Raw genomic sequence first — 43,438 nt, 5'->3', positions numbered from 1 at the left:
GCCGCAGTGATGGGGTCTCCCCTGCTCGAGCGAAGCCGAGAGCTTGGGGAAGTGCCAGACCCCGCGGCCGCGGCATGATCCGCCGGACAGGCCCTAGGGGCCGCAAGGGTAGGGGGTCCGCCGGGCGGGCGTCCGGCCGGGCGGCAAAGTGGTCGAGGGCTTCTCCGTACGCCTCTAAGGTGGCCTTCCGGTGAGGAACCGGTGAGGAGCATGGGGGCTCCGGGGAGCTGCGGAGGGTTTGTGGGCAAGCGAAGGCGCGCCGCCGAGCGCAAGGGCGTCGGATTCAGGAACACCCGGGTGCATCCGGGTGTGCTCGGCGGGGCGGCGGTCGTCGTCGTGTGCGGGGTCGGGGCCACCGCGTTCGCGCTCTCCGGCGGCTCGGGGCCCGGCGGGTCCGGCGGTGACGCGAAGCCGGTGCCCTCGGGGCCTCCGACGTCCGCCGAAGTGCGCCACACCGCGCGGGCGTTCCTCGCGGCGTGGGCCGAGGGCGACGTGGCCAGGGCCGCCGCGCTGACGGACGACCGTACGGCGGCAGAGAAGGCGCTGACCTCCTACCGCGAGGAGGGCCACCTCACGAAGGTCCGGCTGACCCCCGGCAAACCGGCCGGGCGGGCGAGCGCCGAGGTGCCGTTCAAGGCGGCCGCCACGGTGTCGTACAAGAAGCGGAGCAAGCCTTTCGCCTACGAGTCCGAGCTGACGGTGGTGCGCAGGAAGAGCGACGGCAGGACGCTGGTCGGCTGGCGCCCCTCGGTCCTGCATCCGGAGCTGCGGGCGGGCGACCGCCTGGTCACCGGCGAGGCGGGCGATCCGCCGATCAAGGCGGTGGACCGGGACGGCGGGGAGCTGACGGCGGCCAAGTACCCGTCGCTGGGCACGGTCCTCGACGGGCTGCGCGAGAAGTTCGGCAAGAAGGCCGGCGGCACGGCGGGCGTAGAGCTGCGGGTGGTCCGGGCGGACGGCGGGGACGACGCCGCGAAGTCCGCGCGGGGCGGGGCCGCCTCGGCGAAGAAGGACGACGCGAGGTCGAGGCCCGACAAGACACTGCTGGCCCTGTCGCCCGGCACCCCGGGGACGCTCAGGACCACGTTCAGCGGTTCGTTGCAGTCGGCGGCGGAACGGGAGACGGCACGGCGCAAGCTCGCGTCCGTGGTCGTCGTCAAGCCGAGCACCGGCGAGATCCTGGCCGCCGCCAACTCCAACCCGACCGGCTTCAACACGGCCTTCCAGGGTTCCCTCGCGCCCGGCTCCACGATGAAGGTCGTCAGCGCGTCGATGCTGCTGGAGAAGAAGCTCGCCGGGGTGGACAAGAAGCACCCGTGCCCGAAGTACGAGACGTACGGCGGCTGGAAGTTCCAGAACGACGACAAGTTCCAGATCAAGAACGGCACGTTCCGGGCGAGCTTCGCGCGCTCCTGCAACACGGCCTTCATCAGCCAGGCCAAGAAGCTGGAGAACGACTCGCTGACCAGGCAGGCGCAGGACGTCTTCGGGCTCGGCCGCGACAACTGGTCGATCGGTGTGCCGACCTTCGACGGCGCGGTCCCCGTGCAGAGCCACGCCCAGATGGCCGCCTCGTTGATCGGGCAGGGCGGGGTGCGGATGAACCCGCTGAACATGGCGTCGGTGGCGGCGACGGTGAAGTCGGGCACGTTCAGGCAGCCGTACCTGGTCTCGCCCGACGTGGACGACCGCGAGCTGGCGACAGCGCCGCGCAGGATGTCGGGGGCGACGGCGTCGGCGCTGCGGGACCTCATGCACTACACGGCGGTGTCCGGCACCGCGGTGAAGCCGATGCGGGGCCTCGGCTCCGACACGGGCGCGAAGACGGGCTCGGCGGAGGTCGACGGTCAGAAGAAGCCGAACGGCTGGTTCACCGCGTACCGGGGCGACCTGGCGTCGGCGGCGGTCGTGCAGCAGGGCGGCCACGGCGGGGATTCGGCGGGCCCGCTGGTGCGGGCGATGCTGCTGGCCGGGGACTGAGCGTAGGGCGTGTGCGCAGAGTCCCTTGCCACCTTGCCTGCGTCGCGACGCCCGGCACGCACTCGCGCCGCGTCGGCCGAAAGCCCGAGTACGGCCAGTACGAGGGCATCCGTCCGCCATGCCGAGCGCACGCACGCACCGGACGCCGCGGCGCCCGCCCTGCGGGGCGGCGAACGACGGGACTTCGCGGACACGCCCCAGGGCCGACGCGAGGCGGCCCCCGCGGACACGCCCCGGGGCCGACGCGAGGCGGCCCCCCGTGTCCGGCATGCGGATACGCGGTCGCATGTCCCGTACACCGACCGCTAGCGTGCCGGGCATGAGCGCCACAGAGTACGCCGAGCCGACCGGATCCGCCGCCTCCACCGAGTCCGCCGCCCATCCCCGTTTCGCCGCCGCCCTGCGCGAGTTGGGCCTGACCGAGGTGATCGGCCGGGCCCGCCGCTTCCCGGAGCAGACGCGGACCGCGCAGGAGGCGGCGGCCGCGATCGGCTGCGAGCTGAGCCAGATCTGCAAGTCCCTCATCTTCGCGGCGGACGGGGTGCCGGTCCTGGTCCTGATGGACGGCGCGTCGCGGGTCGACGTCGACCTCGTACGCCGGGAGTTGGGCGCGGAGAAGGTCACCCGCGCCAAGGCGGACGTCGTCCGGGAGACCACCGGTTTCGCGATCGGCGGCGTGCCGCCCTTCGGACACGCCACCAGGACCCGGGTCCTCGCCGACCGCTCCCTCCTCGGCCACGACGTGGTGTGGGCGGCGGCGGGCACCCCCCACGCCGTCTTCCCGATGGCCCCCAAGGCACTGATCGCCCACGCGGGCGCCGCTCTGGTGGACGTGCGCGAGACCGCGAAGTGACTCCGCTGGTCGCGGCGGCGGTGCTGCTCGCCGCCGTCACGCACGCCAGCTGGAACGCGATCGCCCACCACATCACCGACAAGCTGGTCGGCTTCACGCTGATATCCGGCGGCGGCACGCTGATCGGCCTGCTCCTGGCCCCCTTCGCCGCGGTCCCGGCGGCGGGGGCCTGGCCGTATCTGATCGTCTCCGCGCTCATCCACGCCGGCTACTACGCCCTGCTGATGCGGTCGTTCAGGCTCGGCGACTTCGGCCAGGCGTACCCGATCGCGCGCGGCACGGCCCCGCTGGTGGTCACCGTGCTCGCGGCGCTCTTCGCGGGCGAGGTCCCGGACGCCTGGCAGGCGGCGGGCATCGCGGTGTCCTGCGCGGGCCTGACGGGCCTCGCCCTGTGGGGCATACGGGGCTCGGGGCGCCGCCCGGACTGGCCGGCGCTCGGCGCGGCTCTGGCGACGGGCGTCTCCATCGCGGCGTACACGGTGGTGGACGGCCTCGGTGTCCGCGCCTCCGGCTCCTCCTTGGGCTACATCGCGTGGCTGATGATCCTGGAGGGCGTCGCGGTCCCGCTCTACGCGGCGTACCGCTGGCGCGGCGACCTGCCCTCGAAACTCCGCCCGTTCGCGGCGGTGGGCCTGCTGGGCGCGGCCCTGTCCGTTGCGGCGTACGGCCTGGTCCTGTGGGCCCAGACGCGGGCGCACCTGGCCCCGATCTCCGCGCTCCGGGAGTCCTCGATCATCGTCGGCGCGGCGATCGGCGCGCTCTTCTTCAAGGAACGGTTCGGCACACCGCGGCTGGTGGCGGCGGGGCTGATGGTGGTGGGGATCGGGTTGATGCTGCACGCGGGGTAGGTGCCCGCGGCCTCACTCCGGTACGAGCGCGACGGGCAGCCGGGCGCACCGGCGACAGGCCCGGGCCGAGGTGGCCACTGTCGCGTGGGCGGCTGCCGCGAGGGCGCCGGCGAAGGCGAGCAGCGGCCAGTCGGCGGCGAGGGCCGCCGCCAGGGCGAGCGCGAGGGTCGCGGCCGCCATGGCCCCGCTCGCGGTGGTGCCGGCCCAGGCGACCACCAGCGGGAGCCGGCGTGGCGTGGGAAAGCGGCGGGCGAGGCTGCCGGTGGCGGCCAGGGTCGCCGCGGCCAGCAGCGCGGCGACGGTCGCGACGGACGCCAGGTGGACGGCGAGCAGTTGGGCCGTGCGGGGCAGGTACGCGGTCAGGTCGTGGCCCGCGGTCCTCGCCAGGTACCAGCAGCCGATCAGGAACGGGGCGGTGAGCGTCACCGCCCGCGCGGTGTGCCGGGCCTGGGCGACGGTCAGCTCCCGCTGGCAGCTGGGGGCGAGTTCGCCGACGGACCCGAACTCCCGCACCGCCCGCCGGGCGGCCTCCTCCTCGGGGAGCCCCGTCTCGGCATGCGCCGCGGCCGTGTCGACGAGTCCGTCGCGTATCTCGTCGACCAGCCGGGCCTTGGCCTTGGCGGGGCCGTGCAGAGCGGCGGACAGGTCGGCCGCGTACTCCTCGACGAGGCGCCCTGTGGCGTTCACGTGGCGAGTCCGGGCCGCGTGCCGGGGTTCAGGACCGAGCCGATCGCCGCGGTGAACTCGCTCCACGCCGCCCGCTCCCCGGCCAGCGTCGCCCGGCCCGCGTCCGTCAACTCGTAACACCTGCGCCGCCTTTCGCCCTCCGACTGCCAGCTGCTGCTCAGCAGGCCGAGCCGCTCCAGGCGGTTCAGCGCGGGGTAGATCGTGCCCGTACGCAGTTCCAGTACGCCGCCGCTGCGGCGCTGCACCGCGGCGATGATCGCGTAACCGTGCAGCGGGCCCTGTTCCAGCACGGCCAGCAGCAGCCCGTCGAGGTGCCCTCGCACCGCATCCGCCTTCATGAGTAGGCAGCCTACACAAGAGGGGAGTAGGCAGTGTATGTATTGGCAGCCAATACATACGCTCGCCCTGGAGGAACCCGTGACCAAGCTGCTCCTGTCCATCCACGTCCTCGTGGCGATCCTCGCCGTCGGGTCGATCACCGTGGCCGCGTCGATGTTCCCGCGGCGGGCGCTGCGGGCGATCGGCGGCGAGGGGCCGGGGGTCGCCGCGCTGCTGCACCGGGTCTGCCGCGGTTACGCGCTCGCGGGGATCGCCGTACCGGTGTTCGGGATCGCCACCGGGGCCCAGCTGGGTGTCCTCGGCGACGCGTGGCTGATCGTCTCGCTCGTCCTGACCGGGATCGCGGCGGCGCTTCTGGGGCTGGTGATCCTTCCGGGGCAGCGGAAGCTGCTGGCTCTGGCGGAGGGCGGGGACGCGCAGCGCGAGGGTGCCGAGGTGGTGGCGGGCAGGGATGCGCAGCGCGAGGGTGCCGAGGTGGTGGCGCGGCCCGCCGCCGCCCGGCTGGCGATGCTCACCGGGATCTTCAACCTGCTCTGGGCGGTCGTCGTCGTCCTGATGATCGTCCGCCCCGGCTCCACCACGGGAGCGTGAGCCCCATGCGCACCCTGCGCCTCGCGGCCACCGCCGAGGCCGCCTCGCTCACCCTCCTGCTGGGCAACCTCCTCACCGTCCACGCACCCGCGCTCTCCACACTGCTCGGCCCGCTGCACGGCACGGCGTACCTCGTCGTCATCGCGGCCACGTGGATGATCCCGCCGACCGCCGCGCCGGGCGCCCGGTGGCGCGCGCTGGTGCCGGGCGTCGGGGGCCTGCTCGCCCTGCGGCGGATCGGGGGCCGGGCCTCCGCGGGCCAGTGAGCGCCTGACTTACGCCTCCCGCAACGCCCGCACCAACGCCTGTGCGCGCGGGTCCGCCGTGACGCTCTTGTTCATTCCGTTCGTCACATAGCCGAACGCGGTCCCCGACTCCGGGTCGGCGAAGCCGAGTGCGCCGCCCCGGCCGGGGTGGCCGAAGGAGCCGGGGGCGAGGAGCGGGGACGCGCCGCTGTGCAGCATGTAGCCGAGGCCGAAGCGGGTGGGGACGACCAGGACGCGGTCGGGTCCCGCGGACGCCTCCGCGCGGGCCAGCTCCACCGTCTCCGGAGTGAACAGCCGTCGGCCGCCGTCCACTTCGCCGATCAGCGCGGCGTAGAAGCGGGCCAGGCCGTCGGCCGTGGCGACGCCGTTGGAGGCGGGCAGGGCCGCCGCCCGGTACGCCGGGTCGTTCTCGTCCGGCAGGGGGTCGATCGCCCCGAAGGCGCGGCTGGTCAGCGAGGCCGGATCCGCGTAGGCCTCGGCGACGTTCCGCTTGGGCCTCACGCGCAGGCCGCCCGGTCCGGCCGGCGCTTGGACGCGGCCCATCCGGCCGGCCCGCGCCGCCTCCGCTTCCGGCAGCCCCACCCACAGTCCGAGGCCGAGCGGCCGGGCGATCTCGGCGTCGATCCACTCCCCGACGGCCTTGCCCGTCACGCGCCGCACCAGCTCGCCGGTGAGCCAGCTGTAGGTCTGCGCGTGGTAGCCGTGGTCGGCGCCCGGCTCCCAGAAGGGGGCCTGCGCCGCGACCACCGCCGCCGCGAGGTCGGGGTCGAGCGCCTCGGCGGGCGTCAGCGGGCGGTCCAGGGCGGGGACGCCCGCGCGGTGGGCGAGGATGTGCCGCACCAGGACGCCGTCCTTGCCGCGCGCCTTGAACTCCGGCCAGTAGGCGCCGACCGGCGCGTCCAGGTCCAGCTCGCCGCGCTGGTGGAGCAGGAGCAGGGCGGCGGCGGCCACGCCCTTGGTCGCCGAGCGGACGACCTGCGCGGTGCCGGGCCCCCACGGGGCGTCGCCGGCCGCGAGGTCCCCGTCGACGTCCTTCGTGCCGCCCCACAGGTCCACGACCTTGCGCCCGTGCCGGTAGACCGTGACGGCGGCCCCGCGCTCCCCGCGCTCGGCGAAGTTGCGTACGAAGGCCTCCCGGACCTCCTCGAACCCGTCGGCGGCCCAGCCCTGCACCCCACCCATGAAGTCGTCCATGCCGAGACCAACAGCCGCCATCAGCCGCTGATTCCCCGACTTCTCGCCTTTGTCGCCTTCGGATCGAAGCCGAAGGGCAGCTCCAGGCGGTGCTCGCTCATCAGCTCCTCATCGCCGAGGAGATCGCCCGTGGGGCCGTCCGCCACGATCGTCCCCCCGCTGAGGATCAGGGCGCGGGGGCACAGCTCCATGGCGTACGGCAGATCGTGCGTGACCATCAGGACCGTGACGTCCAACGACCGCAGGATGTCGGCGAGTTCGCGGCGCGAGGCCGGGTCGAGGTTGGACGAGGGCTCGTCGAGGACGAGGATCTCCGGTTCCATGGCGAGGACCGTGGCGACCGCGACCCGGCGGCGCTGGCCGAAGGAGAGGTGGTGCGGCGGGCGGTCGGCGAACTCCGCCATGCCGACCTGGGAGAGGGCGTTCAGCACACGGGCCTCCAGCTGAGGGCCCCGCAGCCCCGCGGCCGCCGGCCCGAACGCCACGTCCTCGCGGACCGTCGGCATGAACAGTTGGTCGTCGGGGTCCTGGAAGACGATGCCGACCTTCCGTCTGATCTCGGCCATGTGCTTCTTGTCGACGGGCAGCCCGGCGACGGTCACCGTGCCCGCGCCGGCGGTCAGGATGCCGTTCAGATGCAGGACGAGCGTCGTCTTGCCCGCGCCGTTCGGCCCGAGCAGCGCGACGCGTTCGCCGCGCGCGACGCGGAAGTCGACGCCGAAGAGGGCCTGGTGCCCGTCGGGGTAGGCGAAGGCCAGTCCGGCCACTTCCAGCGAGGGTGGTGCGGTCACAGGGTCCATCCCAGTCGCGGTCACAGGGTCCATCCCAACAGGCATACGACGAGGGCGGCGGACGGGAGGGCCAGCGCGTACGTCCACTGCGCACGCGACGCGGTCACCTCGTCGATGACCGGCATCGAACCGGCGTACCCCCGGCTGACCATCGCGAGGTGCACCCGCTCGCCCCTATCGTACGAGCGGATGAAGAGGGCGCCCGCCGACTTGGCGAGGACGCCCCACTGCCGCACGCCCCGCGCCTCGAAGCCGCGGGACTCCCGGGCGATCCGCATCCGGCGCATCTCGTCCGTGATGACGTCGCCGTACCGGATCATGAAGGAGGCGATCTGCACGAGCAGCGGGGGCAGCCTCAGCCGCTGAAGGCCGAGAAGCAGGTCCCGCAGCTCGGTCGTGGAGGCGAGCAGCACGGAGGCGGCGACGCCGAGCGTGCCCTTGGCCAGGACGTTCCAGGCTCCCCAGAGGCCGTTGACGCTCAGGGACACACCGAGTACGTCGACGCGCTCGCCCTGCTCGACGAACGGCATCAGCACGGCGAAGGCGACGAACGGCACCTCGATCAGCAGCCGCTTGAGGAGAAACCCGGCGGGAACGCGAGCGGCACGGGCAACCGCCGCGAGCAGCGCGGCGTACCCGCCGAAGGCCCACATCGCCTCCCGGGGAGTGGAGACGACGAGGACCACGAAGCAGAGGACGGCGACGAGTTTGGTGTGCGCGGGCAGCGCGTGCACCGGCGAATGCGCGTGCCGGTAGAGGCGGTGGGCGTGGCCCGCGCCCATGTCAGGCCTTCTCGGGCGCGGAGGACGCCCTGGGGGCGTCGCCAACCCCGGACGCCCCGGGCGCCCCGGAGGCCTCAGTCGCCCCAGTCGCCCCGTCCACCCCAGTAGACGCAGGCCCCGCCTCCCCCGTACGACGCCTCCGCACCGCCCACAACACCGCCGAACCGGCGACGACCGTCACGCCCACGCCGATCGCGCCCGCCAGGCCGCCCGAGACGCGCGTGTCGGTGATGTTCTTGACCCCGTAGTCCGCCAGCGGCGAGTCCTCCGTGGCGTGGTCCTCGGCCTCCTTGTCGATGCCCTTGTCCTGGGCGACCTTCTCCAGGCCGTCGGGGTTCGAGGAGGCGTAGAAGCTGACGACGCCCGCGAGGACCAGGGAGGTGGCGAGGCCCGCCAGCCACACCTTCCGGCGGGAGCGGGCCGGAGCGCCGGCCGGTTCGGCGGCGGCCGGGGCGTCCACCAACTCCCCGCCGACCCGCAGCTTCAGCGGCCGCGTCAGCCCCCGGGCCCCGTGGACGAGGTCGGGCCGCACCGCGATGACCGCGCCCACGGTGAGCGCGGTGATCGCGGCCTCGCCGACGCCGATGAGGAGGTGGACGCCGACCATGGCGGTGGCGACCTTGTCGAGGGAGACGTCGGTCGTGCCGCCCACGGCGTAGAGGAAGGTGAAGGCGACCGCGGCGGCGGGCACGGACAGCAGCGCCGCCACGAAGGAGGCGACGGTGACCGTGCGGCGCCCGCGCGGCAGCACCTTCACCAGGCCACGGAAGACCAGGTAGCCGACGACGGTGGTGACGACCGCCATGTCGAGGATGTTGACGCCGAGCGCGGTCAGCCCGCCGTCCGCGAAGAGGACGCCCTGCATGAGCAGGACGACGGAGACGCAGAGGACCCCGGTGAAGGGGCCGACGAGTATCGCGGCGAGGGCCCCGCCGAGGAGATGCCCGCTCGTCCCGGCCGCGACGGGGAAGTTCAGCATTTGCACCGCAAATATGAAGGCGGCGACAAGCCCGCCGAGCGGAGCCGTCCGTTCGTCCAGCTCACGCCGGGCGCCTCTGAGGCAGACCGCCACCGCGCCCGCGGCAAGGACCCCGGCCGCGGCGGACACGGGGGCATTGATGAATCCGTCGGGGACATGCATGGGCGGCTCCTGGGCAGGGGCTCTAAGAGGGCGGACCGCTCGTGGACCGTTCAATGATCGGGCTTGTTGCGAACGGTTTGCAAGAGCACCGCGGTCCCGATACGGCTACGCCCGCTTGGCGGATCCTCCGACACCGCCTCGGGGCGAGTGGCCGGACATATGGGACATTAGTGAGGAAGTGCCCGTACTGATGAGGAGTTCAGCGATGTCCGCAGTCGAGCAGTACGCACGCGCCCACCTCGTCACGGACTCCTCCGAAGGCCACCACGCCGTCCCCGTCGTCCTGCGCTACGACGCGGAGGCCGACCCGCACACCGTGCGGATCGGCCTCCCCGGCCGCCGCGAATGGATCTTCGGCCGCCATCTGCTCGAACAGGGCCTGCGCGCCCCCGTCACCGCCGGTGACGTGCACATCTGGCCGTGCGGCCGGGTCCAGACGATCGTGGAGTTCCATACGCGGGACGGGGTGACGGTCGTCCAGTTCGACGCCTCGGCGCTGATCCGCTTCCTGCGCCGTACGTACGCGGCCGCCACGCCCGTCTCCCGCTGAGACCCGGCGCGAGGTCAGACGCGCGTCAACGCCCTGTCCCCGTCCGGGTCGGCGTCCCGGTCCGCGGCCGTGCGCAGCCCCTCGCCCTCGACATCGACGTCGGGCAGCACGCGGTCCAGCCACGTGGGCAGCCACCACGCCTTGGCGCCGAGCAGCGCGAGGACCGCGGGCACCAGCGCCATGCGGACCACGAACGCGTCGAAGAAGACCGCGATCGCGAGGCCGAAGCCGATCATCTTGACCATCTGCTCGCTGGACCCGATGAAGCCCGCGAACACCGCGATCATGATGACGGCCGCCGCCGAGACCACCCGCGCCCCGTGCCGGAAGCCGGTCACGATCGCCTGCCCCGGCCGCTCCCCATGGACGTACGCCTCCCGCATGCGCGTCACCAGGAAGACCTCGTAATCCATCGCGAGGCCGAAGACCACACCCACCATGAAGATCGGCATCATGGACATGATCGGGCCGGTCTGCTCCACGCCGAAGAGCGAGCCGAGCCAGCCCCACTGGAAGACCGCGACGACCGCGCCGAGGGCCGCGAGGACCGAGAGCAGGAAGCCGAGGGCCGCCTTGAGCGGGACCAGGATCGAGCGGAAGACGACGATCAGGAGCAGGAAGGCGAGGCCGACGACCAGGGCCAGATAGGGCAGCAGGGCGTCGTTGAGCTTCTGCGAGACGTCGATGTTCATGGCCGTGGTGCCGGTGACCATGATCTCGGCGCCGGTGGAGTCGGTGATCTTCGCGCCGGTGTCGCGGATCGAGTGGACCAGGTCCTCGGTCTCGATGCCGCTGGGCTTGGAGGACGGCACGACGCTGATGATGGCGGTGTCACCCGCCTTGTTGAACATCGGCGGGGCAGCGGCCAGCACGTCGTCGAGTCCGGCGACCGTCTTGCGGATCTGACCGGCGGCGGCCTTCGGGTCGTCGGCGCCCTTGAGGTCGCCGACGACCATCAGCGGGCCGTTGAAGCCGGGCCCGAATCCGTCGGAGACCAGGTCGTACGCCTTGCGCTGGGTCGTGGACGTCGGCTGCGCGCCGTCGTCGGGCAGGCCCAGCTCCAACTGCGAGACGGGGATGGCGGCGGCGCCGAGCCCCACGATGCCGACGAGCAGCACCGCGATCGGGCGGCGCACGACGAAGCGGGCCCAGCGGGTGCCCATGTTCGGCTTGGCGTCCTCACCGGCGGCCCTGTCCGCAGCCGTGTCCTTCTTGCCGCCGCCGAACAGCCTGCCCTTCTCGCCCATGGGCAGCACCCGCTTGCCCGCGTACCCGAGCAGCGCCGGGATGAGGGTCAGCGCGATGAGGACGGCGATGACGACCGTGCCGGCCGCGGCGAAGCCCATCTTGGTGAGCATCGGGATGTTCACCACGGCGAGGCCGACCAGCGCGATGACGACGGTGAGCCCCGCGAAGACGACCGCGGAACCCGCGGTGCCGACGGCACGCCCGGCCGCCTCCTCGCGGTCGCGGCCCTCGGCGAGTTCGCCGCGGAAGCGCGAGACGATGAAGAGGGCGTAGTCGATGCCGACCGCGAGGCCGATCATCATGGCGAGCGTCGAGGTGGTGGTGCCGAGGTCCAGCGCGTCGGCGAGCGCGGTGATGGACGAGACGCCGATGCCCACGCCGATGAGCGCGGTGAGCAGCGGAAGCCCGGCCGCGATCAGTGAGCCGAAGGTGATGACGAGGACGACCGCGGCGATCGCGATGCCGATGATCTCGGAGGAGCCGGTCTCCGGCATGGCCTGGAGGGCGTCACCGCCGACCTCGACCGTCAGCCCGGACTCGCGCGCCTTGTCGGTGGTCTTCTCCAGCGCGTCCCGGTCGTCGTCGGCCAGCTCCATGGAGGTGACCTTGTACGAGACCGAGGCGTACGCCGTGGAGCCGTCCTTGCTGACGGTCTTGGCGCGGAACGGGTCGTCGGCGCGGGCGACTTGGTCCGAGCCGGACCTCAGGGCCCCGACGGTCTTGAGGATCGCGGCCTTGTTGGCCGGGTCCGTCACCTTCTCGCCGTCGGGGGCCTTGAAGACGACACGGGCGCTCGCGCCGTCGGCACGGGCCTCGGGGGCGCGCTTCTCCAGGAGGTCGAAGGCCTTCTGGGCCTCCGTGCCGGGTATGGAGAAGGAACTGGAGGCGGCGGTGGGCGCCGACGCCGCGCCGACCCCGGCGAGGGTGAGGAGCGCCACCCAGACGAGGGCGACGAAGTGCCGCCGCCGGAAGGCTAGTTTGCCGAGTTTGTAAAGGAATGTGGCCACGGGGGCGTACTCCCGGTCAGGTCGTGGTGCGGAGATGACTGCGGGCAGGGGGGATCAGCCCGACGACGTGAGCGGTTCGCGTCAGGTACGGGGTGGGAGGGGACGGGAGGGGCGGGGCGGGTCAGACGCCGAGCGCGGGGAGGACCACGGCGTCGACGTACGAGGCGAGGAAGGCGCGGTCGACCGGCCGGTCCTCGATGAGGTCCCGGGCGACGAAAGCGCCGGTCATCATATGGACGACGTACTCCAACGCCGGATTGTCCGCGGCGACCTCGCCGCGCTCCACCGCTCTGCGCAGCAGGTCGTTCAGGCCCGTCAGCTCCGGCTCGATGAGCAGGTTCCGCAGCGCCTGGTGGAGTTCGGGGTTGTCGTGGACGGCACGGAAGAGGCCCCGCATCAGCGCGGCGTCCTTCTCCATCTGGCAGTCGTCCGAGCGGGCCACCATCTCGTTCAGGTCGCCGCGCAGCGAGCCCGTGTCGATGTCCGCGAGGGACACCGGCTTGTTGTGCCGCAGCGCCTTGGCGATCAGCTCCGGCTTGCTCCCCCACTGGCGGTAGAGGGTGGCCTTGCTGGAGCGGGTGCGGGCGGCCACGGCGTCCATGGTGAGGGCGTCGTAGCCGACGTCGCGGAGCAGGTCGAGCACGGCCTCGTACAGCTCGGCCTCGCGCTCCGGGGTGATCCTGCTGCGCCGCGTCGCCGCCGTGTCAGCCATGATCGCCGCCTCCTGTTCCGGACACATCTTGTTCCGACCGCCCGACCGCATCGGACCATTCCGAACGAAACGGTTTCGTACACCGGGAGCCTACCGCGAGCCCCTATCGAAACGAAACGGTTTCGTACGCACCCCCGTGTGCGCTGCGTCACGCCGTGCGTACGAGTTGCCGGGGCCCCCGGAGCGGAAAAGCATGGTGAGGTGACCGACGAGCGCGAGAACGCCCAGGCAGACCACGCCTACCTGCGATTTCCCCACCTCAGCGGCGACCGCCTCTGCTTCGCCGCCGAGGACGACCTCTGGGTGGCCCCCCTCACCCCCGAGGGCGTCCCGGCCGACCGGGCCTGGCGGCTCACCGTCGACCGCACCAAGGTGGGCCACCCCCGCTTCTCGCCCGACGGCCGCCACATCGCGTACACGACCTGGCGCAGCCTGGACCCGGAGATCCATCTGGCGCCCGTGGACGGCGGCCCCTCACGCCGCCTCACCTACTGGGGCAGCACCGACACCCGGGTCTGCGGCTGGTCCCCCGACGGCGACGTCCTCGCCGTCTCCTCGCACGGCCAGCCCTTCTCGCACTTCTGCTGGGCCTACAGCGTGCCCGTCGACGGCTCCCCCGGCGGCAAGCTGCCCTGGGGCCCGGTCGCCGACATCGCGATCACCGACACGCTCGCCGACGGCGACTGCGACCGCAAGACGCTGCTCCTGACGGGCAAGCCGCCCCACGAACCGGCCGCCTGGAAGCGGTACCGGGGCGGGGCGACGGGCCGCCTGTGGATGCACGGCGAGCAGATCCTCGGCCACCTCGACGGGCATCTCGACTCACCCATGTTCGTGTCCGGGCGCATCGCCTTCCTCTCCGACCACGAAGGCGTCGGCAATCTGTACTCCTGTCTGCCGGACGGCTCCGACCTGCGGCGCCACACCGACCACGACGCCTTCTACGCCCGGCACGCCGCCAGCGACGGCACGCGCGTGGTCTACCAGTGCGCGGGCGACATCTGGCTGGTGGACGGGCTGGACGCCGACTCGGTGCCGCGCCGGCTCGACGTGCGGCTCGGCGGCCCGCGCACGGGGCGGCGGGTCTACCAGGTCCCGGCCGCGCAGCACCTCGACGCGCTCTCCGTGGACACCACCGGGCGGGCCAGCGCGGTCGTCGTACGCGGCAGCCTGTACTGGCTCACGCACCGGGACGGCCCGGCCCGCACCATCACCGACACCCCCGGCGTCCGGGTGCGCCTGCCCGAGATGCTCGGCACCGGTGGGCAGGTCGCGTACATCACCGACGCCGACGGCGAGGACGCCGTGGAGATCGCCTATCTGCCGCGCGCCAGCGGCGACCGCCCGCCGCGCAGGCTGGCGAGCGGCGGCCTCGGCCGCGTCCAGGAAATGGTCTCCGACCCCGACGGCGACCGGCTCGCCATCGCCTCGAACGACGGCCGCCTGCTGCTGCTCACGGTGACCGACGAGGCGGGCGCCACCGAGCCCTCCCGCCGCCTCCGCGAGGTCGGGGAGATCCACGAGGCCGCCGAGGAAGGCGAGGACGAGGCCGGGGAGGCCGACGGCGGCGGCGAGGTCACCGAGCTGATCCGCTCCCTCAACGGACCGGTCCGCGATCTGGCCTTCTCCCCCGACGGGGCCTGGCTGACCTGGTCGCATCCCGGCATCGGCCGCTCCCTGCGGCAGATCAAACTGGCCCGCATCTGCGGCCCCGGACCCCACACGGTCGTCGACGTCACCAACGGCCGCTTCGAGGACGAGAACCCCGTCTTCACCCGCGACGGCCGCTACCTCGCCTTCCTCTCCTGGCGCGGCTTCGACCCCGTCTACGACGTACACACCGGCGACCTCTCCTTCCCCCTGGGCTGCCGCCCCTATCTCGTACCGCTCTCCTCGGCGACCCCGTCGCCCTTCGCGCTGCTGCCCGACGGGCGCCCGGCGGCGGGGGGCCTGGACCCGGCCGACGACAGCGGGGGCGACGGCACCACGACGGTCGAGACCGAGGGCCTGGAGGCGCGGGTGACGCCGTTCCCCGTCGCCGCCTCGAAGTACTCGGCCCTGCAACCCGTCAGCGGCGGCGGCCTGGTCTGGCTGCGCTGGCCGATCTCGGGCGCGCTCGGCGAGACCTTCGCCAACCCGGCCGACACCACGGGCCGCCCCACCCTGGAGCACTTCAACATCGCCAAGGCGAAGAAGTCCCAACTCGTCGATCACCTCGACTGGTTCGCGCTCAGCGGCGACGGCTCACGCCTCGTGGTCGTCGACGAGGGCGAGCTGAGTGCCGTACCCGCCACCGAGCAGGGCGACGGCGATACGACGGTCTGGATCGACCTGCGCCGCATCCTGCACGAGGCCGACCCGGCCGCCGAGTGGCGCCAGGCGTACGCGGAGGCCGGCCGCATCATCCGCGCCTACTTCTGGGACCCCGAGATGTGCGGCATCGACTGGGACGGCGTGCTCGCCCAGTACCGCCCGCTGGTCGAACGCGTCGCGTCGCCCGACGAGTTCGCGGACCTGCTGCGGGAGGTACTCGGCGAACTGGGCACCTCCCACGCGTACGTCTCCCCGGCCCGCCGCAACGAGGGCCCGCCCCACTACCAGCGCGCGATGGGCCTGCTCGGCGCGAACCTCGTCCGCAGGGACGACGGCTGGACGGTCAAACGGATCCTGCCCGGCGACTCCTCCGACTCCAAGGCGCGCTCCCCGCTGGCCGGCGCGGGCATCCGCGAGGGCGCGGTCCTCACCCATGTCGACGGCCGCCCGGTCGACCCGGTGACCGGGCCCTACCCGCTCCTCGCGGCGGCGGGTGGCACGACGGTCGAGCTGACGTTCTGCCCGGCGGAGGGCGAGGGCCGCGCGCGGCGGGTCGCGATCGTCCCCCTCGTCAACGAACGCCCGCTGCGCTATCAGGACTGGGTCGCCAAACGCCGCGAAGTCGTCAGGGAGTTGAGCGGCGGCAAGTGCGGCTACCTGCACATCCCCGACATGGGCGGCTCGGGCTGGGCGCAGTTCAACAGGGACCTGCGCCTTGAGGTGTCGCGGCCCGCCCTGATCGTGGACGTACGCGGCAACGCGGGCGGCCACATCAGCGAGCTGGTCGTGGAGAAGCTCACCCGCAAGATCCTCGGCTGGGACCTCACGCGCAACGCCCAGCCGGTGTCGTACGCCTCGAACGCGCCCCGGGGGCCCGTGGTGGCCCTCGCGGACGAGGCGACCTCCTCGGACGGCGACATGATCACGGCGGCGTTCAAGCTGCTCGGGCTCGGCCCGGTCGTCGGGCAGCGCACCTGGGGCGGCGTGGTCGGCATGACCGGGCGGCACCGGCTCGGTGACGGGACGGTGATCACGGTGCCGATGAACGCGGGCTGGTTCGACGAGTACGGCTGGTCCGTGGAGAACCACGGCGTCCCCCCGGACCTGGAGGTCCTGCGGACGCCGCTGGACTGGGCCGAGGGCCGGCACGCCCAACTCGACGACGCGGTACGGCTGGCGCTGGACCTCCTCGAGAAGAACCCGGCGGCGAACCCACCGGGTTACGCGAACGTCCCGGACCGCCGCCGCCCACCACTGCCGCCCCGCGCGTGACGCTGCGCTGTGCTTGAACGCCGAAGGCGCCCCAGGCATACCGGGGGCCTCTTCGGCGGCCCTGGGACGGCCACCGCTCGACGCGGGGTCACGGGCGGGCGGGTGGGAGACGACCGCCGTGGAGCGGCGGCGCTGCGGAGACCCCGGGCAGCCATGGAGCAGCGGCACAGGGGAGACCCCGGGCAACCGTGTAGCAGCGGCACAGGGGAGACCCCGGGCACCCTCAGGAGCCGCCCAGGCCCGTCCCGCGCCAGTTCCGCTCGTCCGCGGAGCCCCCCGCCCCCACCAGCCCGGTGGACACCGCGCCCAGCCTCGGCTCGAAGCGCCGCATCTCGCGCCGGCCGGCCGCGCCGATCAGGCCCGGCAGATAGCCCCGTACGCCCTGCATGCCCCGCAGCCACCACTGCGCGTACACATGGCTGGAGCGCCGCTCGATGCCGGCGACGAGGCGGTCCACCGCCGGGCCCAGCGGATACGTCTTGTTGGACGGCCACGGCAGCCGCTGCCGCAACTCCCGCATCACGTCGTCCTGGTCCGCGCCCCGCACCATGTCCGTGTCCGTCCAGGACAGATAGCCGACGCCGACCTTGACCCCCTTGTAGCCGACCTCGGCCCGCAGCGCGTGCGCGTACGCCTCCACGCCCGACTTCGACGCGCAGTACGCCGTCATCATCGGCGCGGGCGCGATCGCGGCGAACGAGGCGATCTGGAGGAGGTAGCCCCGGCTCTCCATGAGGACGGGAAGGAAGGCGCGGCCGGTCACCGCGCTGCCAATGAGGTTCACCTCGATGACGCGGCGCCACGCCTCGGGGTCGGACTCCACGAAGGGCCCGCCCCCGGCCACCCCCGCGTTCGCGACGACGATGTCGACCTTCCCGAAGCGCTCCTTGACCTCCCGTGCGACCTGGGCCATCGCCTCATGGTCGGTGACGTCCGCGTACCAGTGCCCGGGCTCGGTGTGCAGCCGCTCCGAGACCCGCTTCAGCTCGTCCGGCTCCAGACCGACGAGCGCCACCTTCGCGCCCCGCGCCGACAGCTTGCGCGCGAGCAGCTCGCCGACCCCGCGCGCCGCGCCCGTGACGACCGCGACCTGACCCTCCAGGCTGACCCTGCTCATGCGCCCTCCTTCACCTGCACGTACGTTCCGACGAGTTCCCTGATGCGCGCGGTGACGGCCTCCGGCGCCTCGATGGGCGTCATATGGCCGACCCCGACCAGCTCGGTGAGCCCCACGCACTGCGGCAGCGCGGCCGCGATCCGCCGCGCGTGCACGACGGGCGTGAGCCGGTCGACCAGACCGACGAGGACGGCGGTGGGCACCCGCAACGCGCCCACCTCGAAGTCCAGTTCGAGCGTGTCGAGCACGTTGGACCATCCGTGGCGCACGACTGTCGGACAGGCGTGCACGATCCGGGCGCACGCGTCGACCTTGTCCGGCGCCGCGCCGGGCCCCATGGTCCCGTACTTGAGGACGCGCTTGGTCAGTGGTGTCACCGGGCCGAGCGGCGCCCGCGCACCGAGTACCGACCGCGTGATCCGCGTCCGCACCCGCCCGGCCCGCAACGGCACGACCAGCGACTCGGCGACCAGACTCGAACTGCCCGTGCTGCACAGCAGTACGGCGGCCACGTGCTCCCGCACCGCCTCACGCCCGCCCGCCGCCATGATCGTCATGCCGCCCATGGAGTGCCCGACGAGCAGGGCCTTCTCGCCCGGCGCGAGCGTCGCCGCGAGGACCGCTTCGAGGTCGTCGGCGAGCGCCCGCGTGCTGTACCCGTCGGTGTCCGCGGGAGCGGCGCTGCGCCCGTGGCCGCGCTGGTCGTACGCGATCACCCGGTGGTCGGCGCCGAGGGCTCGCAGCTGCGCGGCCCAGAAGGCCGTCGAGCACGTCCACCCGTGCACGAGCACCACGGCGGGCGCCCCCTCCGGCCCGTGGATCTCGACGTGGATGCGGGCCCCGTCGGCGGAGACGGCGGTCAGTCGGCGCGCGGCGGCGGGCGGCGCGTAGGGCCCGCTCAGGGCGTGGGTCGGCCGGCTCATGCCCCGGCCTCCACCTTCTCGGCTCGGGTGTCGGGCACGGCTTTCAGCGCCCTCGGCTCCCGCAGCACCTCGTACTCGGAGAGATCGACCCGCCGGGTCGCCGCCCGGAACTCGGTGGTCGTACCCGGCCAGACCGTGGTGTTGACGCCGTTCGCGTCGAGGTACCAGCTGGTGCAGCCGCCGGTGTTCCACACGGTGCGTTTCATCCGCTCCTGCACCCGGGTGTTCCAGGCGCTCACCGCGCTCTCGCGCGCGGCGAGCGCGACGCGGCCTCCGAGGACATCCAGCTGCCGCAGGTAGTCGGCCATGTAGTTCAGCTGGGACTCGATCATCAGGATCATGGAGGAGTTCCCGAGGCCGGTGTTCGGGCCGATGATCGTCATCCAGTTGGGGAAGCCGGCGGCGGTCGCGCCCCGCAGCGCGTTCATGCCGTCCTTCCAGCTCTCCATGAGGGTGTGCCCCCCGTCGCCGATGACGCGCTCGGCGATCGGCATGTCCGTGACGTGGAACCCGGTGCCGAAGATGATCGCGTCGACCTCGGTCTCCGTACCGTCCGAGGCGACCACGGTATTGCCCCGCACCTCGGCGAGGCCGCTCGCGACGACGTCGACGTTGGGCCGGGCGAGCGCCGGGTAGTACGTGTTGGACAGCAGGATGCGCTTGCAGCCGATGCGGTACGTGGGGGTCAGCTTGGCCCGCAGCGCCGGGTCCTTGATGGCCCGGTACATGTTCCGCTTGGCGATCCGCTCGACCAGGCCGAGTTCGTCGGGCCGCTTGGTGAACGCCTGGACCTGCAACTCCCTTATTCCCCAGAGGATTCCGCGCCGGGCCTGCGTGGTGAAGGGCAGCTGCTTGTGCAGCCAGCGCTCGGCGCCGCTGATGGCGCGGTCGGCGCGCGGCATCACCCACGGTGGTGTGCGCTGGAACAGGGTGAGCCGGCCGACCTTCTTCTGGATCTCGGGCACGATCTGGATGGCGGAGGCGCCGGTGCCGATCATCGCGACGCGCTTGCCGCGAAGGTCGTAGTCGTGGTCCCAGCGGGCGGAGTGGAAGATCTTGCCCGGGAAGGTGTCGATGCCGGGGATGTCCGGGGTCTTGGGGTCGGAGAGCGGCCCGGTGGCCGAGACGACGACATCGGCGGTGAGGGAGCCCGCGCTGGTCTCGATCTCCCAGCGCAGCCGCTCGGCGTCCCACCGCATCAGCCGCACCTCGGTGTTGAGGCGGAGGTGCGAGCGCAGCCGGAAGGTGTCGGCTATCCGCTCCAGGTACTCCTGGATGTGCTCCTGCCCCGAGAAGGTGCGCGGCCAGTCGGGGTTGGGCGCGAAGGAGAACGAGTACAGGTGCGAGGGCACGTCGCAGGCGCAGCCCGGGTAGCTGTTGTCCCGCCAGGTGCCGCCCACCGCGGCCGCCCGCTCCAGGACGACGAAGTCGGTGATGCCCTCCCGGCGCAGCCGCACGGCCGCCCCGAGGCCACCGAACCCGGACCCGATCACCGCCACCCGTACGTGCTCGTGCTCGCGCCCCTGCTCGGGGCCACGCTCGCGCTCGGCCATACCGCCGCCTCCCGAAGTCCACGACTCTGCCAGTAACTACTGGCGCAATGGGGAGAGTAGAACACGTACGTACTCATGGGTAGGGGGTGGCCGGGGAAAGTTACCGGCGGTACGAGCTGGGCCCGCGCCGGTACGGCATAGGCTTCCGGCGTGGCAGACCGAGCAGACCGACCCCAAGGCGAAGGCGGCGTCCGCGAGTACCGCATGACGGAGCTGGCCGCGGCGGCCGGCATCACCGTGCGCACCGTGCGCTTCTACCGCGAGCGCGGACTGATCCCGCCGCCCCGCCGCGAGGGCCGCATCGCCTGGTACGACGACCACCACCTGGCACGCCTGCGCACGATCGCCGCCCTGCTTGAGCGCGGCCACACCCTGAACGGCATCGCCGAGCTGGCCGACGCCTTCGAGAAGGGCCGTGACGTCGGCGAACTCCTCGGTCTCGGCGAGCCCACCGAGGAGCAGCCGGTCCGCCTCACCCCGGAGGAACTGGCCGACCACTTCGCGGGCGAGGTCACCCCGGAGAACCTCGCCGCCGCCCTGGACCTCGGCTATCTGGGCACCGACGGCGACGAGCTGGTCCACATCAGCCGCCGCCTGCTCGACGCGTCATCCACCCTCGTACGCAAGGGAGTTCCGCTCGCCGCGGTCCTGGAGGCGGGCCGGCTCGTACGCGAACACGCGGACGCGCTCGCGGAGTTGTTCATCACGGTCATGCGCACCCACACCCCCGACACCGCCGAGGTGGACATCGAACAGCTCCGCCCGGTGGCCAAGAGCGTGGTGGAGGCGGAACTGTCGATGGCCCTGGACCGCCGCCTCAACCAGCCCTGATCACGCCCCGCGTCAGCGCGGAAGCCACCAACGCGCCTTGTAGATCCCGCCGTTGACCAGCTTGTAGCTGCTCTCGGGCCGGTGGACGCTCACCGTCGTCGTCCACCACGTCTCCTCAAGGCCCTGCTCCGGCACGGTGGTCACGACCTGCCCGGTACGCGGGTCGTCGCCGACGGCCTTCACGGACTTCCGGGAGATCGCCTCGGCCCCGGCGAAGTCCCGCACGAAGACCCCGCCGCGCATCTCGTACTGGAAGACGGCCGCGTTCGTCGTCACCCACAACCGCCCCGGACGCCCCGCCACCGGAAAGAGGTCGTGCCCGCCGGGCGTGCGGCCCGGCGTCCCCACCGGCAGTCCGACCGCGGACGTCCGCGTCAGCGTGGGCCGCGCGGCCGTACCGCCCACCGCGTACGTCACCAGCTCGTCGTCACCGATCGCCCACAGCACCCGGCGCACGCCGTCCCAGTGCAGCCCGTGCGCACCCTTGAGCGGCGCCTCCGCGTACCGCGTGGCACGGGGGCCCTGCGACGCCGCGTACAGCCGCACGAGCGCGCCGGTGCTGCACGCGACGGCCACGTTGCCGTCGGGCAGGATCTCCGCGCTGTGCGGATTGAACAGATCGTCCCCGCCCCCGAGCGCCGTGCCCCAGTACCGCCTGCCCGTCGGATGCTCGACGACGGCCACGAACCCGAACGACGCCGTCGTCAGGACGTACGTGCGCTTCCGGTGCACCCGCACCTTCGCCTCGCACGGGTACACCCAGCTCTCGTCCGGACGCAGATCCTGGTAGCGGCGGTCGCCGAGCGGCGAGAACTGCCACCGCACCACCGACGGATCGGCATCCGGGTCCCACACGCGCCGCCGCGGGTCGAGGACGAGGATGCGCCTGCTCGCCTGTTCGGTCAGCAGGACGGGCGGCGTCCGGGCGGGCCGGCCGCCCCCGCTCGCCCCGTGCGCCGCCGCGGCGGGCAGCGCCGCCGAGATCCCGGCACCCGCGGCGCCCAGCACCACGGCACGTCTGGAAGGCATGGCCGACACGAAGTACCCCCGGATCCACGGCAGTTGGTCACCCACACGACCGCATTGGTCATGTACGCGACCGCAATCTGCCATGCCCGGCGGGCCCGGGACAGCCCTCCGCCGGACTTTGTGGCCGTGTCCCGCCGACGACCACTCCCCTGGCGGATCCGGCGGATCCGGCGCGGGCCCTACAGGTCGTAGACCACCGTGACGGGAGCGTGGTCGCTCCACCGCTCGGCGTGGGTCGCGGCCCGCTCCACATACGCCTTGACCGCGCGCCCGGCGAGGCCCGGCGTCGCGACGTGGTAGTCGATGCGCCAGCCCGTGTCGTTGTCGAAGGCACGCCCGCGGTAGGACCACCACGAGTACGGGCCCTCCACGCCCGGGTGCTGCGCCCGCACGACGTCCTCGTACTCCTCGAAGACCTCGCTCAGCCAGGCGCGCTCCTCCGGCAGGAAACCGGAGTTCTTCCTGTTGCCCTTCCAGTTCTTGAGGTCGGCCTCCTGGTGGGCGATGTTCCAGTCGCCGCAGACGACGACGTGCCGCCCCTCGGCGGCGGCCCGCTCCTTGAGTTCCTTCAAGTACGGGAGGAACTCCCCCATGAACCGCAGCTTCTCGTCCTGCCGCTCGGTGCCGACCTCCCCGGAGGGCAGATACAGGCTGGCGACGGTGACGCCCGGCAGATCGGCCTCCACATACCGCCCGCTGCCGTCGAACTCCGTCGACCCGAAGCCGACCCGCACCCGGTCCGGCTCGCGGCGCGTATAGAGGGAGACACCGGCGCGCCCCTTGGCCGCGGCGGGCGCGTGCACGACATGCCAGCCCTCGGGCCCGCGGACCTCGTCCGGCAGCTGCTGCGGCTCGGCGCGCACCTCCTGGAGGCACAGCACATCGGCCGTGGTCCCGCCGAGCCACTCCACGAAGCCCTTCTTGGCGGCGGCACGCAGCCCGTTCACATTCACAGAGGTCACTGTCAGCACAACACTCGCCTCACTCGTCCTTGGCCACTTCCACCTCGGGCCAGGGATCAGGCTCCCATACGACGGTGACGCGACCGGCGCCCGAGGGCGGGGCCAGGGGCCGCCACCCTCGGGCGCCGACGTCACCGCGTGGTGCCGGTGTTAGTCCATGACCAGGTCGCCGAAGGCGACGATCGTGGTCACGGGGGCCTCGACCTCCTGCTCCCAGCCGTTGTTCGCGGACGCGGCGGTGGCTCCGGCCAGCGTGGCCGCGGCGGCCAGGGCGAGGGCGGCGAACACGGTACGAATGCGCATGGAACTCTCCTTCATGAGGTTTGTCCGACACTCAGAAGGTTCCTCCGGCACGCCCGCCGCCCCCGGCTCGGACACTCCTGATCAACTCGAACGCACGGGTTCTTCGCCCGTACGGCCGGTCTCCCGCGCCCCCATCGGCCCCTGCACACTGGAACGCATGTTTCCCATAGCCACCTCTGTCCACCTGCGCACGGTCACCTTCGCGCACCCGCACGCCATCGAGATGAACGACCGCGTCCAGCTCGAATACGCGGAACGCTACGGCGACGAGGGCGACGTCACCTTCCTCGACCCGTCCATGTTCGAACCGCCGCGGGGCCGCTACCTCATCGCGTACGACGGGAGCGGCACCCCGCTGGCCACCGGCGGCTGGCGCGCGATGGACGAGAACGACATGGGATACGCCGACGGCGACGCCGAGCTGAAGCGGATGTACGTCACACCCCAGGCACGCGGCCTCGGCCTCGCCCGCCGCATCCTGGCGGCCCTGGAGGACGACGCGAAGGCGGCGGGCCGCGCCCGCATGGTCCTGGAGACGGGCACGAAGCAACCGGAGGCGATAGCGCTCTACACCTCCAGCGGCTACACCCTGGCTCCCGTGAAGTTCGGTCACTACCGCTTCGAGAACCTGAGCCGCTGCTACGTGAAGGCCCTCTAGGACTGACGACTCGGACAAGACGCGCCGACGCGGAAACGACGAGATCCCGCCCGATCAACTGATCGGACGGGATCTCGTGAACCACTCACGCTTTGACCCGTGAACGGTCTTGCAGGTGGACCTGTGGGGATTTGAACCCCAGACCCCCTCGATGCGAACGAGGTGCGCTACCAGACTGCGCCACAGGCCCTTGCAACGAGTGAAACTCTAGCATCCCCTAGCGGGTGCTCGGAAATCCGCTCCCTGGCTGGTCAGCCCGGGCGGACCCGACGGCGCCTCACTCGTTGGCGGCACGGGGGCGGTCCCCGTCCTCGTACTGGTCGAAGAGCGGCGTACGACCGCGCTCGCGGGCCCGCCGCGCGGACGCGGCCCGGCGCTTGTCGCTGCGCCCGCCCGTGGCGTCCGCCCCCTCGACGGCGTCGATGTCCCCCGCGCTCCCGGCAGTCCGCCGCGGCTCCTCGGCCGTCGGCTCGGCCGTGCTGGAGCGCGCCGAACTCCACGTGTCGGGGGCGCCCAGGTCGACGCTGCCCGTGGCGCGCGGGGCGACCGGCGCGGTCACGTACGTCGGCAGGGGCACCGGGACCGGGTCCCAGCTGTCGCCGCGACCGGGGCCGCGCTGCCGCTCGCGCTGCTGGTCGACCCACTCCGCGTGGTCGGTCTGCTCGACGAGGGCGCGACGGTCGGCGGCCAGCGCGGACAGGCCGGTCTCCGTATCGGGCGCGGAGGCGTCCCGCGCCTCGCCGACGACGGGCTCGGCGCTCGCGGGCCCGCGGCGCGGCTGGCGCTCACGCAGCCGCTGCGCCGCGGCCTCGGCCCGCCGCCGGTCCATCGTGTACGTGAAGCGGCGCCGCTCCTGGCCGCGCAGATAGACGATGTACGCGCTCAGCAGCGCCGCGGGCCCCGCGGGCGCCCACAGGAATGCGAGGCCGCCCACGCCGGCGACGACCGCCCCGGCCGTGAAGGCGAGGAAGAGCAGCATCGTCGTACGGCGGCGGCGCGCGAGGACCTTCGAGCGGCGGGCGCGCGCGGCGGCCTCGGCCGAGGCGGCGCGCTGCGCGGGCGAGGCCTGGGCGCGCGGCGGCTGCTCACGTTCCGGTTCCGGTTCCGCTTCGGGCTCCGACTCGGGCTCGGTCTCCAGTTCCGGTTCGGGGCACGCCTGCTGACGGGCCAAAGGCTCCGCCCGCGCCGCGGGCGGTGGCGCCACCTCTGTCACGGGCGCGACGAAGGCCCGGACGTCCACCGAGCCGGTGACGTCGTCCGGGTCGCCCGGCGTCTCGCCGTCCTCGGGCGAGCGGGCTTGCAGGTCCCTGGCGTATCGGCGCTCCATCGCCGCCCGTCCGGACAGCAGCCGGATGGCGGTGCTGAAGCGTTCCGTCGGACGGGCTTCGTTCAGCTCGTCCTGCCTACGGAGCCACATCGGCACCAAGTAGGCGGCCCAGGCCCCGACGATGACTGCGTAGATGAGGCCGCTGCTGCTCACGCTCACACGGTAGAGGGGTTTCGTTGAGGCCATCTGCCAATTGCGCCGGTGTGTCGCACGATCTGGCTGATATCTCGAACTTTTTTTGTGACTGATGCGATCAACAGGGGATCAACAGGCAGTCGTGGACGTGAAATTCCGATCGATTTCGAACACATATTTCATTTACGCGGGCCCGGCCGGGAACCGGAATCGGCTAGGCGGTGTTCCGAGGTCGCGCCCGGTGCCAGCGGCACAACAACCCCTCGGGCACCTCCTCCGCCGTGAGCGCGAAGACGAGGTGATCGCGCCAGGCCCCGTCGATGTGGAGATAGCGCGGCCGAAGCCCCTCCTCGCGGAATCCGAGTTTCTCCACGACCCGTCGGCTCGGCGTGTTCTCGGGGCGAATACAGACCTCGATACGGTGCAGCCCGACCGCACGGAAGCAGTGGTCCACGGCGAGCGCGACGGCGGTCGGCATGACCCCCCGGCCCGCGACGGACTCGTCGACCCAGTAGCCGACGTGGGCCGAGCACATCGATCCCCAGGTGATGCCCGCCACCGTCAACTGCCCGACGAGGCGGCCCTGGTACTCGATGACGAACGGCAGCATCCGGCCCGCCCCCGCCTCGGCGCGCAGATGGCGGACCATCTGGCGGTAGGTCGGCCGGTGCACGATCGGGCCGCTGGCCGTCGGCGGCGGGATCGTGGCCTCCCAGGGGCGCAGCCAGTCGCGGTTGCGCCGGTTGACCTCACGCCAGGCACGCTGGTCGCGCAGCTTTATCGGGCGGAGGGTGACATCGCCGTCCGTCAGCTCGACGGGCCAGGAAGGGCTGTTCAGCTCGTACCCCCCGATGGTCCGGACTGGCCGCCCGACCCGGGATGGTCGCCGCCGCGCAGTTGGTCGACGGCGTGCCGCAGCAGGGGCCCGAGGACGGCGAGACCGTCGCGTACGCCTCCCGTGGAGCCCGGCAGGTTCACGATGAGCGTGCGGCCCGCGACCCCGGCGAGACCCCGGGAGAGCACCGCTGTGGGGACCTTGTCCCTGCCGTACGCGCGGATCGCCTCCGCGATGCCGGGCACCTCGTGGTCGATGACGCGGCGGGTGGCCTCCGGGGTGCGGTCGGTGGGTGAGATGCCGGTGCCGCCGGTGGTGACGATCACGTCGTGGCCGGCCTCGGCCCCGGCGCGCAGGGCCTGCTCGACGGGGTCGCCGTCGGGGACGACCCGCGGCCCTTCGACGGCGAAGCCGAGCGCGGTCAGGCCCTCGGCGATCAGGGGGCCGCCCCGGTCGGCGTAGACGCCCGCTGCCGCGCGGTTCGAGGCCGTCACGACCAGCGCCGTGTACGGGGCCTGCGGGCCGCTCATGCCCCGGCTCCTTCGCGGCTCCAGTCCCCGGACTTGCCGCCCGTCTTCTCCTCGACGCGTACGTCCGTGATGACGGCGCCCTTGTCGACGGCCTTGACCATGTCGACCACCGTGAGGGCCGCGACGCTCACCGCGGTGAGGGCCTCCATCTCGACGCCCGTACGGTCCGTCGTCCTGACCGTGGCGAGGATCTCGACGGCGTCGTCCGCCACGGAGAGATCGAGCTTCACTCCGGAGACGGCCAGCGGGTGGCAGAGCGGAATCAGGTCGGGGGTGCGCTTGGCACCCATGATCCCGGCGATCCGGGCGGTGGCCAGGGCGTCGCCCTTGGGGACGCCTTCGCCCCGCAGGAGTTCGATCACCCGCGGCGAGACCAGGACGCGGCCGCTGGCGCGGGCGGTGCGGGCGGTGACGTCCTTCGCGGAGACATCGACCATGCGGGCCGCGCCCGCCTCGTCGATGTGCGTCAGTCGCTGCTGCTCAGGGGATCCGGGGGTGTCCCCCCGGGAAATCGCGGTCATGTGCTGTGGCGCTCCCGGTCCGGGCCCCGCGCGGTGCGGCGCGCACGGGCCTGTTGTGCGCGACACGGTACCGCGCGGGTGGCGTTCTCAGCCGAGCAGGACCACTTCGACGTCCGTGCCGGGCTCCACCGATGTGGTGTCCTCCGGGATGACGATCAGCGCGTCGGCCTGCGCGAGCGCGGCGATCAGATGGGAGCCCGAGCCGCCGACGGGCATCACGCTGCCCGCCTCGGCGTCGTACTTCCCCCGGAGGAACTGGCGGCGCCCCGCGGGCGAGCGCAGGGCCTCGTCCGCGGCCAGCTCCACGCGCGTGGTGGGCCGGTGGACGTCGGGGAGGCCCATCAGGGTGCGGATCGCGGGGCGTACGAACAGTTCGAACGAGACGTACGACGAGACGGGGTTGCCCGGCAGCGCGAGCAGAGGGGTGTGGTCGGGGCCGATGGAGCCGAAGCCCTGCGGCTTGCCCGGCTGCATGGCGAGCTTGCGGAACTCCACACCGCTGCCCGCCCCGATGCCGGTCTCCTCGTCCGGATCGCCGACGGAGGTCAGGGCCTCCTTCACGACGTCGTACGCGCCCACGCTCACGCCGCCGGTGGTGACGACGAGGTCGGCGCGGATCAGCTGGTCCTCGATCGTGGAGCGCAGCGTCTCGGCGTCGTCGGCGACGGCGCCCACGCGGTAGGCGATGGCTCCGGCGTCGCGGGCCGCGGAGGTGAGGGCGAAGCTGTTGGAGTCGTAGATCTGACCGTCCGCCAACGTCTCGCCGGGCTGGATCAGTTCGCTGCCGGTGGACATGACGACCACGCGCGGGCGGGGGCGCACCTTCACCGTGCCGCGGCCGATCGCGGCGAGCAGGGCGATCTGCGGCGGGCCGAGGACCGTGCCCGCGGTCAGGGCGCGGTCGCCTGCCCGGACGTCGCTGCCCTGCGCGCGTACGTGCGCGCGTGCCTCGGCCGGGCGGTGCACGCGGACCTCTCCGGAGGCGCCCTCCGGGGCGGCGCTGTGGGCGCGCATCCCGGAGACGGGGCCCTCCCCGAGGCCCCCGTCGGTCCACTCCACGGGGACGACGGCCTCGGCGCCGGGCGGCAGCGGGGCGCCGGTCATGATGCGGGCGGCCTGGCCGGCGCCGACGGTGGGCCGCCGGCCCGCGCCCGCGGCCACGTCGCCGATGACGCGCAGGACGGCGGGGAACTCCTCGCTCGCGCCCGCGACATCGGCGACCCGCACCGCGTACCCGTCCATGGAGCTGTTGTCGAAGGGCGGCAGCGAGACGGGCACCGTGACGTCCTCGACGAGGACACAGCCCTGGGCGTCGAGGAGCTGTAGCTCGATGGGTTCGAGCGGGCGGACGGTCGTGAGGATGTCGTCCAGATGCTCCTCCACCGACCAGAGCGTGTCCTGGCCGGTGGTCGGTGTCGTCGTGCTGCTGCTCAAAGTGCTACATCTCCTCGGTGACGTAACGGCGGAGCCAGGCCTTGAAGTCCGGCCCCAGATCTTCACGTTCGCACGCGAGTCTGACAATGGCACGCAGGTAGTCGCCCCGGTCGCCGGTGTCATAGCGGCGGCCCTTGAAGACGACGCCGTGCACCGGGCCGCCCACCTTCTCGTCGGCGGCGAGCTGCTGGAGGGCGTCGGTGAGCTGGATCTCGCCGCCGCGGCCCGGCTCGGTCTTGCGCAGTATGCCGAAGATGTGCGGGTCCAGGACATAGCGGCCGATGATCGCGTAGTTGCTGGGGGCGTCGGCGGTGTCGGGCTTCTCGACCAGGTCGGTGACCTTGACGACGTCGCCGTCCTCGGTGCTCTCCACGGCGGCGCAGCCGTAGAGGTGGATCTGTTCCGGGGCCACCTCCATGAGGGCGATGACGCTGCCGCCGTGCCGCTCCTGGACCTCGACCATGCGGGCGAGGAGGGGGTCGCGCGGGTCGATGAGGTCGTCGCCGAGGAGCACGGCGAACGGCTCGTGGCCGACGTGCGGAGCGGCGCACAGGACGGCGTGACCGAGCCCCTTGGGGTCGCCCTGTCGGACGTAGTGCATCGTCGCGAGGTCGCTGGACTCCTGGACCTTGGCGAGCCGCGACTCGTCGCCCTTCTTCAGGAGGGCCGACTCCAGTTCGTAGTTGCGGTCGAAGTGGTCCTCCAGCGGGCGCTTGTTGCGGCCCGTGATCATGAGGACATCGTCGAGACCCGCGGACGCGGCCTCCTCGACCACGTACTGGATCGCCGGCTTGTCGACGACCGGCAGCATCTCCTTGGGGGTCGCCTTGGTGGCAGGCAGGAAGCGGGTGCCAAGGCCTGCCGCCGGGATGACCGCCTTGGTGATCCGGGGGTGGGGGGGTTGAGACTCAGTCATGCGGCCACCATATCCGGTACGTATGTGCGGAATCTGGGGGTCCGGATAATTCCGTGGCATATGCGCCGACCAGGAAGGAATTGTGACAATCCCATGAGCGGAACCGAGGCCGACGGCCAGCCAACCAAGCGCATGTTGCGGCGAGACCTCCTCGCGGTGAGAAGCGGGTTGACTGGGGATGACGCACGGAAGGCGGCCGCGGTTCTCGCCGAGCACGCGCTGGAGCTGCCGGAGTTGGCGCGGGCGGGGACGGTCGCGGCCTACGTCTCCGTGGGGAGCGAGCCCGGCACGCGCGTACTGCTCGACGCCCTCCACGCGCGCGGGACGCGGGTCCTGCTGCCCGTACTGCTCCCGGACAACGACCTGGACTGGGCCGCCTATGAAGGCCAGGACTCCCTCGTGCGCGTGCGGCACCAGGGAAAGATCGAGCTGCTGGAGCCCTCCGGAGCACGCCTTGGCCCTCAGGCCGTCCTGGAGGCGGACGCCGTGCTGCTGCCCGGGCTCGCGGTGGACGGGCACGGGAACCGGCTCGGGCGCGGCGGTGGCTCGTACGACCGTGTCCTGGCCCGGCTGGAGCGCTCGGGCGCCGATCCCGCGCTCGTGGTCCTCCTGTACGACTCCGAAGTCATCGCGCACCTCCCCGCGGAGGCGCACGACCACCCCGTGCACGCCGTGGTGACGCCGTCGGGGACGCGCCGCTTCCGCTGACCCGCCCGGACGTGCGAAAGGGCCCTCCACGCGCGCGTGGAGGGCCCTTTCAGGGTGTGCCGCGGTCAGGGGCGAAGGACGAGCTTGTCGCTCGTGCCCTTCTCGACCGTCTTGTCCGTGTAGGCCCACGGCAGGAGTTCGCCCTTGGCCCACTTCTCCGTCTGGTCGGTGTAGTGCGCGTTGTACGCGTGCCCCGAGGCGCCGGTGAGGTTGATCCACTTGGACTTGTCGAAGTCCTTCAGGTTCACCACCATGCGCATCGACGGCACCCAGACCACGCCGTAGCCGCCCGCCGCGTTCCAGCCGGTGGCGTTCACCGCGGCCTCACCGCCGCCGAGGTTCCAGGGCCCGCGGTTCAGCACGTACTGGACCCAGCCGGGGCCCTCGGTGCCGAGCGTCTGGTTCTTCAGCGTGAGGCGGTGCAGACGGCCCCAGCTCCAGGTGTCGACGTCCTTGCCGAGCTTGGCCGTCAGGTCCCAGCGCGCGTCCTCAAGAGCCCGCGCGAACAGCTGGTCGCGGTTCTTGGTCTCCTTGTCGGTGCGGGTCGCCGGCGCCTTCCACCAGTCGTTGGTCTCGTCGTCGAGGATCTTGCGGATCACCTCGTAGTACCGGTCGCCGCCGTCGGGCTGCGCCGAGTCCGCGTCGCGCTGACCGCACTCGCGCACCTTCTTGCCCTCGTCGGCGGGGCCGGTGTTGCCGGCGGGCTCGACGTTCAGGCACTGGCCCTTGACGCGCAGCTCCTTGGGGAGCTTGTTGCCGATGGCGAGCTTGAGGATGTTGCGCCAGACCGAGTTGAAGTACGCGGCGGCCGCCGAGTCGGCGTCCTGGGTGTAGTCCCAGCCCTCGAGGAGCTTCTGCGCCTCGCGGACGTACTTGTCCTTCACGTCGATCTTCAGCAGCTTGGGCACCAGCAGCTTGGCGATCTCGCTGCTGTTGTCCATCTGCATGAGGCGCATGTCCTCGGTGGAGATCTTGCCGCCGTTCTCGGTCTTCGACCGGATGAGGTCGTCGATCCGCTGGCTGCGCGCGCCGTAGCCCCAGTCCGAGGTGAGCTTGTACGGGTACTTGGCCTTGTCGCTGTCGTCGATCACGGCCTGGTTGGCGGTGACGATGTAGCCGCGCTTGGGGTCGTACTCGTAGGGCAGCGCGTTCTGCGGGATGTAGCCCTTCCAGCGGTACTCCGGGTCCCAGCCGGGCGCCGGGAGCGAACCGTCGCCCTTGCCGCGGACCGGGATCCGGCCGGGCGCCTGGTAGCCGATGTGGCCGTCTTTGTCGGCGTAGATGAGGTTCTGGGAAGGCACCTCGAACAGAGCGGCCGCCTTGCGGAACTCCTTGAAGTTCCCCGCCTTGTTCAGGTCGAAGACGGCGTCCATCGACTTGCCGGGGTTCAGCGCGGTCCAGCGCAGCGCCACTCCGTAGCCGTCGCCCCGGTCGGGGGCCGCGGTGTCCACGTGGGCCTTCTTGCCGACCTTGACCAGTTCGTCGTTGCGGTCGGAGATGAGCGGGCCGTTGTTGGTCTCACGGACCGTGATCTTCTTCGACTTGCCGCCCGCGACCTTGATGGTCTCCTCGCGCGAGGTGAAGGGCAGCACCTTGCCGTCGAACTGGTAGCCGTCCCCGGTGAACTTCTCCAGGTACAGGTCCGTGACGTCGGCGCCGAGGTTCGTCATGCCCCAGGCGATCTTCTGGTTGTGGCCGATGACCACGCCGGGCATGCCGGAGAAGGTGTAGCCCGAGACGTCGTACTGGCACTTGTCGGAGACCGACCGGCAGTGCAGGCCCATCTGGTACCAGACGGAGGGCAGCTGCGGCGCCAGGTGCGGGTCGTTCGCGAGGAGCGGCTTGCCGGTGATCGTGTGCTCACCGGAGACGACCCAGGAGTTCGAGCCGATGCCGTTGCCGTTCGGGCCGAGGATCGCGGGGACCTCGTCCAGGGCGTCGGAGACCCCCGAGAGCTGCGACTGGAGCCCGTTGGGTGCCTGGGCACCACCGGCGAGGCCGGAGCCCGCCGTGCCGCCTGTGCCGCCCGTACCCCCGGTGCCGCCCGTGCCCGCTGTGCCGCCCGTACCGCCCGCTCCGGTCTGCGTGCCGGTGGCGGCGCCCTTGGCGTCGTACTCCTTGGTGACGCCGTCGTAGGCACCCTCCCGTACGACGGGCTTGTTCCGCTTGTACGGGTACTCCGGGTACAGGTCCTTGATCTGCGACGGGCCGAGGCGGCTCGTCATCAAGGAGCGGTCGATCTCGTCCTCCATGTTGCCGCGCAGGTCCCAGGCCATCGCCTTGAGCCAGGCCACGGAGTCGACGGGGGTCCACTTCTGCGGCTCGTAGTCGTTGGTGAAACCGAGCGCCGCGTACTCGACGGAGATGTCCTTGCCGTCCTTGCCGGCGAGGTAGGCGTTGACTCCCTTGGCGTACGCCTGGAGGTACTTCTTCGTCTCCGGGGAGAGCTTGGAGTCGTACTCCTTCTTCGCCACCCGGTGCCAGCCGAGCGTGCGCAGGAATTCATCGGTCTTGACCTGGCTCTTGCCGAACATCTCGGAGAGCCGCCCGGAGGTCATATGACGGCGTACGTCCATCTCCCAGAAGCGGTCCTGCGCCTGGACGTAGCCCTGCGCCATGAAGAGGTCGGCGTCGGACTCGGCGTAGATCTGCGGGATTCCGTTCCCGTCGCGCTTCACGTCGACGGGACCCGAGAGACCATCGAGCTTGATGGTTCCCTTGGTCTGCGGGAAGGAGGCGCGCACGGTGCTGATGCTCCAGTACGCGCCGAAGCCGATGCCTCCGACGATGGCCAGGACCAGGACGATCACGACGAGTCGGGCTCGGCGCCCCTTCTTCTTGCCGGACTTATGACCGGAAGAGGCGGTGGTGTTGGAGGGCATCGCTGTCCTTGCTGTCCTTACGCGAGCGGCAGGGCGGGCTGTGCTGTCGAATGGGCGGCTCTGGGAGCGCTGGAGCAACCATAGGCGCAGGGCGCCGCGGCTCCGGACGCGGAGTCAGGAACCGGACCCCTGAAGATCGTATGCGCGTTCGAGGGCATCAAGAAGGCGTTAACAATTAGGTAAGGTAACGAAGTACTTGGCTCGCAAGAAGTACTTGCGTGCGCGCGGCGGAAGGAACGGCCCCTGACTGTCCACCACCTCAACCAGCTCCTGCTCGTCTGCTCGCTCGTTCTGCTCGTCGCGGTGGCGGCGGTCCGCATCTCGTCGCGCAGCGGGCTCCCCAGCCTGCTCCTGTACCTCGGCATCGGTGTCGTCATAGGACAGGACGGCATCGGGGACATCCACTTCGACAACGCCGAGCTGACCCAGGTCATCGGCTATGCCGCCCTGGTCGTGATCCTCGCCGAGGGCGGCCTCGGGACGAAGTGGAAAGAGATCAGGCCCGCCCTGCCCACGGCCGCCGTGCTGTCGACCGTGGGCGTCGCGGTGAGCGTCGGCGTCACGGCGGCGGCCGCGCACTACCTGGTGGGCCTGGACTGGCGGCCCGCGCTGATCATCGGCGCGGTGGTCTCCTCCACGGACGCGGCAGCGGTCTTCTCGGTGCTGCGGAAGGTGCCGCTCCCCTCGCGCATCACGGGCATCCTGGAAGCGGAGTCGGGGTTCAACGACGCCCCTGTGGTGATCCTCGTCGTGGCGTTCTCCACGGCGGGACCGGTGGACGACTGGTACGTACTGATCGGCAAGATCGCCCTGGAGCTGGCGATCGGCGCGGCGATCGGCATCACGGTCGGCTGGCTCGGCGCCTACAGCCTGCGGCACGTGGCCCTGCCCGCCTCCGGCCTCTACCCCATCGCCGTCATGGCGATCGCCGTCGCCGCCTACGCGGCCGGCGCCATGGCGCACGGCAGCGGGTTCCTCGCCGTCTACCTCGCCTCGATGGTCCTCGGCAACGCCAGGCTGCCGCACTGGCCCGCCACCCGCGGCTTCGCCGAAGGGCTCGGCTGGCTCGCCCAGATCGGCATGTTCGTCCTGCTCGGGCTCCTGGTCACCCCGCACGACCTGCTCGCCGACGCCTGGCCCGCGCTCGTCATCGGCCTCGTCCTGACGATGGTGGCGCGTCCCCTGGAGGTCGTCCTCAGCCTGCTGCCGTTCCGCATGCCCTGGCAGGAGAAGGTCCTGCTGTCCTGGGCCGGCCTGCGCGGCGCCGTGCCCATCATCCTGGCCACGATCCCGATGGTCAGCGGCGTCGAGGACAGCCAGCGGATCTTCAACATCGTCTTCGTGCTCGTGGTCGTCTACACCCTCATCCAGGGCCCCACGCTGCCCTGGCTGGCCAAGAAGCTGCGGATCGGAGGCTCCCCTGAGGCCGCCGACCTCGGCATCGAATCGGCGCCCCTGGAGCGGCTGCAAGGGCACCTGCTGTCGGTGGGCATCCCCAAGGGGTCGCGCATGCACGGCGTGGAGGTGGCCGAGCTGCGGCTGCCCGCCGGGTCGGCGGTCACGCTGATCGTGCGCGAGGGCGAATCGTTCGTGCCCCTGCCGACGACGGTGCTGAGGCGCGGCGACGAGCTGCTCGTGGTGGCGACCGACCCGGTGCGGGACGCCGCCGAGAAGCGGCTGCGCGCGGTCGGACACGGCGGAAAGCTCGCGAGTTGGCTGGGAACCGACGGAGAAAAACACTAATCGCAGGTGTCGGACGTCTCATCCGCTGCAATCACAGGGGTGAATGACCCCTGGGCCTGTACGATAAAGGGACCAGATCGAACCAACTCTGCCTGACGCAGAGCTGGCGCGACCGTATGGCGGCCGTGGCGCCCTCGCAGTGGGCCCCGGCATCTACCGCAGTTCCGCGCAAGAGGACAGCTCTCGGCGCCCCCGCACGGGCGCTACCAGGCGGCAGAAAGGCACGGGCCGTGGCATCCACGGTCACCGAATCCCGCCCGGGTTACGGACAGCTCCTGCGCACCCCTCGCGCCTGGACGTTCCTGCTCCCCGGCTTCGCGGCGCGACAGCCCTTCGCGATGCTGACCATCTCCATCGTCCTGCTGGTGCAGCACACCACCGGCTCGTACGGTGCCGCGGGCGCCGTATCGGCCGCCACCGGCGTCTCCATGGCGCTGTTCGCCCCCTTCAGCGGCAAGCTCGCCGACCGGTTCGGCCAGCGCGCCGTGCTGGTGCCCGGCGTGCTCGTCCACACCGCGTCCGTCGTCACCCTGACGGTGCTCGCGCTCTCCGACGCCCCCTTGTGGGCCCTTTTCGTGGCAGCCGTCCCCGCGGGCGCGTCGACGCCGCAGATCGGCCCCATGGTGCGGGCCCGCTGGGGCGTCAAACTCCAGGGCTCGCCGCTGGCCACCACCGCGGCCGCCTTCGAGTCCGTCACCGACGAGCTGACGTTCGTCCTCGGCCCGCTCCTGGCGACCGCGCTGTGCACCAGTATCGACCCCTCCGCCGGTCTGCTCACGGAGGCCGGGCTCACCCTGGTCGGCGGTCTGCTGTTCGCCGCCCAGAAGGGCACCCAGCCGAAGCCGTCCTCGCAGACCGAGGGCCACGCGCGCGTGGAGCACGTCTCGGCGCTGCGGGTCCCCGGAGTGCGCGTCCTGATCGTGACGTTCCTCGGGATCGGCGCCGTCTTCGGCGGCATGCAGGTCGCGCTGGCCGCCTTCACCGAGTCGATCGGCGAGCCCGGCCTGAACGGCGTCCTGTACGGCACGTTCGCCGCGGGCAACATGCTCTCCGGCCTCGTCTGCGGCGCCATCGCCTGGAAGATCTCCCCGCAGCGGCGCCTGCTCGTCGCGTACGCGGCGCTGACGCTGATGGCCTCCGGCCTGTGGGCCGCGCACTCCGTGCTGCTGCTCGCCGGGATCGGCCTGCTCGTCGGCGTCTGCATCGCGCCCGCGCTGATCACCGGCTACACCCTGGTGGACAAGCTGGTCGCGCCGACCGGCCGCACCGAGGCGTTCACCTGGCTGACCGGCGCGGTCGCGCTCGGCCAGGCGGCGGCCGTCACGGTCGCCGGACAGCTGGAGGACCGCCTCTGGGACGGGGCCGGATTCCTGGTCCCGCTGGGCGGCACGGCACTGGCCCTCGTGGTCCTCGTGACGCTGCGCTCGCGGCTCGTTCCCAAGACCTCGGGCCGCACGGTGGCGCGTGGCGTCGGTCACCGCGTGCCGGTCACGGTGGACTGATCCCGCGGAATAGGTCACTATGGATCGTCGTTAGCACTCATCGAGTGAGAGTGCCAGGAGGAAGCAAGTGCCGACGTACCAGTACCAGTGCACCGAGTGCGGCGAGGGCCTCGAGGCGGTGCAGAAGTTCACGGACGACGCCCTGACCGTGTGCCCGAGCTGCGACGGACGCCTCAAGAAGGTGTTCTCGGCGGTCGGCATCGTGTTCAAGGGATCCGGCTTCTACCGCAACGACAGCCGCGGCTCGTCGTCGAGCAGCACGCCGTCGACCTCGACACCGTCGAAGTCCACGTCCGACGCGAAGTCCTCGTCGTCGACGGCCGCCTCCTCGGCTTCGTCGTCGTCCTCCTCGTCCTCGGGGTCGACGTCGTCCGGCTCGTCGACGGCCTCCTCCAGCTCGGCCGCGTAAGGCCTTCAGACTCTCCCTGCCGGACCTCGCCGTTCATCGACGGCGGGGTCCTCGGCGTATCCGGGGCCGGATACTGTGCGGCCCATGGTGAATACGGCGAACGCGATACGGGCCGAGATCGGTGTGATCGGCGGTTCCGGCCTCTACTCCTTCCTCGACCACGTGACCGAGATCCAGGTCGACACCCCCTACGGGGCTCCGAGCGACTCCCTCTTCCTCGGCGAGGTCGCCGGACGGCGGGTCGCCTTCCTGCCCCGGCACGGCCGCGGCCATCATCTGCCGCCCCATCGCATCAACTACCGCGCCAACCTCTGGGCGTTGCGCTCCGTCGGCGTACGGCAGGTGCTCGGCCCGTGCGCGGTGGGCGGGCTGCGGGCCGAGTACGGGCCCGGGACCCTGCTGGTGCCCGATCAGCTGGTGGACCGCACGAAGGCGCGTACGCAGACGTACTTCGACGGACTCCCGCTGCCGGACGGCAGCGTCCCCAACGTGGTGCACGTGTCGCTCGCCGACCCGTACTGCCCGACGGGCCGGGCCGTCGCGCTGAAGGCCGCGCGCGGCCGTGACTGGGAGCCGGTGGACGGCGGAACGCTCGTCGTGGTCGAGGGGCCGCGCTTCTCGACCCGGGCCGAGTCGCTCTGGCACGCCGCTCAGGGCTGGTCGGTGGTGGGCATGACCGGGCACCCCGAGGCGGCGCTCGCACGGGAACTGGAACTTTGCTACACGTCGTTGACGCTGGTCACCGATCTGGACGCGGGTGCGGAGACCGGCGAGGGCGTCTCGCACGAGGAGGTGCTCCAGGTGTTCGCCGCGAATGTGGACCGGCTGCGGGGAGTGCTGTTCGACGCGATCGCCGGGCTGCCGGTGGCGGCGGACGGGGAGCGGGAGTGTCTGTGCGCCGGGGCGCTCGGCGGGATGGATCCGGGGATTCGGCTGCCTTGAGGGGGTGAGGGCGAGGGGGTGTCCGACGGAGGTGGCGTCGGTGGAACCTCCCCTTCGGGTGAGGGAGTTATCCACAACCGGTGGGTAGTCCACGGGCCTTAGCGGGAATCGGCGCGGGCCTGCATCGTGGGAGCGCGAGCCCAGTTCCTCGCCAGGCCCAGTTCCTCGCACCGCAGGCGGTGGTTGTCATGACCCAAGTCCCTTCCCAGGCCCAGCCGTCGGACGGCTGCCCGGTCCCTCATTTCCCGCCCGTGCGGGTGCGCGGCGGGCATCCGCGACTGCGGCGCCTGCTGCGGCACCGCCGACGGGCCCTGGCCATAGGGCTCGCGATGACCGCCGCCGCCCTCGCGGCCACGGCCCCGGGGGACGCGGACCGGCCGCGAGGACCCGCGGCGGCCGGGTCCTCGCGGGAGCGGGAGCCCTCGGAGGCGGTGACCGCACCCGTCCGGATCGCGGACGCGGCGGCCGTGCGGCTGCTGCGCCCCGGCGACCGGGTCGACGTGATCGCCGCCGAGGGGCCGCCCGGGGGCGGTGCGAAGCCGCGCGTGGTGGCCGCGGGCGCGCGGGTCTCCGAGGTGCCCGCACCGGCGGAAGGGCCCGCCGAGAGCGGGGCGTTGGTGGCGCTTTCGGTGCCGCGGGACACGGCGGCGCGGCTCGCCGGGGCCGGGGCGAGTGCCCGGTTGGCGGTGACCCTGCGATGAGCGCGACTGTTCACGATCGCACTGGCACCCGGTCACGTCGCTCGTCCGTGAGAGCGAATTGGACAGGCCCGCCACGGTCTGACGTAGGTTGCGAAGCTGTCTGTTCCGCAACCCGCACATGCAACGAAAGGCCTCGTGGTGAGCGAGAAGAAGGAACCGGGCGTCTGGGAGGGCTTCAAGGCCTTCCTGATGCGCGGCAACGTGGTCGACCTGGCGGTCGCGGTGGTCATCGGCGCCGCGTTCACGAACATCGTGAACTCGGTCGTCAAGGGTGTCATCAACCCGCTGGTCGGCGCCTTCGGCACGAAGGATCTCGACCACTACCACTCGTGCCTGAAGTCGCCGTGCGAGATGAACGCCGCGGGCGAGGTCAGCAAGGGGATCCCGATCATGTGGGGTTCCGTGCTCAGCGCGGTCCTCAGCTTCGTGATCACGGCGGCCGTCGTGTACTTCCTGATGGTGCTGCCCATGGCCAAGTACCTCGCGAAGGTCGCCGCGAGGAGGGCCGCGAAGGAGGGCACGAAGGAGATCGTCGAACTCTCCGAGCTGGAGGTCCTCAAGGAGATCCGCGATGCCCTGCTGGCACAGCGCGACGCCGGGCAGAGCGGCCCGGCGCAGGAGGGGCCGGGGCAGGAGAGGCCGGGGCAGGGCGGTCCTGGGCGCGGCGAGCGCTAGCGCGGGTTCAGAGGTGGTGGGGCGGCTTCTCGTCGAGGAAGCGCGCGAGGTCGGCGGCGCTGCCGCCGCCGGACTCGGCCCGCTCGCCCCACCCTCGGTCCGTATCGTCCGAAGACTGCTGCGACAGCGGATCGTCGAAGATCAGCACGTTCTTCGGCTTCTTCGGCTCCTCCGGATCGCGCGATTCGGGGGCGGGGGCGGTACTCATGCTTCCAGGGTACGTCGGCCGCGCCCGCCGACGACGGCCAGACGGCTTCGAGGCCCTGGCCCGCGAAGATCTCCTTGGCGGCGGCGAAGCGGGCGACGCCCTCGATGTTCGCGGGGTCGTCGGTCAGACCCCGCGGCTCATGCCGCCGTCGAGGCCGCCCGAGACGTCAGCTCGGCGACTCGGCGCCCTGACGGGCGTAGCACCACCAGGCGACCGCGATGCAGCTGGCGTAGAAGGCCACGAAGCCCCACATCGCGCTGGTCACCGCGGAGTTGGCGAACATCGCCGGGATGAAGAAGAAGCCGTACGCCGCGATGGCGGAGGTGAAGCCGGTGACGGCGCCCGCCTCCATCTCTGCCTGCTTCAGCGCCCTGCCGTAGGCGGGCGTGCCCTCGGCGAGGCCCTTCAGGTGCTGGTTGCGGAAGATCACCGGGATCTGGCGGAACGTCGAGCCGTTGCCGATGCCCGAGAAGAAGAACGCGCACAGGAAGCAGGCGAGAAAGCCCCAGAAGTCGCCGTGGTCGCCGCCGGAGGGCAGGAAGTTGATCACACCGATGATCGACAGCGCCATGCCGGTGAACGAGATGATGGTGACCCGCGCGCCGCCGATCTTGTCGGCGATCCAGCCGCCGGCCCAGCGGGCGAGCGCGCCGACGGCCGGACCCAGCCAGGCGTACGTGGCCGCGGAGTAGGCCGCGTCGATCGGCGTGAACGTCGTCGTGATGAGCATCGGCAGGGCTGCCGCGAAGCCGATGAAGGAGCCGAACGTACCGACGTAGAGCCAGGTCATCAGCCAGGTGTGCTTGCGCCTGAAGATGATCTTCTGCTGCTTGAAGGGGGTGGACGCGACGTCGAGGTCGTTCTGGCCGAACCACGCGACGGCGGCCAGGATCACCAGGACCGGCACCCACAGGAACGCGGCGTTCTGGAGCCAGACCGGCGTCCCGTCGGCCTTGTGCTGGGCGGAGCCGACCGCGAGGACCGAGCTGGTGATGACGATCGGGGTGAGGAGCTGGACGACGGAGACGCCGACGTTGCCGAGGCCGCCGTTGATGCCGGTCGCGTTGCCCTTGTCCCTCTTGGGGAAGAAGAAGCCGATGTTGGCCAGCGAGGAGGCGAAGTTGGCGCCGCCGACGCCGCACAGGGCCGCGATGGCGATCATCACGCCGTACGGGGTGTCGGGGTTCTGTACCGCGATGCCGAGCCAGATCAGCGGGACGACCAGGACGACCGTGGACAGCGCGGTGAAGCGGCGCTGGCCGATCAGCGGGCCGAGGAAGGTGTAGCAGATCCGGGCCGTGCCGCCGGTGAGGCCGGGGACCGCCGTCAGCCAGAAGAGCTGGGAGGTGGAGAAGGCGAAGCCGACGTCGGCGAGGCTGGTCGCGGTGACCGACCACACCTGCCAGACCACGAAGGCGACCAGCAGGGCGGGGACGGCGATCCACAGGTTGCGGGCGGCGACCTTCTTGCCGATGGACTTCCAGAAGAGTTCGTTCTCCGGTTCCCAGTCCCTGATGGTCCGGCCGGGGCGGTACTGCGCCGGGTCGTACGAGGGATCCGTGGGCGCGGGCCGTGTCTCTTGGGCGGCAGGCGATGTCATGTTGGTTCCCGGTTCGCTCAGGGTCCCGACCTTGTTACGGGGCCTGACTCCTCCAACGTCGTCTTCCGCGACGGTCGACGGCAGAGGCGTAGGGCATGCGTGAGCGAGCCCAAAGACATGCAGGTCAGCGGGGCTTCGGACCACATGTGCCGTCCGGGTGGCCCTCCCGTGCCGACGGGCGGCGCAGCCCGGTTCGGCGTACGCGTTCTGCTGTGGTGGGCACATGACGTCCCCCACAGGCACTCCCGGGCCTTCCGGCTCCCCCAAGCTCTTGCGGCCCCTTCTCCCCCGGGGGCGCGACGAGGAGCACCGGGTCGCGACACCTCTGGAACTCTTCTTCGACCTCTGTTTCGTCGTGGCGGTCGCCCAGGCCGGCGCCTCGCTCGTGCACGCCGTCGCGGAGGGGCATCCGGGCGAGGGCATCCTTCACTACGCGATGACCTTCTTCGGGCTGTACTGGGCCTGGGTCAATTTCTCCTGGTTCTCCTCGGCGTACGACAACGACGACGTGCTCTACCGCGTGGTCACCCTGGTCCAGATCGCCGGTGTGCTGGTCTTCGCCGCCGGGGTGTCGAGGGCCTTCGACGAGAACGACTTCCTCCTGATCTGGCTCGGCTACCTGATCATGCGGCTCGCGCTCTCCTCCCAGTGGCTGCGGGTGGCCAAGGCGGCGCGGGGGGCCGAGCGGACCACCGCACTGCGGTACGCGTTCGGCGTGCTGCTCTGCCAGGTCGGCTGGTCGGGGCTGCTGTTCCTGCCCGAGGGCGCCCGGCCCTGGCTGTTCCTGGTGATGGCGATCGCCGAGATGGCCGTACCGGCGTTCGCGGAGCGCGGGTACACCACGGCGTGGCACCCGCACCACATCTCCGAGCGGTACGGCCTGTTCACGATCATCGTGCTCGGCGAGACGATCGCGGCGGCGACGATCGCCGTGAAGTCGGGCATCGAGGAGAACGACGCGCTCGACGAACTCCTGCCGATCGCCGCCGGTGGCCTTCTCATCGTCTTCGCCGCGTGGTGGATCTACTTCGTCGTCCCCTTCCACGGCCGACTGCGCGGCAACCGCCAGGCGTTCCTGTGGGGTTACGGCCAGTACGTGGTCCTCGGCTCGGCCGCGGCGATCGGCGCGGGGATCGAGGTGGCCGTCGAGCAAGCCGTGGGCGAGGCGCATATCTCGACCCTGGCCGCGTCGGCCGCGGTGACCATCCCGACGACGCTGTATCTGATCACCGTGTGGGCGCTGCACTCCCGCTACTTCAAGGTGGGCCTCGCCCAGCAGCTGGTGCTGCCGGTCAGCGCGCTGGCGACGCTGGCGAGCACGTTCGCGGGGCGCTGGGCGGTGCTGGTCGCGGGCCTGGTGGCGGCGGCGACGGTCGCGACGGGGGTGACGCTCACGGCCCGGATGAACCGCGCGGACCGGTCCGCGTGAGCGACGCCGACTAGGGCCTGTCCGGCGGATCAGGCCGCACTTGGGTGGCGGTCACCTTTCTGCGCGGGTGAGCGGGGCCTGGTGCGTCGAGATGCAAGGCGGAGGAGGGCGGCAACGCGATGGGGTCGCCCCCTGCTCGAGGGAAGCCGAGAGCTGGGGGAAGTGCCAGACCCCGCGGCCCGCGGCATGATCCGCCGGACAGGCCCTAGGCGCCGCGGGGCTGGGGGTGAACTGCCACGCGTGGTACGCATCGGCGTATGAATACTGACTCCCTGACCGATGTGGCGGGCCTGCGGGTCGGGCACGCGACCCGGACCGGCGATGGACAACTGACCGGCACCACGGTGGTGTTGGCGCCCGAGGGGGGCGCTGTCGCGGCCGTGGACGTGCGCGGCGGAGGGCCCGGCACCCGCGAGACCGACGCCCTCGACCCGCGCAATCTGGTGCAGCGCGTCGAGGCCGTCGTCCTCACCGGCGGCAGCGCGTACGGACTGGACTCCGCGTCGGGGGTGATGGCGTGGCTGGCGGAGCGGGGCCGCGGGGTGCGGGTCGGACCCGACCCCTCCCACGTCGTGCCCGTCGTCCCGGCCGCCTGCGTCTTCGACCTGGGGCGCGGCGGTGACTTCACGGCCCGGCCCGACGCGGCGACCGGTCGGGCCGCGGTGGAGGATGCCGCCCGCACCGAGCCGTTCACCCCGGTGCGGGAGGGCAACGTCGGGGCGGGCACCGGCGCGGTGGTCGGCAGGCTCAAGGGCGGTATCGGCAGCGCGAGCGTCCGGCTCGACTCGGGGATCACGGTCGCGGCGCTGGTCGTGGCGAACGCCTCGGGGTCGGGGTTCGATCCGGCGACGGGCGTGCTGTACGGGCGGTACTTCGAGGGGCGGCGGGTCGGTTACCCCGCGCCGGAGGTGCACGAGGAGGCCGCGCGCCGCCTCGCCGAGACCGTCGCCGAGAACGGGCCGCCGCCGCTCAACACAACCCTCGCCGTCGT

At 71.9% G+C, this 43,438-nt stretch carries 41 protein-coding genes and 1 tRNA gene (1 of these 42 running past the window's edge); 18 read left to right on the top strand and 24 right to left on the bottom strand.

Annotated features, from left to right (window positions below):
* Window positions 1-240 precede the first annotated feature (240 nt).
* The 3 genes from IG54_RS0121020 to IG54_RS0121010 all read left to right on the top strand — a co-directional run bounded on the left by IG54_RS0121020 (window position 241) and on the right by IG54_RS0121010 (window position 3,681).
* Entirely contained in the window at window positions 241-1,980 is a 1,740-nt protein-coding gene (locus IG54_RS0121020; protein ID WP_030786471.1) for a penicillin-binding transpeptidase domain-containing protein, read from the top strand.
* 319 nt (window positions 1,981-2,299) lie between these two features.
* Window positions 2,300-2,833, top strand: coding sequence for a YbaK/EbsC family protein (locus tag IG54_RS0121015; RefSeq protein WP_106977054.1), 534 nt, complete (start codon window positions 2,300-2,302; stop codon window positions 2,831-2,833).
* On the top strand, window positions 2,830-3,681 hold the full coding sequence (locus IG54_RS0121010) for a DMT family transporter (protein ID WP_030786464.1): 852 nt from the start codon (window positions 2,830-2,832) through the stop codon (window positions 3,679-3,681). The genes IG54_RS0121015 and IG54_RS0121010 overlap by 4 nt, the downstream gene beginning before the upstream one ends.
* A 12-nt stretch (window positions 3,682-3,693) precedes the next feature.
* Here IG54_RS0121010 and IG54_RS0121005 read toward each other — a convergent pair whose 3' ends face one another.
* Both IG54_RS0121005 and IG54_RS0121000 read right to left on the bottom strand, forming a co-directional pair.
* A complete protein-coding gene (locus IG54_RS0121005) occupies window positions 3,694-4,368 on the bottom strand; it encodes a permease prefix domain 1-containing protein (protein WP_030786461.1) in 675 nt (224 codons plus the stop codon).
* Window positions 4,365-4,706, bottom strand: coding sequence for a PadR family transcriptional regulator (locus IG54_RS0121000; RefSeq protein WP_030786458.1), 342 nt, complete (start codon window positions 4,704-4,706; stop codon window positions 4,365-4,367). Before IG54_RS0121000 ends, IG54_RS0121005 begins: the two co-directional genes overlap by 4 nt.
* Window positions 4,707-4,785: 79 nt before the next feature.
* On the opposite strand from IG54_RS0121000, the gene IG54_RS0120995 reads away from it, so the two are divergent.
* Together IG54_RS0120995 and IG54_RS0120990 are read left to right on the top strand one after the other, a co-directional pair.
* On the top strand, window positions 4,786-5,298 hold the full coding sequence (locus tag IG54_RS0120995) for a hypothetical protein (RefSeq protein WP_030786456.1): 513 nt from the start codon (window positions 4,786-4,788) through the stop codon (window positions 5,296-5,298).
* Between the two features lie 5 nt (window positions 5,299-5,303).
* Window positions 5,304-5,564 carry a hypothetical protein gene (locus IG54_RS0120990; protein WP_030786454.1) on the top strand — a complete coding sequence of 87 codons (261 nt, stop codon included), beginning with the start codon at window positions 5,304-5,306 and terminating at the stop codon, window positions 5,562-5,564.
* Window positions 5,565-5,573: 9 nt separating this feature from the next.
* Here the strand turns inward: IG54_RS0120990 and IG54_RS0120985 are convergent, their stop codons facing one another.
* The 4 genes from IG54_RS0120985 to IG54_RS0120970 are packed head-to-tail and all read right to left on the bottom strand — an operon-like array spanning window position 5,574 to window position 9,472.
* A complete protein-coding gene (locus IG54_RS0120985; RefSeq protein WP_234336279.1) occupies window positions 5,574-6,779 on the bottom strand; it encodes a serine hydrolase domain-containing protein in 1,206 nt (401 codons plus the stop codon).
* A complete protein-coding gene (locus IG54_RS0120980; RefSeq protein ID WP_037897500.1) occupies window positions 6,779-7,558 on the bottom strand; it encodes an energy-coupling factor ABC transporter ATP-binding protein in 780 nt (259 codons plus the stop codon). Before IG54_RS0120980 ends, IG54_RS0120985 begins: the two co-directional genes overlap by 1 nt.
* 11 nt (window positions 7,559-7,569) lie before the next feature.
* Window positions 7,570-8,331 carry a cobalt ECF transporter T component CbiQ gene (gene cbiQ, locus IG54_RS0120975; RefSeq protein ID WP_030786448.1) on the bottom strand — a complete coding sequence of 254 codons (762 nt, stop codon included), beginning with the start codon at window positions 8,329-8,331 and terminating at the stop codon, window positions 7,570-7,572.
* A 1-nt stretch (window position 8,332) separates the two neighbouring features.
* Window positions 8,333-9,472, bottom strand: coding sequence for an energy-coupling factor ABC transporter permease (locus IG54_RS0120970; RefSeq protein ID WP_030786446.1), 1,140 nt, complete (start codon window positions 9,470-9,472; stop codon window positions 8,333-8,335).
* A 205-nt stretch (window positions 9,473-9,677) separates the two neighbouring features.
* On the opposite strand from IG54_RS0120970, the gene IG54_RS0120965 reads away from it, so the two are divergent.
* Window positions 9,678-10,022 (top strand): SsgA family sporulation/cell division regulator, encoded by a 345-nt coding sequence (locus IG54_RS0120965; protein ID WP_030786443.1) that lies wholly within the window; start codon window positions 9,678-9,680, stop codon window positions 10,020-10,022.
* A gap of 14 nt (window positions 10,023-10,036) precedes the next feature.
* Here IG54_RS0120965 and IG54_RS0120960 read toward each other — a convergent pair whose 3' ends face one another.
* Together IG54_RS0120960 and IG54_RS0120955 are read right to left on the bottom strand one after the other, a co-directional pair.
* The gene (locus IG54_RS0120960; protein WP_030786440.1) at window positions 10,037-12,277 is read right to left on the bottom strand and encodes an MMPL family transporter; all 2,241 of its coding nucleotides are present in this window, start codon (window positions 12,275-12,277) and stop codon (window positions 10,037-10,039) included.
* Between the two features lie 121 nt (window positions 12,278-12,398).
* Window positions 12,399-12,989 (bottom strand): TetR/AcrR family transcriptional regulator, encoded by a 591-nt coding sequence (locus IG54_RS0120955; RefSeq protein ID WP_030786437.1) that lies wholly within the window; start codon window positions 12,987-12,989, stop codon window positions 12,399-12,401.
* Window positions 12,990-13,190: 201 nt separating this feature from the next.
* Here IG54_RS0120955 and IG54_RS0120950 point away from each other — a divergent pair, with 201 nt between their 5' ends.
* Window positions 13,191-16,574, top strand: a complete 3,384-nt coding sequence (locus IG54_RS0120950; protein ID WP_037897499.1) for a S41 family peptidase — start codon at window positions 13,191-13,193, stop codon at window positions 16,572-16,574.
* A 223-nt stretch (window positions 16,575-16,797) separates the two neighbouring features.
* Here IG54_RS0120950 and IG54_RS0120945 read toward each other — a convergent pair whose 3' ends face one another.
* From IG54_RS0120945 to IG54_RS0120935, 3 genes are read right to left on the bottom strand one after another with little or no spacing between them, the layout of a single operon-like run.
* Entirely contained in the window at window positions 16,798-17,691 is an 894-nt protein-coding gene (locus IG54_RS0120945) for an SDR family oxidoreductase (protein WP_030786431.1), read from the bottom strand.
* On the bottom strand, window positions 17,688-18,614 hold the full coding sequence (locus IG54_RS0120940) for an alpha/beta fold hydrolase (RefSeq protein ID WP_030786429.1): 927 nt from the start codon (window positions 18,612-18,614) through the stop codon (window positions 17,688-17,690). The genes IG54_RS0120945 and IG54_RS0120940 overlap by 4 nt, the downstream gene beginning before the upstream one ends.
* The gene (locus IG54_RS0120935) at window positions 18,611-20,167 is read right to left on the bottom strand and encodes a flavin-containing monooxygenase (protein WP_030786427.1); all 1,557 of its coding nucleotides are present in this window, start codon (window positions 20,165-20,167) and stop codon (window positions 18,611-18,613) included. Before IG54_RS0120935 ends, IG54_RS0120940 begins: the two co-directional genes overlap by 4 nt.
* Before the next feature lie 204 nt (window positions 20,168-20,371).
* Here IG54_RS0120935 and IG54_RS0120930 point away from each other — a divergent pair, with 204 nt between their 5' ends.
* Window positions 20,372-20,998 carry a MerR family transcriptional regulator gene (locus IG54_RS0120930; RefSeq protein ID WP_030786424.1) on the top strand — a complete coding sequence of 209 codons (627 nt, stop codon included), beginning with the start codon at window positions 20,372-20,374 and terminating at the stop codon, window positions 20,996-20,998.
* 12 nt (window positions 20,999-21,010) lie between these two features.
* Here IG54_RS0120930 and IG54_RS0120925 read toward each other — a convergent pair whose 3' ends face one another.
* The 3 genes from IG54_RS0120925 to IG54_RS42070 form a co-directional block, all read right to left on the bottom strand.
* Window positions 21,011-22,027 carry a DUF6528 family protein gene (locus tag IG54_RS0120925; protein WP_234336278.1) on the bottom strand — a complete coding sequence of 339 codons (1,017 nt, stop codon included), beginning with the start codon at window positions 22,025-22,027 and terminating at the stop codon, window positions 21,011-21,013.
* A gap of 179 nt (window positions 22,028-22,206) precedes the next feature.
* Window positions 22,207-22,998, bottom strand: coding sequence for an exodeoxyribonuclease III (locus IG54_RS0120920; protein WP_030786418.1), 792 nt, complete (start codon window positions 22,996-22,998; stop codon window positions 22,207-22,209).
* Window positions 22,999-23,139: 141 nt separating this feature from the next.
* Window positions 23,140-23,292, bottom strand: coding sequence for a hypothetical protein (locus IG54_RS42070; RefSeq protein WP_158708893.1), 153 nt, complete (start codon window positions 23,290-23,292; stop codon window positions 23,140-23,142).
* Window positions 23,293-23,449: 157 nt separating this feature from the next.
* On the opposite strand from IG54_RS42070, the gene IG54_RS0120910 reads away from it, so the two are divergent.
* Window positions 23,450-23,950, top strand: coding sequence for a GNAT family N-acetyltransferase (locus IG54_RS0120910; RefSeq protein ID WP_030786415.1), 501 nt, complete (start codon window positions 23,450-23,452; stop codon window positions 23,948-23,950).
* Window positions 23,951-24,066: 116 nt separating this feature from the next.
* Here IG54_RS0120910 and IG54_RS0120905 read toward each other — a convergent pair.
* The 7 genes from IG54_RS0120905 to galU all read right to left on the bottom strand — a co-directional run bounded on the left by IG54_RS0120905 (window position 24,067) and on the right by galU (window position 29,648).
* Window positions 24,067-24,140: transfer RNA gene (locus tag IG54_RS0120905), tRNA-Ala, on the bottom strand.
* Between the two features lie 87 nt (window positions 24,141-24,227).
* Window positions 24,228-25,430, bottom strand: coding sequence for a gephyrin-like molybdotransferase receptor GlpR (gene glpR, locus IG54_RS0120900; protein WP_030786412.1), 1,203 nt, complete (start codon window positions 25,428-25,430; stop codon window positions 24,228-24,230).
* A 196-nt stretch (window positions 25,431-25,626) separates the two neighbouring features.
* The gene (locus IG54_RS0120895; RefSeq protein WP_030786399.1) at window positions 25,627-26,250 is read right to left on the bottom strand and encodes a GNAT family N-acetyltransferase; all 624 of its coding nucleotides are present in this window, start codon (window positions 26,248-26,250) and stop codon (window positions 25,627-25,629) included.
* Window positions 26,247-26,777 carry a MogA/MoaB family molybdenum cofactor biosynthesis protein gene (locus IG54_RS0120890; protein WP_030786397.1) on the bottom strand — a complete coding sequence of 177 codons (531 nt, stop codon included), beginning with the start codon at window positions 26,775-26,777 and terminating at the stop codon, window positions 26,247-26,249. The genes IG54_RS0120895 and IG54_RS0120890 overlap by 4 nt, the downstream gene beginning before the upstream one ends.
* Window positions 26,774-27,298, bottom strand: a complete 525-nt coding sequence (gene moaC / locus IG54_RS0120885) for a cyclic pyranopterin monophosphate synthase MoaC (RefSeq protein ID WP_030786394.1) — start codon at window positions 27,296-27,298, stop codon at window positions 26,774-26,776. Before moaC ends, IG54_RS0120890 begins: the two co-directional genes overlap by 4 nt.
* 87 nt (window positions 27,299-27,385) lie before the next feature.
* Window positions 27,386-28,732 carry a gephyrin-like molybdotransferase Glp gene (glp, locus tag IG54_RS0120880; protein ID WP_030786392.1) on the bottom strand — a complete coding sequence of 449 codons (1,347 nt, stop codon included), beginning with the start codon at window positions 28,730-28,732 and terminating at the stop codon, window positions 27,386-27,388.
* Between the two features lie 4 nt (window positions 28,733-28,736).
* Window positions 28,737-29,648: a UTP--glucose-1-phosphate uridylyltransferase GalU gene (gene galU, locus IG54_RS0120875; protein WP_030786389.1), complete on the bottom strand. Its 912-nt coding sequence runs from the start codon at window positions 29,646-29,648 to the stop codon at window positions 28,737-28,739.
* 93 nt (window positions 29,649-29,741) lie between these two features.
* Between galU and IG54_RS0120870 the strand changes: the two genes are divergently transcribed.
* Window positions 29,742-30,356 carry a 5-formyltetrahydrofolate cyclo-ligase gene (locus tag IG54_RS0120870; RefSeq protein ID WP_030786378.1) on the top strand — a complete coding sequence of 205 codons (615 nt, stop codon included), beginning with the start codon at window positions 29,742-29,744 and terminating at the stop codon, window positions 30,354-30,356.
* Window positions 30,357-30,421: 65 nt separating this feature from the next.
* Here IG54_RS0120870 and IG54_RS0120865 read toward each other — a convergent pair whose 3' ends face one another.
* Complete coding sequence (locus tag IG54_RS0120865) at window positions 30,422-33,238, bottom strand: penicillin acylase family protein (RefSeq protein WP_030786375.1); 2,817 nt, start codon at window positions 33,236-33,238, stop codon at window positions 30,422-30,424.
* A gap of 243 nt (window positions 33,239-33,481) precedes the next feature.
* On the opposite strand from IG54_RS0120865, the gene IG54_RS0120860 reads away from it, so the two are divergent.
* The 6 genes from IG54_RS0120860 (at window position 33,482) to mscL (ending at window position 39,210) form a co-directional block, all read left to right on the top strand.
* Window positions 33,482-34,981 carry a potassium/proton antiporter gene (locus tag IG54_RS0120860; protein ID WP_030786372.1) on the top strand — a complete coding sequence of 500 codons (1,500 nt, stop codon included), beginning with the start codon at window positions 33,482-33,484 and terminating at the stop codon, window positions 34,979-34,981.
* 230 nt (window positions 34,982-35,211) lie between these two features.
* Window positions 35,212-36,483 (top strand): MFS transporter, encoded by a 1,272-nt coding sequence (locus tag IG54_RS0120855; RefSeq protein WP_030786369.1) that lies wholly within the window; start codon window positions 35,212-35,214, stop codon window positions 36,481-36,483.
* 67 nt (window positions 36,484-36,550) lie between these two features.
* Window positions 36,551-36,892 (top strand): FmdB family zinc ribbon protein, encoded by a 342-nt coding sequence (locus IG54_RS0120850; protein ID WP_030786365.1) that lies wholly within the window; start codon window positions 36,551-36,553, stop codon window positions 36,890-36,892.
* An 84-nt stretch (window positions 36,893-36,976) separates the two neighbouring features.
* Window positions 36,977-37,834 (top strand): S-methyl-5'-thioadenosine phosphorylase, encoded by an 858-nt coding sequence (locus tag IG54_RS0120845; RefSeq protein ID WP_030786362.1) that lies wholly within the window; start codon window positions 36,977-36,979, stop codon window positions 37,832-37,834.
* Between the two features lie 188 nt (window positions 37,835-38,022).
* The gene (locus tag IG54_RS0120840) at window positions 38,023-38,535 is read left to right on the top strand and encodes a hypothetical protein (RefSeq protein WP_051819737.1); all 513 of its coding nucleotides are present in this window, start codon (window positions 38,023-38,025) and stop codon (window positions 38,533-38,535) included.
* A gap of 138 nt (window positions 38,536-38,673) precedes the next feature.
* Window positions 38,674-39,210 (top strand): large conductance mechanosensitive channel protein MscL, encoded by a 537-nt coding sequence (gene mscL, locus IG54_RS0120835; protein ID WP_078594321.1) that lies wholly within the window; start codon window positions 38,674-38,676, stop codon window positions 39,208-39,210.
* Between the two features lie 7 nt (window positions 39,211-39,217).
* On the opposite strand, the gene IG54_RS0120830 is transcribed toward mscL, so the two are convergent.
* Both IG54_RS0120830 and IG54_RS0120825 read right to left on the bottom strand, forming a co-directional pair.
* Window positions 39,218-39,418, bottom strand: coding sequence for a hypothetical protein (locus IG54_RS0120830; RefSeq protein WP_030786355.1), 201 nt, complete (start codon window positions 39,416-39,418; stop codon window positions 39,218-39,220).
* Window positions 39,419-39,584: 166 nt separating this feature from the next.
* Complete coding sequence (locus tag IG54_RS0120825; protein ID WP_078594319.1) at window positions 39,585-41,018, bottom strand: NarK family nitrate/nitrite MFS transporter; 1,434 nt, start codon at window positions 41,016-41,018, stop codon at window positions 39,585-39,587.
* Window positions 41,019-41,241: 223 nt separating this feature from the next.
* Between IG54_RS0120825 and IG54_RS0120820 the strand changes: the two genes are divergently transcribed.
* Window positions 41,242-42,447 carry a low temperature requirement protein A gene (locus IG54_RS0120820; protein WP_030786350.1) on the top strand — a complete coding sequence of 402 codons (1,206 nt, stop codon included), beginning with the start codon at window positions 41,242-41,244 and terminating at the stop codon, window positions 42,445-42,447.
* A 257-nt stretch (window positions 42,448-42,704) separates the two neighbouring features.
* Window positions 42,705-43,438 carry the 5' portion of a P1 family peptidase gene (locus IG54_RS0120815; RefSeq protein ID WP_030786346.1) on the top strand. Its footprint extends 313 nt past the window's final position, so the window shows 734 of its 1,047 coding nt (coding positions 1-734); its start codon is at window positions 42,705-42,707; its stop codon lies beyond the right edge, outside the window.

Source organism: Streptomyces sp. NRRL S-920 (assembly GCF_000717945.1).
GTDB lineage: Bacteria > Actinomycetota > Actinomycetes > Streptomycetales > Streptomycetaceae > Streptomyces > Streptomyces alboniger.
The sequence above is the reverse complement of the archived record's forward strand: the minus strand, read 5'-3'. Positions and strand labels throughout refer to the sequence as shown.

What these genes read in the sequence shown, in the direction of transcription:
- IG54_RS0121015 (WP_106977054.1), top strand. Translation starts at nt 2,300, where the DNA reads ATGAGCGCCACAGAGTACGCCGAGCCGACCGGATCCGCCGCCTCCACC.
- IG54_RS0121000 (WP_030786458.1), bottom strand. Translation starts at nt 4,706, where the DNA reads ATGAAGGCGGATGCGGTGCGAGGGCACCTCGACGGGCTGCTGCTGGCC.
- IG54_RS0120990 (WP_030786454.1), top strand. Translation starts at nt 5,304, where the DNA reads ATGCGCACCCTGCGCCTCGCGGCCACCGCCGAGGCCGCCTCGCTCACC.
- IG54_RS0120985 (WP_234336279.1), bottom strand. Translation starts at nt 6,779, where the DNA reads ATGGCGGCTGTTGGTCTCGGCATGGACGACTTCATGGGTGGGGTGCAG.
- IG54_RS0120980 (WP_037897500.1), bottom strand. Translation starts at nt 7,558, where the DNA reads ATGGACCCTGTGACCGCACCACCCTCGCTGGAAGTGGCCGGACTGGCC.
- cbiQ (WP_030786448.1), bottom strand. Translation starts at nt 8,331, where the DNA reads ATGGGCGCGGGCCACGCCCACCGCCTCTACCGGCACGCGCATTCGCCG.
- IG54_RS0120970 (WP_030786446.1), bottom strand. Translation starts at nt 9,472, where the DNA reads ATGCATGTCCCCGACGGATTCATCAATGCCCCCGTGTCCGCCGCGGCC.
- IG54_RS0120965 (WP_030786443.1), top strand. Translation starts at nt 9,678, where the DNA reads ATGTCCGCAGTCGAGCAGTACGCACGCGCCCACCTCGTCACGGACTCC.
- IG54_RS0120955 (WP_030786437.1), bottom strand. Translation starts at nt 12,989, where the DNA reads ATGGCTGACACGGCGGCGACGCGGCGCAGCAGGATCACCCCGGAGCGC.
- IG54_RS0120945 (WP_030786431.1), bottom strand. Translation starts at nt 17,691, where the DNA reads ATGAGCAGGGTCAGCCTGGAGGGTCAGGTCGCGGTCGTCACGGGCGCG.
- IG54_RS0120940 (WP_030786429.1), bottom strand. Translation starts at nt 18,614, where the DNA reads ATGAGCCGGCCGACCCACGCCCTGAGCGGGCCCTACGCGCCGCCCGCC.
- IG54_RS0120935 (WP_030786427.1), bottom strand. Translation starts at nt 20,167, where the DNA reads ATGGCCGAGCGCGAGCGTGGCCCCGAGCAGGGGCGCGAGCACGAGCAC.
- IG54_RS0120930 (WP_030786424.1), top strand. Translation starts at nt 20,372, where the DNA reads ATGACGGAGCTGGCCGCGGCGGCCGGCATCACCGTGCGCACCGTGCGC.
- IG54_RS0120925 (WP_234336278.1), bottom strand. Translation starts at nt 22,027, where the DNA reads ATGCCTTCCAGACGTGCCGTGGTGCTGGGCGCCGCGGGTGCCGGGATC.
- IG54_RS42070 (WP_158708893.1), bottom strand. Translation starts at nt 23,292, where the DNA reads ATGCGCATTCGTACCGTGTTCGCCGCCCTCGCCCTGGCCGCCGCGGCC.
- IG54_RS0120910 (WP_030786415.1), top strand. Translation starts at nt 23,450, where the DNA reads ATGTTTCCCATAGCCACCTCTGTCCACCTGCGCACGGTCACCTTCGCG.
- IG54_RS0120890 (WP_030786397.1), bottom strand. Translation starts at nt 26,777, where the DNA reads ATGAGCGGCCCGCAGGCCCCGTACACGGCGCTGGTCGTGACGGCCTCG.
- moaC (WP_030786394.1), bottom strand. Translation starts at nt 27,298, where the DNA reads ATGACCGCGATTTCCCGGGGGGACACCCCCGGATCCCCTGAGCAGCAG.
- galU (WP_030786389.1), bottom strand. Translation starts at nt 29,648, where the DNA reads ATGACTGAGTCTCAACCCCCCCACCCCCGGATCACCAAGGCGGTCATC.
- IG54_RS0120870 (WP_030786378.1), top strand. Translation starts at nt 29,742, where the DNA reads ATGAGCGGAACCGAGGCCGACGGCCAGCCAACCAAGCGCATGTTGCGG.
- IG54_RS0120865 (WP_030786375.1), bottom strand. Translation starts at nt 33,238, where the DNA reads ATGCCCTCCAACACCACCGCCTCTTCCGGTCATAAGTCCGGCAAGAAG.
- IG54_RS0120845 (WP_030786362.1), top strand. Translation starts at nt 36,977, where the DNA reads ATGGTGAATACGGCGAACGCGATACGGGCCGAGATCGGTGTGATCGGC.
- IG54_RS0120840 (WP_051819737.1), top strand. Translation starts at nt 38,023, where the DNA reads ATGACCCAAGTCCCTTCCCAGGCCCAGCCGTCGGACGGCTGCCCGGTC.
- IG54_RS0120830 (WP_030786355.1), bottom strand. Translation starts at nt 39,418, where the DNA reads ATGAGTACCGCCCCCGCCCCCGAATCGCGCGATCCGGAGGAGCCGAAG.
- IG54_RS0120825 (WP_078594319.1), bottom strand. Translation starts at nt 41,018, where the DNA reads ATGACATCGCCTGCCGCCCAAGAGACACGGCCCGCGCCCACGGATCCC.
- IG54_RS0120820 (WP_030786350.1), top strand. Translation starts at nt 41,242, where the DNA reads ATGACGTCCCCCACAGGCACTCCCGGGCCTTCCGGCTCCCCCAAGCTC.